Consider the following 53,516-nt stretch of genomic DNA (forward strand, 5'->3'; position numbering starts at 1 on the left):
AGATAATCCGTAATGTTGCAGTGGATGTTGTAGACGTCGGCTTCTTGGGTAGCTCGAACGGCATGAACCATATTCACAGACATCGATGTCATTATGCCGTCCTCACGAAGCAATAAGCCCACGCACCCGACCCCGGCGAATCGTAGCCGCCCCGAGCACGCCAAGTTCCAGCAAGCTGCGCCCCACCCCCGCCAAAGCCGTAGCCATAGCTGGAATTGAGATAAATCGCATGGGCGGAATTCCTCTCCTTGATGTCCGCATTGCCCGTCTCGACCAGGATGGTGTGGCCGATCGGGAAATTGGTTTCGTCGCGGGTGCCGCCGGTGTAGACGCTGGCCTTACCGTTCACGACGTTGCCGAGGTAGTCCCCCCACATCGGCATGTACATATTGCCGTCCGACTGAATAAAGAAGCTGACGCCCCAGTATAGACGATCGCCGACGGAGCCGTTGACACCGAGCTTGTTGCCACCATAGCCGAACTGTATCCAACCATTGGCCGAATTGGCCTGACCGCGAACGGAGAGTGTGTCTGCTTGGTTAACGTCACCAAGCCACACATCGTCGCCGACCTTGATAGCTTGGCCGTCACCATTCGCGGTTGCTACAAACCGAGGGGCATATATATAGTTCGGGAACGTCGCTTCATTCATCCCGTTCCAAGAAAGCAGCGTCGGTGCATTTGATACGAAACGATCGCTGGACCGTTGAATATACAAGCCGCCGTCGTTCACCCCGATCATGCGATAGCTGTGACCGATGTTGTTGGTGAGCAGTTGGATTTCTCCGGATAGTCCGCTGCCTCCAACTCGAGCGATGTGGCCAGACCACGAATAAAGACCAGTTTCGTGCCAGCTCGCCAACTGCTGAAACACACCGGAAGTGTTCCACACGCCGATCTGCATCGCTGAGTTCGCTTGGCTCGAAACAATCGTGCCGCGAGTTACCGACGCCGCCGACTGGAATGCAAGTACTCTGTCGCTGTTGGACAGGATGTACATTGCGCCGCCGGAACCGCCGGAAGCAACGAAATTGACCGCCGACACGTTGCTTGAAAACGCCGCGCCGACGCCGATGATGCCACCCGTGAAGTAATGTCCGCCATGCGCAATGTACGTCAGGCCTGCTTGTCCGAGCGAGGCGTTACCGCCTGAGGCCATAATGCGTGCATCGTAGTCGGCTCCATTCCCGCCTGAATGGAAGTCAATGAACGGGGTGTTCGCCGTGTTCGGCGGCCCCAACTCAATCCCATGGTTTGCCCCCGTGGTCACAAACCCCTGAGCCGTCAAAGCCCCCGTGATGGTCTTTGCCGTCATCGTGGACGGCAACCGGTCGTCAGAGAGCTTGCCAGTCGTCAGGTCGCCCGCCGATCCAGACGACGCCACGGCTGCGAGCCCAAGCCTCGTCTTCATCGCGGCAGCGGTGGCATCACCAACGAGATCGCGCGCGAGCGGGGTGAGCGCGGTCGTCGCATAGCTCTCCTCGAGCGCTTCATGGTCAACGCCACCAAAGTAATTTCTCTTGGCGAAGACATCCCCTAGCCACTGCACGGGCGCTCCAGACCAGCTCGCGAGCAAGCTGTTGTTGTGGCGGGTGTCGTACTCGTTCGCAAGTGCGCCTGAAACCGCCCTCGGAGATACACCCAGTATCTTTGTTACATGGTCCGCGACGCGCGCGTTGCGGGCGATGAAATCCAGCGTCTCCGGCTGAAACTTTGAAGTCGGCTCGGCCATCAGGGGCTCCTCCGTTAGATGTTTCGATTACGTTCGGACCGAAGTCCGCCGTTTGACGTTTCTGCCCGGCCCGCGCCGAGTAGAGCCTGAATTCCTCGAACCAGTCGCCGCAGGTGGAAAACACCTTGAAACGTCCGGTCTGCATCCGCTGCAGCATATCCAGCACCCCCGCCTCGACACCGTTGCTGCCGTCGTCGAAGGTTGCGCGCTCGGGAAGCATCACGAGCCCCTGCCCGCGATATTGCGCGGCAAGCTGCTCGCCCGAGCCCTTGTCGTGTTGCAGCCCGTCATGCGGCCAGGCCCAGGGCAGCCAGGGCCCCCAAGGCTTCAGTGCGGCCGCATGGATGATCGGCGTCGCCTCACGCTCGCGGTAGCAGCGGGTCACGTAGAAGACGTCGGCGTCCCGGTCCCAGGCACAGAGCACCGCTGCGAACGGATGGTCCCAGCCGAAATCGAGCCCGCCGATCTGCACCCAGTGTCTCGGGATCTCGAAAGGCTCGACCCGGATCTGCTCCTCCGTCACCGGGAAGATCCGGCCCGAGCCGAGCGTCGGCACACCCTTGGTGCGCGCTTCCTTCTCATGCGCCGGATAGCTCGCGACGATCTTCGCCCGTTCTTCCGGCGTATAATGCTCGGCATCGTCGATCGTCATGGTCACCACCGTCCGGTCCTCCGAAGGTTCGAGCAGATAGCGGCTGACGACCGAGCTCATGCCCTTCAGCGGCGTAAACGTCACGGCGACCGAGCCGCCGGTCGCATTGGTGCGGGTGATGCCCTCGAAATAGACATCCTCCGGTGGCTCCTCGTCGAACCAGACATAGTCCACCGTGTTGGCCTGCCACTTCGCCCGCCCCTGCTCGTAGGCTTTGAGAAGCAGCGTCGAAGTACCGCCGCTCGCATGGCGCACCGTCACGCTGTCGAGCGCGCCGGACGCGCTGGAGCGTCGGGTCCAGCCGGCAAGAGCCGCTTTCGGCAGATAGCCGGTGCCCCAGTCCTCCTCGCTCATTGGCGGGCCGACGAGCAGCCGCTGCACGCCATCGCGCGTCAGCTCGTGCGATTCCGAGCCGCCGATCATCGTGATCGGCCGGTCGAACCGTCGGCCCGCCCACCAATGAGGATAGTCTCCGGTCAGGTGCATTGCCGCTTCGGCAGCGCCCGCCAGCGTCTTGCCGAGCTGGTTGCCGGCCATGAACAGCCGCTCGCGAAAGGTTGCACCTGCCGCGTGAAATTCCGTCTGCTTCGCATAGGGCTGATAGTAGGAGAGCCTATTCGTGTTCTGCCGCCGCCCGATCTCCATCGCCAGTTCCATCCGCTCCCTGAGAAGCGAGGAAAGGCTTGATGGTCTGGTCGAGCTTGCGGATCCGCTCGAGAAGTTGCTCATCCGTCATCTCGCCGATCTGGTTGGCATTGATGGTCACGTCCTTCGGCATCAACGCCGCTATCGTCTTCAGGAAATCATTCGGGTTCTTCTCGATCAGCGCGTGGATCGCAGCCGCACCTCTGGCTTCCCAGGCCGAAAGCATGTCTTCGAGAAAGAGTTCGCCGAGCTTGGTGCGCACTGCCTTGCGCGTGCGCGCCCGGGGGACGGTGCCACCGCCTCCGGTGCGCGGCAGAAAGCGCCCGGTTTTCGGGTCCTTGGCGGGTTTCACTGTCATCGGGATTTGCTCCTGGGCACGAGGAAAATGCTCCTCCTGCGCAAGTTGGGTCGGCCACCGCTTGACCAAAAGTTGCATTCTGCCATCAATACCGCCCACCGTTCCGGCAGTGGTATTGGGAGGCGATCACAGGTGATCCGGCGTTTGTGGACGAAACTGCATGGCATGTTCGAAAGGTCGGCTCCGCCCCTGGCCGAAGTCGGCGAGCAGACACCTGCGAAGGTCTTGGCGGCCAAGTCGGGAACGCCGATGTCTGCGGGTAACACCATCGTGTCGCCGCGGCTGTTCGAGCTTGCCCAAGCGGGTGATGTCGATGCCCAGGCCGCGCTCGGCGAACATTATTTTGGCGACCGCGAGGAACATTATGCCGCCAGTTTCCAATGGAACGGGCTCGCGGCCCAGGCGGGGCACATCGGCGCTCAGGGCCGGCTGGCCACGATCTATCACGAGGGGCTCGGCGTGGAGCGCGACCCCGAGAATGCGTTTCGCTGGTGGTATAGCGCTGCCCGACAAAATCACCGCGGCGCACAATTGATGGTCGCCGCAGCCTATGTCGGCGGTACCGTCGTGAAGGCTGATCTGCCGGAAGCGGCCTATTGGGCGTCGCTCTCCTATCTCAATGCCCGAGGCGATCCGGAACAATTGGAACTCGTCGATCCCTATTACCGGTGGGTCCTGAGCAAGTTGAGCGACGAACAAAAAATGGCGCTCATAGAGCGGCTCGAGCGTCAGATGAAGCGGGATTGACGGGCGACACTTCGATCGCAGCGCCCCCGCCCCGCACGCAGCAGGCGTGACAGCCGGTCACAGAAAAATGCGTGTGTCACGCCTGATGTCACGCTTGCAACCTTGACTTCAGGTTGCATTCGGTCATCAATACCGCTCACCGGGTTGCTCCATATCGGGTGCTTCTGGCGCAATGCATCGCAAGCGCCCCTGCCTCGCCGGCAGTGGCCAGGGAAAAGCCAAATTAGTTCAAGATTTTGAGTAGTTTTTCGGCCTAGCAGTCCAGCCGCGGGAACCATGCAATGAATGCAACAGGTGCCAGATGATCCGCAACACGTTCAGCAAGTTGAAGACCATTTTCACCCCGCGGCCGTCCGCAACGAATATCTCGCCCAGGTTGCTTGAACTGGCGACGTCAGGAAATGTCGACGCCCAGGCGAAACTCGCCGAAATCTATTTTAATGATGGCGGCGCGGAACACTATGCCGCTTCGCTTCATTGGAACCGCCAGGCCGCCCGCCAGGGTCATCCGGCTGCCCAGGCCCGCCTCGTGACCATCTATCAGAGAGGCCTCGGCGTCGAGCGCGATCCCAAGGAAGCCTCGCGCTGGCTTCGCAGCATCGGCCAGCCCCGCCCCCGACATGAGTCCGGCGCCGCCGTCTCCGGCAAGATCGCCAAGCAGGAAGCCTAAGGTTCTTCGCGTAAAAGTGTGCAGCGGTTTTGCGACACCAGCATGCGGGCGCCAACGACGACAAACCTAAGTGCGAACCCTAAAAATTGCGCGTCCCGGCGCCGTAGCAGCGGCCACGGCCCGCATCTCAACGGTCAGATGTCGCAGCCGGCGCGGATTTGAATTTTTGAACATCGGCATCAGCGCACAGGCACAAGACCGCGCCCGACTCGCCGGAATCAAAAAGGCCGCTTCAATGACGAAACGGCCAGCCTGTAATATCCTTAGCCCGCTTCCCGTCGTTTGGCAAGACCCTTTGCCAAAATTTGTTTCCGTTTTGTTCGATTTTTTCAGCTGGGCGGGAGCGTCTGCCCGCTGCCTCTAAAGGCGCTTGTGCTCGATTGGTGATATAATCACGGCCACCATGCAAAGCCGCTTGCGCCGCCGGTCCATCGCCAAAGGATCTCGGACCTCGCGGCTGCATGCCGATCCGTTTCGATGAGGCGGCGCGAACGCCGGTCTCGCGACCACGGGAGGTTCCCATGTCACGACAATACCTGATCGCTGCCCTTTGCGTGGCGCTTCTTGCGGCTGCCGGCTGCACCACCGACCAGGCGAGCCGCAACAGCACGCCTGCTCCGAGCCCCAGCTACCAGGGCATGCAGGGCGCCCAAGGCATGAGCCAGGGCGGCGGCGGCGCTGGCGGCTATTGAGGCGCCGATGCCCAGCAGACGCAAAGCTGGCCCGGCTCGACCTTGGTCCAAGTCGCCTGCCCGCGCAGTGTCGCTCCCGTGCAAAGCCTCGGCCGAACGCACCGCGCAACAGCGCCGATCGGATTGAACAAGTTGGGCCGACATGCGTTGAGTAACCATGACGCGCATTCTCGCTGCCGCGCCATTTGTTTGCGCGCATTCTGTGTTAAGCTTCCCCTTGGGAGGAAAATGCCATGGAGAATTTCTTCGCACTCGCCGCCATCGTCGTCGGCTCCGCAATCCTGGGGCTCGCGCTCGCCTACGGTTTTCGTCGCAAGGACGCGCACCGCCCTCCCGAACATGACGACGCGCGACTGAAGTTCTAAGGCGCGACGCTTCCACAACACGACGTCGCCCCGAAGCGACGCCTGAGGCGCTTAGCTGCTCGACGCTCGCTAGCGATGCCGATTTTGCAATGCTTGCGAGAATCATTCACGCGCATCGCCCGCGCGTTCTTGCAAGGTCCCTCCATAAAAACCCTCGCCCGCCTGTTGATCGCCGGTCTGGTCGCCCGCGTCACCGCTCCATGCTGCGGCAAACTCTCCCCCGCAAACCAGACGTGGGCGAGACAGATCAGGGAGCATCTCGTGAGGCCGCTATCGTCCAGAGCCGAGGTATCCAGAAAGCAGTAGCGCGGCTCATGACGCATCACGAACTCCTTTGCGGCTCGACCGTGTGCAATGGAGGTTGACTTCCTCCCCTTGCTCGCTCGTGCCCGCCCCACCGGAACCTTTCCCGTCCCCTCGCCATACTCCTTCGACAGGAACAACCGAGGAGATGCGAAGATGAGCAAGGCGACCCCCAAAACGCGTGATCTCAGGCAGACACCGGAAGACGTCGCGCAACCGGCCGAACCGACGATCATGCCCATAGGCAAGATCCCGCCGCTCCCCGTCGACCAGATTCCCGCGGGTGACGACCCGACGCCAACCGACCAGGGTCGCGTGCCGCCCGTTCCGAGCCGCGACGAAGCCAATGTCGATCCGGACGATGCCCTGCCTGACGACCGCGAAGAGAAGATCCTTGAGGATGATCCGGGGCGCGAGAAGACCCGCTTCGACGAGGAGATGCCGCGCAGCAGTCGATAGCGGCTGCCTCCCCCCATCGATGGCCGCGTTCCTCAGCCGATTTGAACGCCTGAAAACAAGAAGAGGCCCGCCGGTCAGCAACCGGCGGGCCTCCGTTAAATCGCGCTCGCCTTAGAAATAGGGCGAGTAGCACTGCTGGCGCGGGCCGCCATAGGGCTGGAACGAATTGTCCCAGGCGCGGTAGGAGCGATAGCGCGAATAGCACCAGTCGGCATGGCGCGGGTTGACGCCGGTCTCGTAGCGGCGGGCCGGCGGAGCGGCAATTGCGCCACCGATCACGACCCCCGCGCCAAAGGCGGCAAGCGGATACCACCAGCCGTCATTGTGGCGGCGATAGCCGTAACGTTCGGAGCGATAGCCGCGGTAACCCCGGTAGTAGCCATAGCGGTCGCCGCCATGCCAGCCTTCCCGGTAGCCGGGCCGGTATCTTGGGCGATAGTCGTCGCGCCAGCCGCGCGGATAGCGCCGGTAGTCCCGGTCGCCATGCCAGCCGCGGTCGCGCACCAGCTCGACGTCGCTCTTCTGCACCCGCTCGATCGCAACAGCCGGCAGGGCGTTTGCCGGCGTGATGCCTGAAAGAGCCGTTATCGCCGCAAGCACGACGATGCCAATCTTCTTCATTTCATCACCTGTCCGTTTGTAACAGGTGCGAGTTTTGGCCGGGGCGACGTGAACCTACAATGAATGCGACAATCCTAATATGCGGCGCAACTTCTAGGTTGTATTTCTACATTACCGCAGCCACGCCCTCCGGGGCCGAAAAGCTGTCCCGGGGGCCGCCATCCCCGGGGGTCGCCGCTGTCATCCCCTCACGCCTGCGCGCCCGCCTTGCCGCGCAGCTTCAGCGCATGGGCAATCAGCGTCTCCACCACCTGGCCGTAGGCGATGCCGTCCGCCGCCAGCGCCTTGGCGTACATGCTGATATTGGTGAAGCCGGGAATGGTGTTGATCTCGTTGATCATGAGGCTGCCGTCGGCGCGCAGGAAGAAGTCCACCCGCGCCATGCCGGCGCAGGCAAGCGCGCGGAAAGCCCGCGCCGCCATGTCCTTGGCCTCGGCGATCACGTCGTCGGAGAGTTTGGCGGGCGCCTCGACGACCGCGCCGCCGGCATCGACATATTTGGCGTCGTAGCTGTAGAAGCCGTGGCTGGCGGCCGGAATGATTTCGCCTGGCCGCGACACGGTGAGCCGCCCTGCGGCATCCTCCAGCACGGAGCATTCGATCTCGCGTGCCTGGACGAACTCCTCGATCAGCACCTTGTCGTCGTGCCGGAACGCCTCGTCGAGCGCCGCCTGCAGCGCGTCCAGGCTGTCGACGCGGCTAACGCCGACGGAAGATCCCTGCCGTGCCGGCTTGACGAAAACCGGAAGTCCCAGGCTTTCGAGGATGGTCTCGCTCGAATAGGCCTCGCCCGCATGCAGGCCGATCGCCCGCGCAACGGCAATGCCTTCAGCGACCAGCAGGCGCTTGGCGAGCGCCTTGTCCATGGCGACCGCCGAAGCCGCGACGCCGCAGCCGACATAGGCGACGTCGGCCGTTTCCGCATAGCCCTGCACGGTCCCGTCTTCACCGAAGGGGCCATGCAGAACCGGAAAGATCAGGTCGATCGCCGGCAGCAGCCCTTGGCTGCCGTCGGCACCAATGGTCACCGCCTGCCCCCGCCCGCCGGGGATCAGCGCCACCTGCGTTCCCGATGCCGGGATTGCCTTCGGCAACGCCCCGTCTTCGAGATCGACCAGCATCCAGCGGCCGTCCCTGGCGATCCCGATCGGCACGATCTCGTAGCGCGTGCGATCGAGCGCCGCGACTGCGTTGCGCGCCGACATCAGCGAAACCTCATGCTCCGCCGACCGGCCACCGAACAGCACGGCAATGCGCAACTTACCTGTCATGATCCTTTTCCCTCCAGAATCGTGGTGCATCCTGCGCAACCAAGCGAGCGAACATGGCAAGAAGAGGTCGGGACACGCGCCATCGTTACGGAAGGAAAATTTTCCTCTCCGGCAACCTTGCCGCTTGAATTTATCCGGACGAAGTACAAGTGATGCGCGAACACGGATTTGAAGGAGAAACTGCCGATGGCCGAGGTCCTCGTATTCCACCACGCCCAGGGGCTGACACCCGGCATGCATGCCTTTGCCGACAACCTACGCGCGGCCGGCCACGTCGTCCACCTGCCCGATCTCTTCGAGGGGCGCACATTTGCGAGCATCGAGGAGGGAGTTGCCCATATCGAGGCGGTCGGCTTTGAAGAGATGCGCGAGCGCGGCGTACGCCTTGCTGATGCCCTCCCGGAAAACCTCGTCTATGCCGGCTTCTCCTTCGGCGTCCTGCCGGCGCAGAAACTCGCCCAGACCCGCCCCGGCGCCCGCGGCGCCCTGCTGTTTTACTCCTGCATCCCGATCAGCGGCCAATGGGCCTTCGGTCCCTGGCCGGAAGGCGTACCGATGCAGATCCATGGCATGGACAACGACCCGATCTTCGTCGGCGAAGGCGACATCGACGCCGCCCGCGAGATCGTCGAGAAGGTCAGCGATGCCGAACTTTTCCTCTACCCCGGCGACCAGCACTACTTTGCCGACAGTTCACTGCCCTCCTATGACGCTGCGGCCACCGCGCTCCTGACCAAGCGCGTGCTGGCGTTTCTTGAGAGGGTCTGAGCGCCGCAGGCCGATGACACCGGACGGAACCTTGCCGCAACCCCCACCGTTAGCAAGAGCGACGTTTGGCAAAGGAGAGATCATGCCCACGCAGAACCGGCAGCGCCTCCGCCTCGCCGATGGCGGTGAGTTGTCTTTCATCACGGCAGGCGACCCCTCGAACCCGGCGGTCTTGCTTCTGCATGGTTTCCCGAGTTCGGCCCGCACCTTCCGCGACGTCGTGCCCGTTCTTTCGAAATCGGCCTATGTGATCGCCCCTGATCTGCCGGGCTTCGGCCAGTCAGACGTCCTGGCAAAGGTTTCCTTTGCCGCCTTTGGCGAAGCCATCCGCGCCTTGCTGGATCACCTCGCCGTCGGGCCGCGCTACATCTACCTCCATGATTTCGGCGCGCCGGTCGGCCTCCACCTCGCCATGCAGGCGCCGCAACAGGTCCTGGGCCTGATCATTCAGAATGCCAACGCCCACGAGACCGGGTTCGGCCCGCAATGGGCGGCGACGCGGGCCTTCTGGGCGGAGCCGACCCCGCAAAACGAGGCGGATGCCACCGCCCACCTGACCTTCGAGGGCACGCGCGACCAGTATATCGCGGGCGTCCCGGCGGATGTGGCGGCCAAAATTCCGGCTGAAAGCTGGGAGGAAGACTGGCGGGTCATGTCCCTGCCCGGACGCCTGGAGACCCAGCGCGCGCTCGTTAGGGACTATGGCAACCACGTCGCCCGCTTCGATGCCATCGCCTATTATCTTGCCCGCTGGCAGCCACCGGCGCTCATGCTCTGGGGCCGGCACGACGCCTTTTTCGGTATCGCCGAAGTCCTCTCCTGGATTGAGGCGCTGCCGCGCATGGAGGCCCATATCTTCGACGCCGGCCATTTCCTGCTGGAGACGCACGCCGCCGAGGCGGCATCGCTGATGGCCGATTTTGTCGCCCGCCCCTGCGAAAAGGCCAGCCTCACGGACCAGCCCCCTTCCTCGTGAGCACGCCTGAGGTCGCTGCCGCAAACAGCGGCAAGTTCAGCGCGACCAACACGCCAGCCGGAGCTGAACGGATTTGCCGCTGAGAAAGTCAAACGGCTTTTGACTGGAATTCAGGATACAAACTGTCGATAGTATAAATCGCAAGTTTAGCCACACACACTTGCGAAAGATGAAATTATTCTAATGCAAAACTTGAAATAATTCCGGAGCAGCCGTGCTTATCTATTCGGACGAAAACCTCGAGGTCATCCATCGGCCGGGCGCATCGCCTTACCTCCTCGTCACCTTCAACGAGATGGAAATCCAGGCAAACGGCAGCCGTTACTGGGGCCAGCGCTTTTGCGAGAAGGCGGACATCTCGGCGCTCGGCTTCATCAGCCGGCGGCCCAACTGGTTCCCGGCGGCAAGCGTCGTCAAGGCGGTCGAGGCCGCAGCGCCGATCCTCAAGGCAGCGCCCGAGCGCATTCTCTACGGCCATTCGCAGGGCGGTTATGCAGCTCTTCGCTATCGCCGACGCTTCAATGCCACCACGGCCATCGCGTTTTGCCCGCAGGTCTCGATCGACCCGAAGTCCGTTCCCTACGACAACCGCTTCGTCAGGCATTTTTCGCCCGATCTGCACGGCAACATGGGCATTTCGCCCGACCAGGCCGCCGGCCGCGCCTACATCTTCTACGATCCCTTCCACGCGATCGACCGCCGCCACGCCGAGCGCATCGCCTTCCTTCAGCCCGAAACGCATCTCGTGCCCGTGCACATGACCGGCCACGGCACCGTCCGTGTCTTTACCGGAACCGAACGCGCGCTTTCCCTGATCGCCGCCTGCCGTACCGAAGATCACCCGGCCCTGCGGGCGCTTGCCCGTACCGCCCGCGTCGACGCGCCCATGCGCCCCTACCAGATCGCCGTCGCCGCCATGGCCCGGCATCCCGCCTGGTCGGACGCGCTCAACGCCCGCTTCGGCGACCGCTTCGCCCCGATTGAGCGGGTCAACTTCCTCTATCACCGCGCCAACCGCCACATCGGCGACGGCGATATTCTTTCGGCCCGCGCAATGCTCGAAACCGCCCTTTCCCTGCTGCCCGCCGACCCCGCCATCAAGCACCGCCTGAAAGAACTCGACGCCCGCATCCTCCGCGAACGGAAGGTGGCAAGCACTTCCTGAAGCAAGCGCGGATCCGTTGCGAGGAACGAGCGGGCACGGCCTCCCCCTGCTCCCCGTCTGACCGGGAAAAGCTCGCCGCAACCGGATGAGGGGCAAGCCCCTCGCAAGTGACCTTGCGCAATATCCATCCTTGCGGCCCTAATGGCCTCGCAAGAAGAAAGCCCATAGGCGGCGAAGATCAGGAACCAAGCGATGACGCCCCCCTTGCCCCAGCTTGACGACATCCGCGCGCTCGAAGAGGCGCTCCACCGTACCGAGGTGCGCCGCTCGCGCGCAGCCCTCGAGGAGCTGCTTGCCGAAGGCTTCGTCGAATTCGGCGCCTCCGGCACCGTCTACCATCGTGCCGAGATCATCGACCTGCTGCTTCAGGAAAACGACGAGGACGACGGCGAACTGCGCGCGGACAACTACCGGCTGACGGCCATTTCGCCCGATGCCGTGCTGCTCACCTATCGAACGCACCGCATCGAAGCCGACGGATCGCAGCGGAACGCGCTTCGAAGCTCGATCTGGAAATGGGATGGCACGAAATGGCAGATGCTGTTCCACCAGGGCACGGTGACACCGCCGGCGTAGAGCAGCCACTTTCGGTCAGCAAACTCCACGAAATCGACGGCTCCTCTGAACCGGCCCGTCGCGGCGTCTTGTCAAAGAAGACAAGGCCGCTGTCTGCCTAGATTGCCCGGCCCGCCCCGATATCGATCCCCGGATTTTCAAGCTATGATCGCCCGAATGGAGCCAGTTCCAACCGCTGTCGTCGACGGCATTTAGGGAGTGCCCAAACATGACCCGCAATCAGATGCTCGCCCACCTTCGCGCTGCCGACGAGGTCGCGCGCGAGGCAGCGGTGCACGGCCACCACCCTTTCGGCGCGGTGCTCGTCGGCCCCGACGACAGCATCCTGATGCGCCAGGGCAATATCGACACCGTGCGCCACGCCGAGACCGAGCTTGCCCGGCGCGCGGCGACGGCCTATCCGGCGAAGTTTCTCTGGAGCTGCACGCTGGTTTCGACCGGTGAGCCCTGCGCCATGTGCACGGGCACGCTCTACTGGGCCAATATCGGCCGCCTGGTCTACGGCTTCGAGGAGGAAAAGCTGCTGGCAGAGACCGGCGACCACCCCGACAACCCGACCATGAACTTGTCCTCGCGCACCGTGCTTGCCTCCGGCCAGAAGCCGATCGAGGTCGTTGGCCCTTTCCCCGAAATCGAGGACGAACTGCTGAGCCCTCACCGCAGCTTCTGGCGACGCTGAAGGGCAAAGGTCCATAGGCCGGCCGCAACGATTGCGCGCTGCGCCCTTTACCGCACGGCCCGAACGGATGATGCGCCGGGCACGCCCGCCGGCTGAGGCCCTCTCCACCGGCTTTGTCAGTGCTTGCCTTTGAGCGCCGGCTGCTCCAGCGGCAGGATCACCTCGGCGGAGACCCCCGGCCGGTTGTCGCGGATGCTGACGGCGCCCGCATGGAGATCGGCGATGGCGCGAACGAGGCTGAGGCCAAGGCCGCTTCCGTCGGTCGTCCGGCTCTTGTCGAGCCGGTAGAGCCGCCGAAACACTTTCTCGCGCTCGCCGGCGGGAATGCCCGGGCCGTCGTCGTTCACCGCCACCACCGCGCTGTCACCCTTCCGCGCCAGCGCGATCGAGATCGCAGCACCGGGCGGGCAATGCCTTATGGCGTTTTCCACGAGGTTGACGAACATCTGCGTCAGCAGTTCCCGGTCGCCGCTGATCGTCAGCGCCCCCGCCTCGATCGAGGTGGAAAGAATGTGGCCGCTATCCTCGGCAACACCGGCATAGATTTCCGCAACCGAGGCCACGAGGTCGGTCAAGTCGATGCTTTGAAAACGGGTTCTGCGCGCACCCGCCTCGATCTGCGAGATCCTGAGCAGCGCCTCGAAAGTGGCGTTGATCTGGCCGGCCTCGGCGCGCGCGTCGAAAAGAGCGTCCGTCACGTTCTCGCCGCGCTCGTCGCCGCTGATTGCCGCCTCAACCTGCATCCTCAGACGGTTGAGCGGCGTCTTCAGTTCATGGGCGATGTCGGAGCTCACCTGCCGCATTGTTTCCATCAGTGCCGACAGCCGGTCGAGCGCCTCGTTGACCTGGCCGGAGACGACATCGATGTCGTCGCCATTGCCGCGCAAAGGCACGCGCGCATCGAACATGCCGTGCGAAACCGCTGTCATCGCCCCGGCGATGCCGTCCAGCCTGCGCTGCACCTTTCGCGCCAGAAGTATGCCGCCGATGATCGCGCCGGCCATGGCGACAAGCGTGGCCCAGACGAAACTCAGAAAGGCGATATGTTCGAGCCGGTTCGTCGCCGCGTAACTCCGCCCGACGATCAGCCGGTTGCTGCCGATCACGCCCGAGAATGCGCGATAGTCGGCGCCGTCACGCAGGCCCAGCGCCACGGACCCCACCGTCGAAAAGCCGTCCGGCAAGGGTGGTGTCGAGACGTCGCCGGCAATCTGCCGGCCATCGGCGCCGAAGACGCAAAACACCCATTCGCGCGCCCGGTTCACCCGCGAATAGGCATCGACCATGGCGATCAGATCCTCCAGATCGTCTGAGGATGCGATCACCGCGTGCAGATCCGCGACCGAACTGTCGAGCGAGCGCTGCAGTTCCCGCCGCATGAACTGGTAGGTGACGAAGCCGGCCGCAACGAAGGTGAGGAAAAAGACGAGCCCGAAGGTCACCGCCAGGCGAAACGGGGTCGAGCGCCACAGCCTAGCGCGCGGCATGCAGGCTGTATCCGATATTGCGCACGGTATGGATCAGCGGCACGTCGAAGGGCTTGTCGACCTTGGCGCGCAGGCGGCTGACATGGGTCTCGACGACACTCGTCTTCGGGTCGAAATGAAAGTCCCAGACCTTTTCCAGAAGCATGGTCCGGGTCAGCACCCGGCCCTCGCCGCGCATCAGCACCTCCAGCAGGGTGAATTCCCTTGGCTGCAGGTCGATGCGCTCGCCCGCCCGTGTCACCGAGCGCCGCACGAGATCCATTTCAAGATCCGCCACCGTCAGCATCGTCGGCCGCTCCGACATCGGCGGCCGGCGCGCCAGCGCGTTGACCCGCGCCATCAGCTCGGAAAAGGCGAAGGGCTTGACGAGATAGTCGTCGGCGCCGGCTTCGAGCCCCTCCACGCGGTCGTCGACGCCGCCGATCGAGGTCAGAAACAGGGCCGGCACCTTGATCCGCGCGGCGCGGATCGCTTTTACCACCGACAGGCCGTCGAGCCCCGGCAGCATCCGGTCGATCACCAGCACGTCATAGGTTTCGCGCGTCGCCTGGTAGAGCCCGTCGCGGCCGTCGTCCACAAGGTCGCAGACATGGCCCGCTTCCGCCATGCCGCGCTGCACGAACTCGGCGGTCTTTCGGTCGTCTTCGATCAGCAGGATTCGCATCAAGTCGCCCCGGAATGTCCATGCGCTTGCAGAGGCCGTATCGCCTCGGATCCGTCCCGTTGCGGTTGCCGCAGCAACGGATCGGCACCAACCATTCGGCGCACAGATGCGCGCCATTGTCACCTTACGAATTGGTATGGTTCCGGCAAAGCGGAGGCAACATCCGGCAGCCAGTTTCAGCGCCGCACCCTGCAACGTCAACAGCCGATGGAGCCTTCCATGAACTCTTACGTCCGCTTCGCGCTCGCCAGCCTGTTCGCCCTCGCCATGCATTCGGCAAGCCTTGCCAAGGTCCCCTGCGAAGACACGCTGAAGGATGTCCGCAGCGCCCGATCGGCTGCGACGCTCAGCACCACGGATGCCGTCAAGGTCGATGAACTCATCAACAAGGGCATCGATCGCTGCAATGCCGATGATGACGACAGGGCCAACGGGCTCTTCAAGCAGGCCATGACCGCGATGGGCAAGTAAGCGAAACCGGAGCGATCGCCATGCGTCCCCAGTCCCTTGACATGTCCAACATCAACCGCGTTCCCCGCGTCACGGCCGATTTCTGGCTGATCAAGCTCATGGCCGTCACCATGGGCGAAACCGCGGCCGACTATCTCGCGGTCAATCTGGGCCTCGGGCTCACGGCCACGTCGCTGATCATGAGCGTAGTCCTCATCCTGACGCTCGGCCTGCAATTCGCCCAGAAGCGCTACGTTCCCTGGGCCTACTGGCTGGCGGTGGTGCTGATCAGCGTCGTCGGAACGCTGATCACCGACAATCTCACCGACAATCTGGGCGTACCGCTCGAAACCTCCACCATCGTCTTCAGCATGGCGCTCGTGACCACGTTCGCGCTCTGGTATGCGAGCGAGCGAACGCTGTCGATCCACTCGATCTACACGACCCGGCGGGAAGCCTTCTACTGGCTAGCGATCCTGTTCACCTTCGCGCTGGGAACGGCGGCGGGCGACCTCGTCGCCGAGCGCTTCGAGTTTGGCTACTTCACCACTGCCCTGCTCTTTGCCGCGGTCATCGCCGTCATCGCCTTCGGCTACTATGCCTTCAAGCTCAACGCCGTCGCCGCCTTCTGGCTCGCCTACATCTTCACCCGGCCTGCCGGCGCTTCGGTCGGCGACCTCCTGGCGCAGCCGATCGAATATGGCGGCCTCGGCCTTGGCACTGTTGTCACCAGCGTCCTGTTTCTGGCGGTCATCCTGGTCACGGTCACTTACATGATGTTTTCCTACGAACCGGAGGTGGCCGCCACGCCGGAAGGAAGAGCCTTCCCGCGATAATCGTTACCGTGCCTGAGAGACCGACGCCGCCCCCATCCACACGGCTCCGGTCGCTGTCCGCCCGCCCCTCAGGCCGGCTCGAGCGTCGCATGTTCATCCGAACATGCGACGCTCGTCGCGGTGCACAGCCCGCGCCGACGCGCGAGGATTCGAACCCACCGCCGCGCGGCGATCAGGCTGCTAGGCGCGAGCCGCGCATGAAACGGCGCCGCTGGTAGTGGCCAATCCGCGCCGCTCCCCTTCACGCCCCTTCCTTCTCCCGCGAGAGCCCCAGCTGCCAGTGCAGCTCCGTCAGCCCGCGCTTCAGCCAGGCGAGCTGGGGTTCCGGCATGGTGCGCAGCATCTCGTAGTCCATGATGCAGACGTTGAAGACCGTGGTCTTCACCTGCGGCCCGTCTTTCAGCTTCAACAGCACGCCTTCGAGCTCCATCATCCGGTTCGCCGCCTGGCGTGCGCCGCGGGCGCGCTCGGCGTTGGTCTCGCCGGCAAAGCCCTTGACGTCGAACAGCGACTGCGCCCGCACGCTCGGGAAAGGAATGCCCGTGAGGCTGTAATAGCGCGCCATCTGGCGGCTGTATTCGTCTCCTGCCTCGCGCTCGTGCGCCGTCAGCTTGCCGTCGAGGAACATGCGGCCGAGCGTGTAGCCGGCAAAGGGGCTGGCAACATCGGCGTCACGCCTGCCGGAAAAATGCATGCGCCGGCGCGCCTCCAGCGCCACGGAGCAAACCTCGCGCTCGCTTTCGCCATGCTTGATCTGACCGCCCGGATAGCGCGCCACATTGGCCTTGCGCGGCCGGCCCGCCCGGCTGGCGCGCTTGATGCGAATGCGCTCTGCCTTGGATGTCATCGTCTCTTCTCCTTTTGCAATCTGCATGTGCTCTCGCCCGCTGCACCTGTCTGCGACCGCGGGCGGGATGAAACTCGTCTGGAAATCAAAGTGCCGGCGCGCCGATCCCGTCGGCACCGGCATTCGCGGGCAAATGGCCCGGCCGCTGCGCCCGTACACGCCGCCGCTCCTTGCCGGGCTCGCGCTTGTTGACGGCATGCAGCACAGAGGTGTGGTCGCGCCGAAAAATCCGCCCGAGCGCCGGCAGCGAAAGATCCGCCCGCTCATCGTAAACGGCGGTCATGCAGCGGTGCCGCGGCTCGACCAGCCGCCGCTCGCGGCCGACGCCGATGATCTCCTCGAAGCTGATCCCCGGATAGGCGACCAGCACCTCCTCGATGATCGCCCGCACCGGCCGGCGGTTGAACAGGTCGCTGTTTGCCGCCGCCGTCGCGCCGCAGATCATCCGCGCCTGCGAGAGGATGCGCGCTTCGGCATCGGCAAGCGCCAGTTCCAACTCCTGGATCCGGCCTGCCTGCGCCCGCACCTGAACGGCGACGATGCCGACGAGATCGTCGAGCGTCGCCGGCTTTGCCGCTACGCTCCCCGCGTCGTCCGCCCCGAAGGGCATCGTGTCCGCCACCCCTTCCGCTACCTGTCCTGTCGTAAATTCAATGCCTTCAGACCGCATGGAAAGCCTCCCTCGAAATGGCTGGATTGAGATTTGCGCGCTCGACGCCCGCCGCGGCCAAACCGCGAGAGGCGTTTGCCGCGGCCGGGGTTTGCGCAGTTGCATGATCCGTGCGCCCATCAACCGCGCCCCTTTCGGCCGGTATGTTTGCACCTTGCGCCCGCCCGTCAGTGGAAACGCCGTCCCGCCCGGCCTTGGCTGCCGCATGCGCCTGACGGAAGCCTTCGACCAGCGCCCGCACCCGGATGCGACTTGCCGGCGATCGGTGACCGTCTGCCGGGCGTGGCGTCAGCGCCGCAACCATCTCGCGTTTGCGGGCAAGATCTGCCCGGAGGCCCAGCGCTTCCGCCTTGGCGAGCGCTGCCAGCACCGGCGGCTTGGGGATCGTGCCCAGAAGCACGTTCGGATTGGCGGCATAATCGCCGCGGATCAGCTTCTGCGTCGCCGCCGAAAGCCCCGAGGCCGGCACGCCCGAAAGCGCATAGTGGTAGACCGCAACGATCTTCCTCGGCTCGATCGTCGGGGGCATCGTCATGCCGGCCGTCTGCATCGCATCGAGGCTGCGCAGCACCGCCGCCTCGCTGACGCAGGCCAGCCTCTCAGTGAGCGCGGTAATCTCCCGGCCCAAGGTCGAAAGCCGGGCCTCCGCCGGCGAAATCATCAGTTCTGAATAGGTCATTGGTCTCGTTTCCGTTCAGTTGGTTTTCGATTGTCTGCCTGCATTCCCGCTGGTGGCGGGCAAAGGCGGTTTCCTGCGGCGGCGCCTGCGGGTGATGGCCGCGACGGGTCTGTCCGCCGCCGCGCAAGCCGCGGCCGCCGGCGTTGCGCATCCAGTTTCGCCAGGTGGCGGCCCAGTCGAGCTTGGTCGCATCGCGTCCGGATTTGGCGCGCCAGTAGTCGCGGAACTTGTCGAACTCGACGCCCGCCTCGGCCCGGCCGAAGCCGAGGCCGGCGGCAAAGCCCCAGTCGGGCTCGAAATCTTCAGGCAGCCGCATCGCCCGGCCGTTCCCCTTGCGCCGCGGGCCTGCCGCGTCGGGCACGGCTGCGGCCCGGACCGGCCGGTCGGCATCCCCACCCGGATTCGGGTCGGGAGAGTTAGTTTCTTTAGGGGGTACGGGGGAGCTTTCTTTATCAGAGAGGGCACCGTTCGCCGTCACCGTGACGTCGCGTGACGTCACGCGCGCCCGGCGGCGCTGCTGCCTTTCGCGGTCCCCTGCCCGGCGCCGCTCGATCTCGGAGACGTCCCCCGCCTCGGCAGCGCGCACGGCAGAAAGGATCATCTCGGGCGACGCGCCCGATTGAACCAGGGCTTCGACGATTGCGGTAATGCGCATCTGCTCAACCCCTCGCCGGCAGGCAGGAATGAAGGCGCCGCGCCTGACCGGAAACAGGGCTCGACACCTCGCTACGGCGACGAAGCCCGGCCTTGGAACCGGCCTCCCCGCTCGCCAGCCGCGCTCGAGCTCCGCGCATCGGCAAAACCCCGCGCCCTCCCGGCGCCCTCCCTGTCACATCACCGTCAGCCATGTCGTTTCCCATGCCTTCCCCATTTGGCCGTACCCATTGGCACGGCCATTCGTCGCGCCTGCCGCGCGCCCGCTTCCGATTGTTCTTCCCGTCACCCACCGGCTGCCCACCGTCAGGCAGTTCCGGCACCTCCCGGTGCCGAGACGCCGCCGCCCAAGGCGTGGCGCGTCAACGGCCGGAGCCCGCGACCTTGGAGCACCCGGCGCGCACGATCCGCGCGCCGGGTGCCGGATGCCGACGGGGCGCACGTCGCCGACCGCGGACCATCATCGGCCCGCGTGGCAAACCCTGCGCCGGCGCGCCGGCATCGATTGGAAAAGCGAGAGGTCGCCGGGGAGGAAACGACGACCTCTCGCCTGGACCACCGCACAGAGTGCGGCGATCGATACTGCATGCGCCCTGGTCGGCATCGGCCGGAAACGGATCGAGGATCCGCCCCTGCCGTTCGCCGGCCCCGGTGGCGCCGGTGGCGCCGGTGGCGCCATGACGGATATTGCAGCGGTTTCTGCTGCTCATTTCCGTTGACATCCTATTCATAGTAGGATTTCTTATTGCCATCAAGAGGAAAATTCCTATTTGACGACAGAAACGGAATCTGGGATGCCAGTGTCATGGACGAATTGCGCCACCTCATCCGGGAAGCAGTCGACGCGAAGAAGACGACCTACAAGGATCTGTCGATCGCGATCGGGAAGAACCATGCCTATATCCAGCAGTTCGTGGAGCGGGAGACGCCGCGGGAACTGCGCGAGCGCGACGCCCGCGCGATCGTCGAGCTGATCCAGGGCGCTGCGACCGCCGGCGAGGCCGCGCCCAGGCGCGCGCCGGGCTTTGCGCCGCAAATCGTGCCGGGCGAACAACTCGTCGGCCATCGCGATCTGCCGATCTTTGCGGCCGCGCAAGGCGGCGACGGACATGTGATCGTCACCTTCGATGCGGTCGAATACGTGAAGCGCCCGTCCGTGCTCGAGGGCGTCAAGGGCGCCTATGGCATCTACCTCACCGGCAGCTCGATGATCCCGGCCTATGAGCCGGGCGACATGGCGCTCGTCCACCCGCACCTGCCGCCGGCCCGCGACAAGGACGTGGTGCTCTACCATGTGCCGCCTGCCAACGATGCCGAGGCGATCATCAAGCGCCTCGTCTCGTTCAACGACCGCGAATGGACGCTCCGGCAATACAACCCGTTTCTCGAATTCACAGAGAGCCGGGTCGAATGGTCCTTCTGCCACCGGGTCGTCGGCAAATACAGCGCGCGGTAAGCGGGGCGAGCACCACAAACAATCACAGGATCTTAAAGAGATTGAGCGGCAATCCAGTCGGGATCGCCGGGCAGCCGCCCGCTTAGGCACGCCGCAATCTTCCAGCCCGCTCGTCGCGCTTTAAGTCTTTGATTTCTCGCCCATCGCCGCCGCAAACAGCACAAATAAGCGAGTTGCCTTAGTCGGAAGACCGATCGACCAAGGCCTGAAAAGCAGCATCAACCGCTGCCCGCGGGCTGTTTGCGACCACCCAGATCGGATCGGCCGCAGCGACGACCCTATCACCGGAACCACCAAGGTCAGCCGCCCGAACCGCCTCGAAAATGGCGCAGGCGCGCTTGCTCCTGCGATTGTACGCAAGCTCGAACATGGCCTCTGGAGGCCCGGCAGGATCGGCAAACACCTGCACGACATAGGCCCGAAATCCGCGCCTGTCGTCGCAAAAATTGATCTGTCGCAGGAGAGTGGGGCTCAACTCTGCCTCGTCAACCGGAATGGGCGAAGACCAATATTGACCGGTAGACGGCTCGCCGCTTGCCGACGGACATCATTTCACGCCTCCCAACATAGCGTGACGACATTACCACGCCGCGCCCAGCTCGTAACCAATGAACATTGAGTGGCTCCCAAGCGGTGAGCGCCTTTCTTCGACCGCTCACGGATGTGACCGTTACGGGCCACCCCTGCCCGGCGACAGCCGTCACGCCGCCATCGCCTCCGCAATCTCCGTGGGCAGGTCGCCGATCGTAAAGAGCACCTTGGCCTCTTCGAATTCCCCCGTCGCCAGGTCGCCCGAGCGGCTAAAGGCGATCACCCCAACCTTGGTCGCCGACAGCCTTTCGGCCAGCCGTTGCGCATGCTCGGGCCCGGTCGCCTGCACCGGGTCGTCGGCGAGGAATGCGCCGCGGCTCCCCAGCGTGAAGCTCTGAACGACGAAGTAGGTGATCATCCCATGCTCCTTTTCCGCCACCTGGAATGGCGAGCCCACAGTGGCGCAATCCAACGAACAAAACAAGAACAAACGGCCCGTCATCGACAACTTGCGTGAGGCACTTCCTGCCGACAGTGTTTTTCCTATTGACTTATCGATAGGATTTTTCCTATATTCAGCACGAAAACACAGCCGGAGGGGCCGACAGGAAACCCGCGAAGGGTGTTCCAGCGTGCACCTCGAACAGACGAGGTGAACGATGTCGGATGCGATCTCCGTGGGCGCCGCAACGGCGATGAGCGCTGCGCCCTTTCTCCAGCGCCGAGAGCTCATTCTCGCCATGATGACGCTCGGTGCCGGCACCTTCTTCGACGAGACCGACACGACGGGCACCACCTACAAAACGGCGGCCGATTGGCTCCATGTGCATGACGGCGAGCATGTGGAGCGGCTGATCCGCTTCGATCTCGACGCACTTCATGGCGAAGACGTCACCGAGACTGTCGCCGATGCCTGGCTGAACGGCTTTGACCAGAGCCCCGAACAGGAACACAGACTGCCCGCCTTCGTGCGAACGTCGCAGGCCTGGGAACGCTGGTGCGCCGATTTCGGTGTACGGCGCGCACCGTTCAACCAAACCGCCCACGGCACCCTCAACCACCGCCAGCAGTTCGGAACCAGCCTGCGATGACCGTCACGCTCGACAGATCCGCCCTCTTTGCGGCCATCGAAGCCTTCTGGGAAACCGAAGGCGGCAACGACCGAGGTATCGAGGCGGCGATTTTGGCCTACCTGCAGCGCCAGGGGCTTGCCACCTTCGACGGCATGGCGACGCGCAAGCGCGCCGCACTCGCCGCAGCCACCGCCCGGCCCACGTGACCTCCGCCCGCCGCAACGCCCTCACGCGCCCAATATTGGCAATCTCCATTCATTTGCGAACATGCTAATAAATAAGGAAGGCATCGCGGAGGAGAATCCATGCCACGGCTTGCGCAACTCTATTTCAAGACCGCAATCATCTTCCTGATCATCGGCCTCTGCATGGGCCTGCATATGGCGATCAGCCAGGACCATGCGGCAACACCGGCCCACGCCCATACGAACCTGCTCGGCTGGGTGACGATGGCGATCTTCGGCATCTACTACGCGCTCAACCCGGCCAAGGCCGAGCGGCGTCTGGCCCTCGTCCAGTATTATGTCTACACGTCAGGCGTCGCGGTGCTCGTGCCATCGCTCTACCTGATGACGACAGGCAGGCCGGAGATCGAGCCCATCGTCGCCGTCGCATCGATCGTCGCCTTCCTTGGCGTGCTGCTGTTCGCCGTGGTGATCTTCAGCAGCGCTGAAAGTGCCACGCGCGCCAGCACCGCTCCATTGCGGTAGGCAGGCCGCCGCCATGCGGCGCGCCTCGCCTCGCGTCACTTCGATGTCGATTTCAGCACGCGGTGGGTCGCATCATCCAGCGCGTGGCCGGTTTCGACACCGTCCTGCCGAAAGCCGCGCGCCGTGTTGGCGCAAGCCGAGAGCGTAAGCACCGCCAGGCACAGGAGCGTCAGCATTGCTTTTGACATGATCGTCTCCGTCATTTCCTCCAATCGGAAATGAAGCGCTGGCCGACAAAGTCAATCGATCGCCTTGAAAACCGTACGGTAGAGCGACCGCAGGGCCGGCCTCCCCGCCATCCGGCCGGGCCACTTTATTTTGGCAACCGTACCAGAATCGGCGAATCCGGCCTTTCCCGCGCCGCCGGATGCACGTTAGCTTCCGTACCGCGCAGTACGTTCTTTCTGGACTGCGCTTCCCCGCACCCCGAGCCATTTTGGGTGCCTGCTTGCCCCGCCCTCGTGCGGGGCTCTTTCTTTTCGCGGAGCCGCCGGGCCGTTATCACCGCTCGCTCGGCCCTCGTCTCACTCCACTTTGAACACCGCGTCGCCGACAAAGACGATGACATATTGCCCGCCCTCACCCTCGCGCGCCCAGCCCTGCAGCACCTCCGCATAGGGCGTGCGCTTCCAGGCGTCCGGATGATCCGGATCGACGAGAACCGTCACCTGCGGCCCCTGGCGATAAATCATCATATGCGCGTGCGCCGGATCCCACGCCTCGCCGAGCGTCTCGTCCGTGCGCCAAAGACAGAGAAAGTCGCGGCAAAGCTGCGGCCGATCCTCGTAGATCCGGCACCCCGTACCCGTGCAGTGCCGACACCAGGCATTGGCCGGCTTCTCCAGCGCGTCGATATCCGGCAGCCGGCAGCAGAGCGTGCAGGTGCCGCAGACGCGCTCGGCAAGCGGGATGGCGCTGAAATCGGAAGATGCGGTCATGCGGCGTGGTCTATCACCGCGGCCGGCCGCAAGGAAACCCGCAAAACATCGAGCCTGCCGCGGCCGCCGACGCCGAGCGATTGCCGGCGCCAGCCTAGACGAGGGGCGTCAGCCTAGACGAGAGAACGAAGGCGATCTTGATGCGACCGCCCACCCGTTACCCGATCCGCGGACAGCCGCTGCGATTGGCCAGATAGATCCGGGCATATTGGCCACGTCGGGTTTCCCCTTCGACGACGATCCGGTTGCGGCTCATCGCGGCAATTTCCGGATCACGCAACCCGGCGCGATAGGCCCGGCGCAACGCCTGGCTGGAACTGCAGCCGCGTGGGCGAACGTAATCTTCGTCGTCATAGCGCCGCTCGCGGCGGAAGTCGTCGCCGTAATAATCCCGGTCGCGCCCGATATAGAGGTCGAGCGATTGCGCCGGTGAAACGGCCGGCATTGCGGTCACCGATCCCGCGGCCACCAGGGCCGCCATCAATAGCTTGCTCATCAAGTTTGTCATTTCTGCCTCCTCCACTCCTGGCGCTTCAGCGCGAACGTGGATGAAGGAGAAACAGGGCAGCGGGCGAAAAGTTTCGAGGAAAAACAACGAAACGCCATCCGCAGGCCCGGGCTCGATGCCGTCGGGTATCGCCGGCGAAGGGCTTTTTGCACCCGCAGAGACTGTGGCGCCACGGCCTGCTCAACGTGGGCGGGCCGGTGGAAAGGCAGCTTCCCGATCCCCATATCCGTGCGATCGTATGGATTGCCACGTCTGTGCTTTTGATTTAGTCCGGGATTATATTATTTATGACAAATGTCGGAATGAGCATGACCGATATCGCTTATCCCTTCCAGAATCGTTCCGATGCCGAGTCGATCACCGATCGAAGCTTCTTCGATCGCATCGCGACCTGGTACGAAACGACCAAGGTCGAGCGACGTGAGCGCAGGATGAACCATGCGGTCGATCTGCGCTGCGTCAGCCCCCAGGGGCAGACGTCGCTCTATCCCGATGACCTGCCGCTGATCTTTTTGACCCGCAACGACGCCAAGCTGATGCCGGGCTTTCTCGCCCATTACCGGTCGCTCGGTATCACCCGCTTCATCTGCGTCGACGATGCCTCCAGCGACGGCACGCGCGAATTCCTGCTCTGTCAGCCGGATGTCGACCTGTGGTCATCCTCGGTCCGCTACAAGGATGCCCGGCGCGGACGCGCCTGGAGAGAATCGCTTTTTGCGCTTTATGGCGGCGAGCGCTGGTATGTGAACGTCGATTCCGACGAGTTCCTGATCTATGACGATTGCGAAAACCGCACGCTCTGGTCCGTCATCCACGCGCTCGAGAGCCTGAAGATCTCGCGCCTGCCGGCGCCGATGCTGGATATGTACCCGGTCGATCTCGGTGCCGCCGACATCGACCAGCTGAAGACCAGCGCCCCTTGGGAGGTCGCCGATCACTTCGACAGCCGGGGCTACACCCTCACGACGACCAAGCGTGCGATCACCATCAAGGGCGGCGCCCGCCACCGCGAATTCGAATCGGACCTCGAGCTGATCAAGTATCCGCTGATCTTTTGGGACGAGGACTGTCGCTTCGGCCCCAGCATCCACCAGCCGCTCCCCTATCAACGCAACTTCTCATCTATTCTCGGCACGTTGCTGCACTTCAAGTTCTTTGCCGACTACCAGAAGGTCATCAACGACGCGGTGGCCGATGGACAATATTTCGACGGCTCGGCGGCCTACGCCAAGATGACGGATGCGCTGTCGAGCACCGGCGCGCTGCAACTTTTCTCCGAGTCCTCGATGAAGTTCGATGGATCGAAGCAATTGCTGCGGCTCGGCTTCATTACCGCCGTCCCGAAGTCGGCCGACGAAGGCCGTTAAAGCGGGTTTGTCGACTCGCGCTTGCAGCTTCATTTAGCCGGCTGTCTTTGGGGTAAAACCACCTCGCCGACCCCCACATACCAGTTGCGGATGCATGTGCCGGGGCGGTCCCAGCCTCTCTGCGCCACGCTCGGCATGTCTTTTTCAACCGACCCGCGAACCGGCCTGTTGATAATTCGACCAACCGCTCCATTTACAGCTTCGAGGCACTTAACCTGAGGAGAAGCCTTGATGAATCGAAACACCGTCATCGGTATCGTGGTTGTGGTCGTGCTCATTGTACTTGCGGTGATGTTCCTCAAACCGGGGGCGAACCAGCAGGCAACCGAGACAGCACCGGCAACGACGACGACACAGCCGGCAACCACCGAGCAGCCAGCGACGACCCAGCAGCCCGCAACGACAGACCAGTCGGCGACACCGCCTGCAACAACCACGCAGCCGTCGACGACGCAGCCTGCGACGAGCCCGTAATCTCTCGATAGCGCCCGGCGCCGAAAACGCAATCACCCACGGGCTCCGCCCGTGGGTGATCTTTATCCGGATTGCGAAAGCGAGGTGGCGACGGGGTATCGCCCCGTTCGCGAGCTAGGCCCGCGCTATTTCCTCACCACGGCTTGAATATTGGAAGGCATCATCGAATCGATCTTGTGATCGTCGGTGTATTTCCACGTCGTATCGTACTGCTGGGTAATGAAGACGTCGAAGAACCGGGCCGAGCGCGCCATGAGCTCGATGAACGGCCGCGCCAGCGGAAACACGTCGCACTGCAGGAGAATGCGCTGCATCAGGATGCCGATCGTCTCGAACGGCATGCTCGAGCCGCGCAGGTCTTCGATCTCGCTCCAGTCCTTGAACAGCATCTTGAAGGAGAAGGGCGTGAAGTGGAAATAGTTCTCGGGCCCCTCGTGGAAGGAGAACACCGCCGAGGCGGAGATGATCAGCTTGCCGTTCGGCTTCAGGATCCGGCGCATGTCGTCGATCAGCCGCTGCGGATCGGGAACATGCTCGAGCAGTCCGGTGCAGAGCACGATGTCGTAGCTTTCGCTCTCGATCGCATCGAGATGGTAATGCGTGTCGACGACGAGATCGGCCTTCTTGCGATCGGACTTCGAGACCAGGAACGAGTTCGGGAAAAACTCAGTATAGTCAACGTCTTCGGTGTGAACGATGATCGTGCGCTTGTTCGAAGCATTTTCCTGGCATAGCCGCACCAGGTTCTTCGTCGAAAGCTTTCCCCCGAAGTAGTTCTTTCGCGAGAGCTTTTGCCAGCGTGTGCGTTTCGCCCGCTGTTCCTTGCCGCTGAGTTCCGGGGAAGTCATTTCCGTCATGGATTACCCGCCTTTGTTTTGTGGCGCTGGCATATCTTATCGGCGGTAAGCATTGCAAGCGCCATGACTGTCAGTACTGGATTGGCGTAGCCGTAGGAGGTGAAGACCGACGCGCCCGCCGCATAGAGGTTGTCGACGCCGTGCACCCGGCCATCGCGATCGATGACGGACATGTCGGCCGAGCGGCCCATGCGCGTCGTGCCCATGAAATGGGAATGGATGCCGGTGATGTCCCAGGGCTTGCCCACCGGCGGCAGCGTCGGGATCAGCTTGCCGATATTGTGGCGCAACAGCAGCCCAGAAAGCTCGTCGAGAAATTCGCGGATCGACGCCTGGTCCTCTTCCGTCAGCGACCAGCGCACCACCCCCTTCGGCAAGCCATGGGGATCGCGCGCCTCGCTCAGCTCGACCCTGTGCTCGGCATTGGGATGCTGGTCGAAGAAACCGCGCACGACCAGAATCGAGCCGCCCGGCCCGAGCAACCCCATCTTGCCGATGACGTTGAAGGCGACCTGGCCGACAACCGCCAGCGCCGAGGTCAGGCGACGACGCAAGGTCGATTGCGGGCGATCGCCACCCTCGCCGGCAGCCACCACGTGCTGCGCATGTTCGAGAAGCTTGAGCCCGATCGATTCAAACCGTGGCGAAAACTGAACATAGTGGTTCAGCTGGTCTCTCTTCCGATCCTTGCGCACGCCGACACCGAAGCGCAGCGAGCTGCTACCGCTCTTGTGGTCGCCGAACAGCGGTCCTGCCGTCTTCACCGTCTTGAACAGGTGAATACGCCCGACATTCGCCTTCGGATGGGTGGAAAAGAAGCGGCCGATATTGTCGTTTGCCAGAAACCCGCCCTGGCGGCTGTTCAGCATGATGCGCGGGTTTTCAAGCCCGCCGGCGCAAAGCACGAATTCCGGGGCGGAAAGCTCCACGGTCCGCCCCTCGCCGATCGCCGCCCGCACTGCGCCGACGCGATCCCCCGCAGCGGTCGGGATCACCTGCAGCACCCGGCAATTATAGACGATGGTGAGATCAGGGTTCTTGCCCGCAAGCGCCTTCAGATAGTCCTGACCGTTGAAGGCCGGGCGGCTCCACTGGAACCGCTTGACCGAGACCTCCGGGTCGGAGACGAAATCCTGCCAAGGCGCCGCGCCGCCGTCATAGGCGGGCACCCGGTCGATATCGTCGATCGGCTTCAGTTGCAGCAGCTCGATCGCCTGCTGGTAGTACCCGTCGAGTTCCGCCCGCTCCAGCGGCCAGTCGTTGCCCGACGTCAGGTCGACGTCTTCAAGCGGCGCAACGCGCCCGGACCAGAGGTTGGTCGCCCCGCCGATCTGGAATGAAAGCCCGAACGGTTCCTGGTTGGCGATCTCGAAGAAGGGCGAGCTGTCGGAGTTGACGAGGTTGTCGCCGGTTTCAAGCAGCGTGACCTTCAGCCCTGCTGCCAGAAGCCGCGTCGCCATGGCGCAGGCCGCGGCCCCCGATCCGACGATCAGCACGTCGGAGCCGATCGCCTGCAGGGCCTCGTCGCTGCACGCGCGCGCGTCAATAATATTCGTGGTGCCCGTCATCGCTGCTGCACTTCCACCCGCGGTTTCAGATGCCGGATGTCCCGACCTTGTTACCGTCATAGCTAATTGAGCAAAGCGGGCAAGCACGCTCGTCGATATAATCAGGGAAAACCCGCCTATGCGGCCGGCGGAAGGCCGTGGTCACACGTCGGCCAGATCTCGCAGAAAGTCATTTGCCTTCCCACTCCCATAGAAAACGCTTTCGCAGTTCCAGCATGCATTCATGCCAATTGTCGCGCTGGCAAGCAGCGATCGCCTTGATCACGTGCCCCTTGAGAGCCAAGTGGCTATAGCGCGGCAACTCGAGAACGCGCGTACGTGGGCTTCGCTTTGGCCTGTTGTTCGGGGTGACCACGAACACGGAGAAGCTCTCCGCCCAGCTGTCTTCCTTGGTGCCGATTTCCAGTTGCAGCAGAAACGTCACGTCATCTGGCGCAGGCGCCTCGGGTCCGGCGTCGTAATCGAAATCGAACTCGACCCACACGCCGGGCAGCAGACCAAAGGTGAAGGCCGATTTCAGATCGAGTTCCCGAAACATAGGACGCTAGCCCGCCAAGTCTGATTGGTCAGAGGCTGCCGCGCGGCCGGCCGCCGTCGGGCTGCGAAACAAAAAAAGCGCCAGCGCCGCAAGGGCAACCGCACCCCAGGCGCCGGGTGCACGGCCAAAACCGCCGGCAGCGACGGAACATCCATAAAGAAACAGGAACGCGATTCCCGTATTGGCGACGCCGAGATCGACGAGCCGCCGCAACGTCAGGAAAACCATAGAGGCAAGGCCGAAAATCAGCATCGACTTTGCAACCAGCGACGCTTCGTCGGCCGCAGCGAATGGAAAAAGCGCCGCAAGGAGCACGGCGCAAGCCACCATGCCGAAAAGATAATCCAGCCGGCCGAGCGGGACGGTGGAAAAGAGTATGCGCCTGATCCCGCTCAATCCCATTCTCTCCTACTCGCATTGATTGCACGTCGACGATATACCTGCCGACGCTACAAAGTTCCATCCTCGGAACGCGTTTGCCGAGTGCGGAAACGTCGAACTCCCAGCGCCCCCGGCACCACCTGTTGGCCGGTTCACCACCCTGTTCCCTTCTGGCTTGCCGGTGCTATGAATTCAGCACCACCCGTGGAGCCCTGAATGCGCGTCATCTTCCTCTGTTCGCTGCTGTTTCTTTCGTCCTGCATCCCGCACATTCCGGAAGAGGTTCTCGATGCAGGCTGGTGCCGGGATATGGCGGCGGCAAAGGCCAAGGCGACCGGCAAGGGGCGGGAGAACCTTGCCGCGGCAATGATCAGGCATGACTGCGCGGCCAAGCTCGCCGCGCCAGTCCCCCAATGAGCCGATTGTCCTTGGACCCGACGTTCAGCGGCCACCGGTTGCTGCGGGAAAAGAGGCCCGCCGAAGCGGGCCTCAATTGTGTTTGATCATCACCGGGTAGCCGACCGGCATCTGCCAAAGCGAAATGTCGGCGATTTCCCGCCTCTTCATGCCTTCTTCCGCTTCCGCGCCGATGTCGCGCAGCATGCGGTCGGAGAGGTGGCTGATCTGGTTGAGCGTCCGCTGACGCCTCCAGACGGCACGGAGGAAAGCACCGACCGTACGGCGGAAGCCGAACGTTCGAAACAAGTCGTCCATGATCGCCGGCAAGGTGCCGGCGGCGTTCAAGTGCAATTCGCGCATGATTGTTTCCCGCCGCGCAAAGCGGTCGGGCCTTCTAGATTATAGATGCGCGCGGACACGGAAATACGTTCCGGGAACCGGTCACATCAAGTCAAAATGGAAAATACGAAAAGGCGAAAAGGCGGAACGTGGGCGGCGCTTATGCGCCAAAGTAACCCATAGCATTGCGGCGTGGTCGTCGTGACGAGCATGCCACTCCACCAGAGGCAAGCATCTGCACAAAATTGATCTTCATCGTATGCCTCCTCTAGTTTGAGTTCCGATTTGGCGAAAATTACACGAGTTTACTTCCCCGGCAAGAGGACAATCTGGAAGCGCAGGAATGAAGAGGCGCCTGTTGCATGTCTGCAACAGCGATCGTTCGCACCATTTTTGGGCCGGGCATTGACAATTCCTGGTTGCGCCATGAGATACTGCTCGCCACAACTCGCCGCCGTTGAAGAGAGGGAGATCATGGTGTCCGCAATGCAGCACGCAAAGAAGAGTTCCGTGTTCACGATCGCGACGCTGCTTGCAGCGGCAGCCGGTTCAGCTCCCGCTCAAGCCTATTCGCTCTATCGAACGATGCAGACAGATCGGAGCGGCTCCCTCCGATGGATCGCCGCCAACTTCGGCGTCAGCGGCCCTTCGCCGGGGCTTCACCTCTTCCATTACGCAAACGATGCAGCTGCGCGCGCCGCGATGCCGAATGCGCCGTGCCTGTTGAAAATCGATCTCCCCGAGATCGCCAGTCCCAAGCCCGGCAGCGCCGCTCCGGTTGGAGAATCTCGGATCTCCGTTGACGCAGGCCGAATGGATCAGCCTCATCCATTTCCCTGGAGCGCCGAGTTCGACAACAATCCTGCGGGTCATTGGGCTATTCCGCGCTCGCAGATCAGCGCAGTGCCCACCAACAACGCCGCCAGCCGTGTCGCCGCAGCAGGCTTTCGCAGCCTTGCAACCACCCCGGGCTCGGGCGTTACCGTCGTCAATGGAAACCTTGCAAATTGCGCGGTCGATTGAGCTCGACGCCTTCCCCTCAGCAGCCCGTTGTCAAAAACAGGCAAGCGGCTATTGAAGCCCCGACCCAACGGGAGCAGGACTTAATTGATCAAACGATTTTCCACGATCCTGACAGCCAGCCTTCTGGCCGCAACAACCACGAATGCCGAAGCACAGGCTTGTCGACCGGGAAAAGCAACCTACGCGTTTGATTGGAATGGAGAGGATGGCGGGGAGGAGCCGAAAATCCGAACAGTCTATCGGGAGTACAGCAACCCGCCCCCAGGCCCTAACGATCTGATTCCGCGCGACCACCCGGTCAGCTTCGAAACCTTCAAGAACGGCAAGCTGCTCTGGTCGCTGGCTGGCAAGGTGTCCTGTGGATACCCCGAGTGCTTTCTCAATCTCGAAAAGAATCAGATTGCTGACAAGGACGAGCAACGCGAACAGTGCTCTTCGATCCCGGTCACGATGCAGGATATCTTTGAAGAGGGCCAAATCCGCTACAAGGCGTTCGGGCTGTTGACGGGCTACTCCATGGGATGCGGAAAATATCTCGCCGTTCGCGTGGCGGACGCTGGCGCGCTCAGCGAAAGAGAACGCAGCGAGAATGTCTTCCTCCTTCCGCCTTACGTCCGGTTCGAATCATGCTCCGAATAGGATGCGGCAAAAGAGGGAACACGCCGTGCCGCGCCGAAGCACCAAGTGACATTGTAACTTTGCGCAACAACGGACAGTTCAACCTTGCCGCCACACGGCGCATATCTTTGACCGGCCGTTTTCTCGGTCGGGCCGGACGAAAAGGCTGGCAAAGAGTGAAGTGGCACTTTGAAGCAGCGTGAGGCTTCGAGCCCGAGCCCGGCTGTGGCGCCCTTGCCGCCCGTCACGTGATTCAGATTGCCCGCTCTTGAGCATCGGCACTGCAGCCCCTATTGGAAGAACGCCGATTGGGCTTCAAAATCAGATGGATGCTTTCATGAATCTCGACGTTCAGGACATCAACGGCGCCTGTCATTGCCAGACAGTCCGCTTCAATGTGCGGCTGAAGAACGGCCTTCATACGGCCCGCCGCTGCACCTGCTCCTACTGCCAGCTGAAGGGTGCGGTTGCGGTTTCGGCAGCAAAGGACGGCGTGACCGTTCTTTCGGGCGGTGAGGCATTGACCAAGTATCAGTTCAACACCCATGCGGCCGAGCATTACTTCTGCTCGAAATGCGGAATCTACACCTTCCACAAGCCGCGCTCGAACCCCGATTTCTACGGCGTCAACGCCGCGTGCCTCGAAGGCGTCAGCCCTTTCGATTTTGAGGAACTGCCCGTCAACGACGGCATCAATCATCCGATGGACACCAAGGGATCGACCGGCCCCCGGCTCGCCGGAACCCTGAGGTATTTTCCCGCCAAGTGAATCTGGCAACATACGGAAGCAAAGGCTGTAGAGCAGTCGCTTCCGCTCGACCCGCCGCTGATCGTGGCCGTGCCTGCGCCGTGGCCGCGATCAAGTCGTGGATGGTCGCCCTGCCTGGAAGGCCAATGCGGTTGACACAGCTCCGCGCGGCGGCGCCAAGGCCGAACCGGGTGTTTTCTACAAGGGAAACGGACCGCAGATCTTTCCAAGCCTCCTGAACCCGGACAATCGTCGAGGCTTGAGGAACACAGCAGAACCAAGGCTTTAGGAGAAGTTTTGGTGGGTGATCACGGGCTCGAACCGTGGACCCGCTGATTAAGAGTCAGCTGCTCTACCAACTGAGCTAATCACCCATCCGCGACCGCTGCGGTGTGTCCCGCTGCTGTCGTGAGGGGGCGTATAAAGGCGTTCGGTTTGGTTGTCCAGCGCCTTTGTGAAAATCTTTTGAAAAATTTCATGGGGCTAGCGCACCCCCTGTGGAGAACTTGCCCCGCCTCAGCCAAGCGCGTTACGACCACATCCGCGCGCCCTGCCGATACAGGCTAAAGGGGAAACGCGACGAAAGACCCGTTTTACGCGAGCCGCATGCTCGGCATACTGCAACGAAGCGGGGCACACGAAACGAGCGATGATTGGAGAGGTTATCCCCATGCGCAGCACGATCGCCACAGGAATGCTCGTCGGTATCCTTGCCGGCATCGCCACGGAGGCGAAAGCAGACGTGCCGTTCTTCAACGCCACCTGCCCCGGCCGCATCGAGGTCCACGCCGATCGGGGCGGTCCCGTCTACATCAACGGCAGCGAGGCACGCCTGAAGCGGTTCAGCAACGACTACTACGAGGCGAGCCAGGGACGAACCACCGTCTCGATCAGCGTCAACCGCGATGGTTCGCCCTCGATCAGTTACACCCGCCGGGGCGCCGGCAATGGCGTCTGCCGTGTCACGTCGGCCGGCGGAAACACACGGCCACGCCCGGAACGGCCGCCGCAATATGACGACACGCAACAGCCGGATCGTGTCGGCGCAAGGATGATGCCGCGCTTCTGCCAGGGCGAAGCCTCCGCCGCCTTCGGCGTGCGCCCCAATCGCATCGCCGTCAACATGGCCTTCCGAAGCGGCCGCTATTATTGGGTGCAGGGCAACTACGATGGCAGCCGCGGCGCCACCTTCTTCAATTGCCGCTTCGACCTCAGGGGCAACTTCATCGACGTGCGCTGATCCCGGGAACGATTGAAGGCAAGACTCTGGCCGTTTCCGACCGCTCCGGCGGAAACGGCTGTGAGTTTCTCATCGCGAGATGCAAATACCCTCTTGAGTGTGATGAGGTCGTGCGCTAAAGCGACGCCATGGATGGGTGATTAGCTCAGTTGGTAGAGCAGCTGACTCTTAATCAGCGGGTCCACGGTTCGAGCCCGTGATCACCCACCAAAACTTCTCTTAAAGCGCTGATTAAGCTCAATTTTCCAAAGCATGCATCTATGCCTCAGACGTAGAGTTCGCCGGCTGCGATCTTCACTGCATGGCCACCGATACGGGCATTGCTGATCTCGCCGCCCGTAATGTCGAGATGCAGGTGGATGAAGGACGGCCGCCCCATTTCAACGCCCTGCTCGACGAGCACCGGATGATGTCCGTCGACGAACTGGTCGAAATAATGGATTGCGCCGGAAAGGGCAGCGACGGCCGAGCCGGTCGCCGGGTCTTCGAGGTTGCCGGCACCGGGGCCGAACTTGCGGGCATGGAAGCGCGCCGTGTGGTTCACGCCGCCGCGACAATAGACGTAAGCGGCGGCAAGCCGACCCTCGGCCATCGGCGTCAATTGCTCCCAGCGCAGCGAATCGAACTCGATCGACGAAGCGGCCGCAACATCATGCACCGGCACCATGACGAAGGGTGCGCCCGCGCTCCAGAACGAGGGCACGTGATTCTCGAAGCCGATCTGCGAGAGCTTCAGGCTCAGCGCATCTGCGATCGCCTGCCGGTCGAAGCGTGCGTCGAGCCTGACGGATTTGCGCGGCAGGTCGAATTCGGCAAAGCTCGCCTGCCCGGCCTTGAGCCGCACGGCACAGCGCACCGGCCCCACCTTTTCCTCCAGCACCTGAACGAGGTCGATGCCCTCTTCGATCGCGCCATGCTGCGCCTCGGCGATCGCCACGGCCGCGCCGACGGTCGGATGGCCGGCAAAGGGCAGCTCCTGGCTGGGCGTGAAGATCCGCAGCTTTGCCGTATGTGCGGCACCGCCGGGCCTGCGAATGAACACCGTCTCGGACAGGTTGAATTCCTGCGCGATTGCCTGCATCGCCCCGTCCTCCAGCCAGTCGGCACCGAAAACCACGGCCAGCGGATTGCCCTCCAGTTGCCTGTCGGTGAAGACGTCGTAGATCGCGTAACTGAGCGCCATTCATGTCCCCTTGCGAATATGCCCGAACTTTGCAGCGTCGGGACGCGGGCGGCAAGGCTTAAAAGCACCGGTACACAGCTCGGCGCGGATCACGTTTTCTTTAGCTCCCACTTCCGCAGCATGCCTCGCCGTCCGAGCGGCCAAAAGCCCACCCGGACTCAGCCGGCGCCCATCCGCCGTCGCGCGGCCATCAGGCAACCCGCGCTAAAGCACGAAAATACAAGAGGATACGACGCCCCGTTGACTCAAAATCAGAGCCGCTTCTCACGCCGGAACAGCCAGTCGAGGATCGGCGGAATGAAGGGCGGATAGTTGTGCGCCACGGGGTCCGGTCCAAAAACCGCGATCGCTTCGTCGATCTCCGGTTCGGGATCGACTGCGATATGCGCGGCAACGCGCGCAACCAGCGCTGCCGCCTTCTCCGGATAGCGGTAGACGCGGATGAGCGTCACGGCGCGGCCCATATGCAGCAGGTGATAGCCGGGCTCCACCGTCGCGAGCGAAAGGTCGATACCGGTTTCTTCCATCGCCTCGCGGCGGATATTGCCGTCGATGTCGCAGCTGCCATCGACGATATCCTCGGGTTCCAGCGAACCGGAGGGGCTGTAGACCCGCCCCGGATTGGCCGTGTGCGCGCCCATGCGCACCAGGATCAGCGCACCGTCGGAGGAAAGGATCGCCGGCATGGCAAAGAGATGAAAGGCACCCTTTGCCCGCGTCTTCCGCCACCAGAGAAACGTCGAATAGGGCACCACATGCCCCTCGCCCCGTAGCCGGCCGTCGTCGATGCGAAGCGCCTTCAGCAGCACCATGCGCCCATCGAAGAGATGCGGATTGGCGGCGATCTCCCGCTGCCAGTTTTCCTGCGCGCGCTCCACCTCCTCCAGGTGAAACGGATGGGCCGCACCGGCAACGCGGACTTCCACCGCATCGATCGGGATAATGACGCCTTCGGCCGGCCACTCAGCCGTGTTGCTCTCAAGCGCGCTCATGTTCACACATCCAGGGTGATGGCCACGGGGCAATGGTCGGATGCCTTCGGCCGGTCCCAGCCGGTGCGCGGATAACGCTCCACCTCCAGCTCCGGCGGAAAGATCGTGCGGAACGGCTGGCCGCCGCGAATGACCTCGGGCACCTGGTGCGCGTTGCGCTTGGCAAGTGCCGGCGACAGCCAGATATAGTCGAGCTGGCAGAGATGCCGTTCCTGCGGCCCGCGGCTGTGAAACAGCGTCCAGCGGTCCATCACCGGCCGGCGCAGCATCGGGTTTTCAGCAAAGCCGTCATGGGTAAAGACGTCGAGCGAACTCGTCTCCTCCTCATGCGGAACGAACTGGTAGCCGGTGCGCCGGTCGCCGAGGATGTTCACCTTTTCCTGGTAGTCGTTCATGTCGCCGCAGATCGCAAACATCTTGTCTGCCGTGTGCCCGCGGCCAAAGCGGCTTTCGATGATGTGGCGCACGGCCGAGGCTTCGGCGACGCGCAGCGGCATCGTCGCCTGCCGGCCGTCGAGCCCCTCGCGCGCCGGCCCCATCGATTTGAAATGCACCACATAGAGCGTCAGCGGCCGCCCGCCGATGCGAAGATCGAGCTCCAGGCAGTCGCGCTTGAAGATCCGGTCGGCCGGCCGGTTGGTATGAGCGATCTGGTCGTTGAAGAGGTCGAGGTCCTCATAGGTCAGCCCCGCATGGCTTTTGACCTCCAGGCACTCGATCGGCTGGCCGTCGCGCGTCTCCTCGCGCATCAGCACGGCCACATCGATCCCGCGCGAATCGTTGCCTTCGATCAGGTACTTCTGGCGATAGCCGTTGCCGACCATGCGGAAGAGGTAGTTGTATTCGAAGGCCTGCAGCGAGGCCATGTTGTCGGCTTCCTGCAGGCAGAGGATATCGGCATCGCAATCGGCGATCGCCAGCGCCGACATCTGCCGCGTATCGTCCGTATGCGCAATCGTGCGCGCCTCCTCCAGCCGCTGGTACTCGGCTTCCGTCTTCACGTCGAAGAGCCGCAGCACCCGGTCCTGCTTCAACTGGTTGCGAAATCCGGAAAAATCGAAGCGGCTCAAAAGGTTTTCGATATTGAAGGTGGCAAGGCGAAGCGACATTTATCAATTCCGTGGCATGAAATGTGGGGAGCTTAAGCAATTCCAGGAAAAGTGTGAAACGGTTTTCCGTCCGGAATTGCGTCATCTCAAAAGCAATTCCAGGAAAAGTGCGAAGCGGTTTTCCGTCCGGGATTGCGACTTCACAAACTCCAATTCCAGGAAAAGTGCGAAGCGCTTTTCCGTCCGGAATCCATTGAGATCCCGTACGCCTCAGCGGCCTTCCGCTTCGAACGCGACCTATCGCGTCGGGCCGCCACGCAAATATGATCCATGTCATTCAGAACACGAACCAATGTGCTCATATGGCATTATCGCGTTGTCTATCGCACTTGTTGGAGGATGGGGTTGAACACGGAAATCGAAATCAAGCTCGAGCTTCTCCCTGAAGATCTCGATCGCTTTACCGAATCCGGACTTCTGGGTGAGCCGGCAAGCGTCGAAAGCCAGCGGTCGGTCTATTTCGACACGCGCGCCCGCGACCTGTTCCAGTCGGGCTTCACCCTGCGCATCCGCACGGTCGGTTCTGCCCGCACCCAGACGATCAAGGCCACGGGCGCGAGCGCCTCGGTCTTTGCCCGGCCGGAATGGGAGCAGCCGCTGGACGATGACGAGCCGGTGGTCGACCACACCACGCCGCTTGCCGCCCAGTTCGACCTTGAGCCGGGCGATCTGCAGGCGCATTTTGCCGTCGATGTCGAACGCACCACCTGGAAGGTGAAGCAGGATGGCGCCGACATCGAGGTCGTGCTCGACCGCGGCCTGATCACCGCGGGCACCCGCCAGACCACGATCGGCGAGATCGAGCTCGAGCTCAAAGACGGCACGCCCGAAGCGCTCTTCACGCTTGCCCGCCGCATCGAGGCGATCGTTCCCATCCGCTTCGGCGTCATGTCCAAGGCCGAGCGCGGTTTCCGTCTCATCGATGCCGAGCAGATTGTCTTCAAGGCCGAGCCGGTCGAAATCGACCGCGAGATGCGGGTGGCAAAGAGTTTTCGCACGGTCGCCCTCTCCTGTCTTCGTCACCACCGCCTGAACGAGGACGTGCTGCGCGTGCGCCAGAACCCGGAGGCGCTGCACCAGGCCCGCGTTGCCCTTCGGCGCCTGCGTTCAGCCTTCTCGCTCTTCAGGGATCTGCTTCAGGAAGATGAAAGCACCCGCCTGAAAGGCGAGCTGAAATGGCTGGCAGGCATCTTCGGCAAGGCCCGCGACGTCGACGTTCTCCTGGCGCGCGCATCGCAGCCGGAACTTCTCGACCGGCTGAAGGCAGCCCGCGCCGCCCGCTATCGCGAAGTGTTTGAAGCGCTCGACGACGGCCGCGGCCGCGCCCTGATGCTCGACCTCTACGAATGGCTGCATTGTGGCGCCTATCTCTCGTCACCGCCCGCCGAACTTCACGATCGTCCGGTGACCGATTTCGCCGAGGCAGTGCTCGACCGCGAGCGCCGGAAGCTGAAGAAGCACGGTCGCGCGCTCGCCAAGGTCAACGACGAGGAACGGCACGAGGCCCGCAAGGACGCCAAGAAGCTGCGTTATGCCGCCGAATTCTTCGCGACGTTGTTCGACGACAAGCGCGGCGCCAGGCGCCACAAGCGCTTCACCACGGCCATGGCCGCGCTGCAGGATGAACTCGGCACGCTCAATGACCTGGTCTCGGCGCCGCATGTGCTGAGCGAAATCGGCCTTGAGGACCACCCGGACGCCGGAACGCTCGTCGTAGAGGCGAACAAGGACAAGCTCATCGACCGTGCACAGGCCGCGCTCGACGACGTGATCGACGTCAAGCGTTTCTGGCGCTGAGCGCCTGCCGGCCGACGTCACTGGGGAAAGAGCGCCGGCGTCACTCGGGAAAGAGAAAGGTGATGCCGGCCCGCACGCCCCAGCCGTTCGGGCCACTGTCGGGCGAAGCCGCCCAATAGCGCGCGCCAACCTGCAGGCTCACGGGCTGCTCGCCGAATTTGGTGAGCTTCGACACGGAAAAATTGACCGGCACGCTCCACTGGTCGTTTTTCCAGTCGTAGGTGCTTTCCGTGTTGAGCGCGAAGGTCCAGGCATCCGGCGTGGTGTAGGACAGGAACGGCTGCAGGAAGGTCGAGCTCACGTCGTCCCGGTTGTGGTCGCCGGCAACCGACCAGATGTGGTTGGCGAGCACGCCATAGGTCCAGTGGTTTTCCTGCTTGAGCAGCACGGCCGTCGGCCCGACACCCCATTTTTCGCCGCCGAGCAGATCGTCCGTCGCCGTCGGCAGCAGGAACGCCGGCCCCGCGCCCCAGATCAGGCCGCCGGATGTCGGTTCCTTGGGCGAGAAGAAGAAGCTCTGCAGCGTATCGCCGAGGCCGAACTGGTGACCGCTGTCGCCGGCAATGTCGTTCTGCCAGACGACGGGCAGGATGGTGCGGGAGATGACCGTCCAGTCGTCGTTGAGCGAAATCGGGATGACCGGCTGGATGTTCAGCGTCACCTTGTTGCCGTCATCGGGGCCGTAGCCGCGGTCGTAGTTGAACTGGAAGGGCACGCTGATCAGCGAGGCGACCGGGTTCGAGAGCTTCTTGGCGAGGTCGGCGCTGGAATCCTGCGCAAAGGCATGGGGCGCGGCGAGCAGCGCGGCAACCAAACCCACTGACACGACACGTGGATGCATCGACAGTCTCCGTTCCGAATCACGATCTTTGCCGTTCAACTACACACGAAATTGCGAAACGGAGCCAGAGAGCGCAAGGGATTGCCGGAGCGGGCAGACCCCGGCGCCGCTCCCGCCAGGGCCTGACGTGCCGATGTCAGGCCGAAACCGTGATCTTCGGCGGCTGCCAGGAGCCGTCGAGGATCTCGTCCTTGCCCCAATAGGCGCGAATGTAGAGCGAGAAGATCCCGTGCGGCGCCGGCAGCCAGTTGCTGTCCTTCTCCCCGCCGGGGCGCTCGGCGCTCACATAAAGCGTCAGCGAGCCATCCTTGTTGCGTTTCAGCTGCCGGGACTTTGTGCCGATCGAATAGCGCTCGTACTCATTGGGGTGGAACAGATGCTTGTCGTTGTAGAGGGTCAGCGACCAGAAACCGTTGACAGGCGGGTCCTCACCTGGCGCAAAGGTGATCTCGTAAAGTTTCACGCCGGTAAGCTGGTCGCCCGCGCCGTCGAAATCGGTGTAGAAATATTGCGTTTCGGACGGCCTGTTGTCGAACATGTTCGACTTGGCCGTTCCCGTCCGGTTGAAATAGTCGATGCCCCATTGCGCATTGTTGACCGAGCGGTTCCAGCCGTTGCCGGCCGGAAGCCCGTTGCGCTGCCAGTCGAAGAACGGGGCGATTACCTTGTCCTCGGTCTCGATCGCCGTATCGACGAGCATCTGCTTCAGCTCTTCGTCTCTTTCGGTGGCGTCGATCAGCAGGCGGAATTGCGCATAGAGCGCCTCTTCCCCCGGCAGCGGATCTACGGCGGCAAGCGCATCGGGGAACTGCTCGAAGAATTTTTCCGGAACCACCCATCTCGTTTCGCCCTCGGCTTCCGCATCATCGACTGGCGGGGCGGGAATATCGATGAGCTTCGCCCATTCGATCGTCTTCATCTGGCCGGTAAAATCCTTGAGCGGATAGAAGACGACCTGGTTGATGAACGGTTGTATATCCTTGTTGTCCTCGCCCGTGTCGTCCTGAAAGATGCGCGGAATGGCGTTGGCAAGCGAGGTCGGGGAACGGATGATATCGGTAATGCCCGCTGGCTTCAGCCCGTCCCAATCGGGCCCGACAAGCAGGTAGAAGCCGGGCTTGGTGCCATAAGGCTTTCCAAGCTGGCCGAACTGGTCGGTGCGCGCATCGTAAAGCGCATAGACCCAGAAACGGTCGCCGAAATCGGGCACCTGCGCGACGACGGGCTCGTCGTCGAGTTCGAAGAAGCCAAGGCCGTAGACCACATCCTGGTTGGGGCATGTGACGAAGGTTTCCGACGGCTCGATATAGTCGTGCAGCATGCCCACCTGCCCACGCGGGGCAACCGGGAGAATGCCGCCGAGCACGCCCGCATAGGGCGCCTGGGTGATCTTGGCCTTGCGGTTGAGCATGTTGACGATCGGCCAGCCCCAGACATAGGCCATCTGCGCGATCGTGCGGGCATAGCCCGGATGCATGGCGACACCGGTCACAGGCAGCGTCGGCGCTCCCGGCCCGAGCGCCTGTTGTGCTGCGGCGGGCGTGGCGGCGGTAACGACCGAGGCGGCCGTCAGCGCCGCCGGAACGGCCGCGCCGACGCCGATCGTGGCAAGCGAGGCCGCGCCGATCCCGCCTTTCATCATGTCGCGTCGAGTGATTTCAAGATTGCTGCCGGATGTCTTCATCATCGTCTCCAGGCGTCCTGATCAATCAGCTTTGTGACGGGCACCCGCACTGGCGCCCCGTTTTTGGCACACCGTCCATCTCGCTCGGCTTGGTCCTCGCGCCGGGAAACCGGCTTTCGCCCTCACCCGTGACGGTTCAGGGCACGGATCGCTCGCCAGAATGGTTCTCTGTTTTTTTCCTCAACTGCGGCATTTCAATGCCCGGCAGAACGGTCCGCGCAGCGCCATCGGACACCGCGCGTGAGGACCGCTATCCTGCCGAAACAAGCCGTTCGGCGAAAGTACGTAACTGTTAAAATACGATGCAAACGGCGACGCAAAGCAGGGCGATCTTCCCTTTACCGACCGCCCCGCCTTGAGAAACCGCTGCAGGCTCAGCGCCGGCCGTCTTGCGCCGCCATCGCCCTTTCGATCCTCAGCGCCAGGTCATCGCTGACCGGCACCATCGGCAGGCGCATCTCCGCACTGTCGATCAGCCCCGCGCGCCACAGCCAATGCTTGATCGGCCCGGGGCTCGGTTCCGCAAAGAGCAGCCGCGGCAGATCGGCAAGGCGCTGCCAGGCGGAAAGTGCTCCCGGCTGGTCGCCGGCAAGGAGCCTGTTGCGGATGTCGGCAAAGGCTGCCGTCTGCACATGGGCGGACGCGGTGATCCCGCCTTCCGCCCCTTGCGTCAGCGCCGTGTAGAACAGCGGATCCTCGCCGGTCAGCACCGCGAAATCGCTGGGCTTGTGACGCAACAGATCGAAGGATTGCGTCGCATCCGCCGAACAATCCTTGACGCCAACGATGTTTCTCCGTTCCGCCAGCTGCAGCAACGTCTCGTTGCCGAGGTTGACGCCCGTCCGGTAGGGAATGTTGTAGATCAGGATCGGCCGGTCCGTCTCGTCGGCAAGCGCCGAGAAATGCGCATAAAGACCGCGCTGCGACGGCCGGGTGTAATAGGGGCAGGCAATCAGGTAGCCATCGGCGCCCCAGGCCGCCGTCCGCTCCAGCGCCTTCACCGACTTCCGCGTATCGCTACCGGAAAGCCCGAAATAGACGGGGATGCGCCGCCCCGCTGCAGCCAGCGTCTCATTGGTGATCGCAACCACCCGCTCGCACTCCGCCTCGTCCAGCGCCATGCCCTCGCCCGTGGTCGCGCCGAGAATGAAGCCGTCGATCGGCTCGGCCGCATAGTGGACGACCAGCCGGCGGAGCGAGCGCTCGTCCAGCTCCCCATCGCGAAAGGGCGTGATCAGCGGCAGCCAGAGGCCGCTAGGGCCCGGCGATCGTGTTGAAGCTGTGCTTTCCATGAAATTCCATCTCCTTTGAAAAACCGGAGACGGAGAGCGCAAGCGAAGACCCCGTCCGAACCGGCGGGGTCGATCTGATCCTTGTGCTTGCTATGCTCTGCGCGCAACGACCGTCAGCCCCGGATACGGGGCTTTTTTCACAGTCGTCAGTTTTGCGAGGCGGCAGGTCATGGTGGTGAAGGTCGAACAGTCCGGCTGCCTTGTCAAGGAGGACCGGTGCCGCACTCAGTCCGCACATCTGCCTTCGCTCAGTCCGGACATTCCGCGCCGGTCTCCACCCAGGCGGTGATCAGCGCGGCGAACTCCGGTTGCGAACCGGGCGGCGCGCTGCGGCCCTCGCCAGGATGCCAGGCCCAGCCGACCAGGTGGTCCTCGCCCATGTGCTTGATGAGATCGGCATGGGAGCGGTTGCCGTTGCGCTCGGTATCCTTCACCTGTTCGCAGATCTCGCGAACGGTGAGGCCCTGCCAGGCCATGCTTGCGGGCGCCAGCTGCCAATGGGCGTTACCGGGGATGGACTTCAGCCGGCTGCCGACGATCGCCCGGTTCTCCGCACCGTGGCAGGTGCTGCAGGCAAGGCCGGCCGGCCCCATCGAGCTGTCGGCAGCGATCATCAATGGCACATGCGGGTGCATGTCCTCCCCTTGCGTCGGGCTGCGCGTCGCCGGGTGGCAGTTGATGCAGCGCGGATGGGTGAGCACCCGGCTCGCCTCGGCAAACATCGCCTTCGAGCGCTCACCTGCATCGGTGATCGCGGCAAAGTCGGCGGCACCTTTCAAGGCGCCGCCGCTGCCGGTTTCGGCAAAGCCGCTGACCGGCTCGAAGGTGGCAACAAGACCTGCCGCCACGAGCGCTGAGGCAAGCGAGAGAGCAAGGGCTGGCCTGTTCATGGTCACACCCTCCTCAGGTCGCCCTGGTCGATCGGCAGGGTTCTGAGCCGCCTGCCGGTCGCCATGAAGATCGCGTTCAGAAGTGCCGGCGCCACGCCGGGCGTGCCCACCTCGCCGATGCCGCCGGGCGCCTCGGCGCTCGGCACGATATGCACCTCGATCGGCGGCGTCTCGTGGATGCGCAGCACAGGCGCATCGTCGAAATTGCCTTCGACCACCGCGCCGTTTTCGACGGTGATGCGCCCGTAGAGCGCCGCACTCAGGCCATAGACGACGCCGCTCTGGATCTGCGCCTCCACCGTGTCCGGGTTGATCACCTGGCCGCAATCGACCGCGCAGACGATGCGCTCGGTCTTGAACCTGCCGTTCTCGTCGAGGCTGACTTCGGCGACCATCGCCGCGAAGCTGCCGAAATCCTCGGCAATCGCGATGCCCCGCCCCCTGCCCTTGGCAAGCGGCGCCGACCAGCCGGCCTTCTCGGCCGCGAGATCGAGCGCGCCGAGCAGGCGCGGCTTGTGCTGCAGCAGCCGCCGCCGGTATTCGAGCGGATCGACGCCCGCGAGTTCGGCCAGTTCGTCGATGCCGCATTCGACCGGGGGAATGTTGCGGGTGGCGCCGACGCCGCGCCAGTTGCCGGTAAGCATGCCATCCGGCGCCTCTTGCCGGGCAAAATCGGTTTGCCTGTGTTCGATCGCATAGGGCGTTTCGGCCCCCGCCATCTGGTCGAGGTCGACGCCGTCCTTGGTAAAGCCCGGGAACCAGCGCGCCATGACCGACGGCCCGATGACCCGGTGCCGCCAGGAGACCGGCATGCCGTCGGCCCCGAGCGTCGCCGTCACCTTGCTGTAGTTGAGGTAGCGATAGCAGTCGTGGCGGATGTCCTCCTCGCGGCTCCAGGTCACCTTCACCGGGCCCTTCACCTGCTTGGCGATCTTGGTCGCCAGGATCACGCCGTCGACATCGAGCCTGCGGCCGAAGCCGCCGCCGAGCAGGTGATTGTGCACCACCACCTTTTCGACCGGCAGGCCGGTCACGTCGGCTGCCGCCTGTCGTGCCCGGCTCATGATCTGCGTTCCCACCCAGACCTCGCAGCCATCGGGGCGCACATGCACGGTGCAATTCATCGGCTCCATGGCGGAATGGGTCAGGATCGGCATGCGGTAGACGAATTCGTGCACCGGCCCATGCTCGGCCTCGGCCTTGGCGACATCGCCTTCATGCAAATGCGGCAAGGCCTTGCCGTCGATCGCCGCATCCATGAGGCGCTCGAGCTCGGCCTGCGAAACCGAGGCGCTCGGCCCCGGATCCCACTCGATCGAAAGGGCCGCGAGCCCCTTTCGCGCGGCGCCGGTATTGTTGGCGACAACCGCGACAGCCTCCTCGATGCGCACCACCTGGCTCACGCCCTTGACCGCCATGGCCGGGGCCTCGTCGACCGCGCGCAGCTTGCCGTTGAAGTGCGGACAGATCGCGATCGCCGCGTAGGACAGGCCCTCCGGCCGGGCGTCGATGCCGAATTTTGCTGTGCCGTTGACCTTTTCCGGGCTGTCGAGGCGATGGACGGGCTTGCCGATCACCCGATAGCTCGAGGCCGGCTTCAGCGGCACGTCCTCAGGCACGGTTTGCGATGCCGCAGCCGCAATCAGGCTGCCATAGGCGGCCCGCCTGTTGCCGGTGGTCTCGACCACCTGGCCGGCCTCCGCCTTGCAGGCGTCGGGCGAAACGCCCCAGTCGCGCGCCGCAGCACTGACCAGCATGATGCGCGCTGTGGCACCCGCCTTGCGCATCTGCTCGTAGACACCGCGGATCGCAAAGGAGCCGCCGGTGATCTGGTCGCCCAGCAGCGGATTGGCATATTGCTTGGGATCGGCCGGCGCATGCTCCAGCACCACCTGGTCGAGCCCAACCTCCAGCTCTTCGGCGAGCATCATCGCGACCGCCGTATAGATGCCCTGCCCCATTTCCACCGAGGGCATGACGAAGGTGATCTTGCCTTCCTGCGGAATGCGGATGAAGGCGTTCGGCGCAAAGGGATCGCCTGCCGCTGTTGCCGCCTGCGGCCTGAAGCCGATGACCAGCCCCGCGCCGGTCAGCGATGCGCCGATCAGAAGCTGGCGGCGCGATAAGGAAAGGTTCGTTCTGTCGAAGATGGACATGGCATCACCCCCGCGCCGCAAGCTTGATGGCTGCACGAATGCGCGGATAGGTGCCGCATCGACAGATGTTTCCGGCCATGACCGCATCGATGTCGTTGTCATCAGGCGTCGGATTGGCGGCAATGAGCGCCGTCGCAGACATGATCTGTCCGGACTGACAGTAGCCGCACTGAACGACGTCGATGTCGAGCCAGGCCTGCTGCACCCGCTTGCCCTCGGGCGTGTCGCCGATCGCCTCGATCGTGGTGATCGGCTTCCCCACCGCCTCGGACACCGGCATCACGCAGGAGCGCGCCGCCTGCCCGTCGACATGGACCGTGCAGGCGCCGCACATGGCGATGCCGCAGCCAAATTTGGTGCCGGTGAGCCCTATCGTGTCGCGCAGGACCCAGAGCAACGGGATATCGCCGTCCACATCGACGGCATAGTTCTTTCCATTCACAGTGAGATTGTAAGGCATGACACCATCGGCCGAAGCCGTCCCCTGTCCATGCGAAGGTGCGAAAATACCAACAAGGGGGACGGTCGGCCAAATTACATTCTTGTGAGGTGTCGTCGGGGAAATCCCTACGCCCCAGCCGCCGGGCGACATGCGTGGAGGGGAGCGCGCTGCCGAAACGAAATCGGGATGCGCCGCGGCTGGTGACCAGCTCCGGCACATCCCGATGATATCGATAGTTTTTTTTAAGCCGAAATCAGAGGAGATTGGTCTCGACGTCGATGTTGCCCTTTACCGCCTTGGAGTAAGGGCAGATGTCATGGGCGGCGTGGATGATGTCATGCGCCACGTCGCGGTCGAGACCGTCAAGGCGAACGTTCAGGCGGGCACGCAGGAAATAAGAGCCGTCGTTGACGTTGAGATCGATCTCGGTATCGACCTGCGGCCCGGCGGGAAGCTTCACCTTGCGCTGCAGCGCTGCAAGCTCGATCGCGCCCAGGTAACAGGCAGACCAGGCGGCGCCGAACAGGTTTTCCGCGGCCGGATGCGGCTGGGTGAGCTTGAGTTCCAAAGTGCCGTCTTGGCTGATGGTGCCGCCGTCGCGGCCGCTGGTGTTGTGGGTCTTGCCGGTGAAAAGGAGCTTCTCGGTCATGTCATTTCCTCTCTGTTTGATTTTTTATCGGACCCGCTTTAATCGGATGCGATGTTTATAGTTGAAGCACGAGACGCCGTCAACACCATTGCGATTTAATCGGATGCGATTTATATTAAGTGCAGACAACGAAAAGGAAAAAAGATTCCCATGTCCACGTCCAAGACTGCCAAGGACCCCGGCACTGCATCGGCCAAGGGCGGCAAGAAGCTCTCGAACTTCCTGTGCTTTGCCATCTACTCCGCAAATCTTGCCTTCGGCCGCGCCTATAAGCCCCTGCTGGACAAGCTCGGCCTGACCTATACCCAATACGTAACCCTGGTGGCGCTGTCGGAGGAAGACGACCAGACGGTGAGCACGCTTGGCGAAAAGCTCTTTCTGGAATCGAACACGCTGACGCCGATCCTGAAGAAGCTCGAGGCTGACGGTTATCTTCAGCGTCGCCGCGATCCCACGGACGAACGCCAGGTGCGGCTGACGCTGACGCCGGCCGGCCAGGCAGTGGTGGATGCCGACCCGGGTGCCGCGCTGACCGACGCGATCGGCCTCGGCGACGACTTTGAGACGGTGCAGCAGTCGGTGGCAAAGCTGCGCGACAACCTGCTGAGCGCTGGCCAGGCCGGAAACAGGAAATAGTCGCCGAAACGCCCGCCCGCCGCCACCGCGACTATCGCTTGCGTAAAAGGTCGGCGCCCTGATCGGCGGATTTCAGCATTGCACCGGAGGGCGGCGCGCCGCCCTTGCCGCTTGGCACGATCAGGCGCTCAAGCGTTCACGCGGCGCCATCATTTCCGCAGCCTTGGCGTAGCCGCCATCCATGCCGTCGAGAAAATGCAAGTGCGCATCCGGCCGCGCCGACGGCACAAGGCAGGTCATCAGCGCGTGGCTCTGCCGGTGCAGCCCGAAGATGACCTCGCCGCGCGCCTTGGCCGCCACAAGGATCGCCTCGATGCGGTCGATCTGCTCCGCAGTGCAATCCACCGTCAGGCGCAGGCCGTCGTCATATTTGCGAAAATCGGAACTGGCGGCCACGCCCGCCCAGCGCTCGGGCGCAACCCGCACCCGCGCGTCCTTCGGCACGCCCATTTCCTCCGGCAGAGGATGCGACTGCCGCGGCCCCTGATCGAAGACGGCGATCACCGCGCGCGCCACGGCGGCAAAGCGCTCGGGCGTGACGTCGTCGGCGGGTTCTGCCAGCAGCGACAGGATCTGCCCCTGCCGGCTTGGAAACGGCCGCCATTCGCAGGCAAGGCCGGTCAGATCCGGCTCGCTGCCGTGGCTTTCCGGCGAAAGCAGGTAGCGCCCCTGCTTCAATTGCCGCTCCGCCCATTTGAGCCCGCCGCCGGCAAACATCGCATAGGTCGCATGCTCCGATGCGGCATAGCGGGCGATCCGCACATCCTGGCCATGGTCCCTGATATCCCGGACCGTCAGCAGGCCGACACGCAAATCGAGGTTAAACCGGTCCGTTGCGAAGGCCGCGAGCTGCCGCAGCGCCGAACCTGCCACGGCCTCCGCGCCCGGCGCCAGCGCAAAGGCCGCGCCATCGCCGCGAAACACGAAGGGAAAGTCGAAATCGCCGCGCGCATTGCCGATGGCGGCAATCGCCGAGGCGCCGACATAGTTGACGTCCTCATAGCGCCCGGCCCGGATCGCGCCGGTGGAATTCACGACGTCGGTGATGCCGATCAGCCAGTCGTCCGGCAGCGGCTCGTAAACATCGGGATCGAGCACGCGGGAAAACTCGCGATAGGCGCGAACGGGCGCAGCGTCACCAGTGTTGGGCATGTCCATTCTCCGTACCGACGAACCCGAGCAAACCTCTTGGCCGCCTGCTTCCGACAGGCGCTTCCGATCATCCGGCACCGCCAAATTAGATCGGACGCGACATAAATACCGCCGAACGACGGAATGTCAAGATTGCACTATTAAATCGGATACGATTATTATAGCTGCAAACCGGTGCTCTCACGCCGGCACGTCAGGGATCAGGAAATCGCCACGACCTCGAGCTCCTGGTCGCCGACAGTGACGACGTCGCCCACCGCCTTGCCCATCAGGATGCGCGCCACCGGCGCCACATAGGAGATCGACCCCGCCTTGGGGTCCGCCTCGTCCTCGCCGACGATCCGGTACTTCTGCACCCGCCCGTCGTCACGGCTGAAGGTCACCGTGCTGCCGAAGGCAACGATCTCGTTCGAGACAGGTTCCGGCATCAGCTGCGCGGTGCGCAGCCGTTCGGAGAGATAGCGCACATCGCGCAAGGGACCCGCCTGCTGCCGGCGCTTCTCGTTGACGTCCTCGACCCCGGCGGCGGCCTCATAGGCGACGCGCGCCTCCTGCATCTGCGCCTCCAGCGCCTTCAGCCCGGCCTCCGTTACCAGGTTCGGATGCGGCGAAATCGCCCGGTCCGGCAGCAACGTCTCGGCGGCGGTTTCGGCACTTTCTTCCTTGGTGAAGGCAACGCTCAATCTTTAGAACTCCGTATGGCTTGTGGGCAGGATGGACGCGGCGGGTGCAATAGCGTCCCCTCGCCGGCCGATCAACACTATACGCATTTCCGCCCGGCCCATATGCGAAGAATGGCAGCCGCCGACGAACTGTGCCCGATTTCCCGCGGGGATAGCGGAACGCTCACTATAGCGCGAAAGCCGCGATCCGTGCGACAACCCCGGGTATGAACGAGCCTGCGGGTATGCGCCCCGGCTTTTTGATGCGGGGAGAATGATCGTTGGCCGAACCCTTTGTCGTCTATGGAGCGTCAGGCTCCGGCTCCGTGCCGATCGAGGCGGCCCTCAGCCTGCTCGGCGCGCCCTATCGCGTCGAGGATCACGCACCCTGGGACGGAAAGCAGGAGGCGGACAGGCTGGCCCGCATCAATCCCCTGCGCCAGGTTCCGGCGCTCGTGCTCCCGAACGGCGAACTGATGACCGAAAGTGCCGCGATCCTGATCTGGCTCGCCGACGCCCACCCCGAGGGCCGCTTGGCCCCGGCCGTGAGCGACGCAAAACGGCCGGCTTTTCTCCGGTGGATGACCTTCGTATCCGCCGCCATCTACGCCCTCTATTGGATCGCCGACGACCCGTCCCGCATTGCGGAACAGGAAGAGGACCACGCAACCGTCAAGGCACGCGTGTTCGACCGCGTCGCCCACTGCTGGCAGCGAATGGGCGCGGAGCTGCAACCGGGCAAGTATCTTCTCGGCGACGAACTCTCGGTCCTCGACCTCTACGTCGCCACCGCCTCGCGCTGGTCTCCCGGCCGCCGCCGCTTCTACGAGGTCGCCCCCAAGCTCGCAGACGTCATCCGCCGCGTCGATTCCGACCCGAGGCTGGCCACCCTCTGGGCGGAGCGCTTTCCGTTTACGCAGGGCTGGGAGCGCTGAACGCGATGGGTTGGCCGTCGTAGCCGGTACAACGATTGGCTCTCGTTACGATCCGCCCATGGCTTTACCGAAATCTGGTGCCTGCCGGCGTCAACCGAACCTACCGGATTCAGGAAGGTGCGGTGACGTTCAGAGATCTTCGCCCAGCCGTGACGGGCATCGGCACACATCCGGCCAATCACCGCCCGAGCGACGAGATCTTCGCCTGAAGCTCAACGGCACCGATACCTGCGAGGGTGCCCCCGTGAAAAAAGGTGTCGTCAGTGATCTCCAGGCTGCTCCATGGCGGCGGAGCCAGGGCCATCAGCGTTTCGGCCGAGCCGGCCTCGACCTCCGACAGGATCAGCCCCGAAAGCGCGCCTTCAAAGACGTCGATGCTGTAGACCATCCCGTCGAACTCGCGGCGGTAGCGGCGCTTGCGAACCCTGTTTCCGGGCAGTTGCGACAGCAGTTCATACTCTTCGGCAGTCAGATAGATGTTGACGATCGGCTGAGATGTGGTGCTGTCAGACGGGTACTTTTTGCAGAACTTGAACGCGGGCGGGCGGGCATCGCTGAAGGTGATGGCACGAGCCCGGAGCTGGCTCCCGGTCACGTAGAGGTCCTCGATCGTCCGATAGTCGTGCTGCGACAGATCCGGGCAGCGATCGACGAGAAAGCGCCGCTCGTTCTCGATCTGCGCGTATTTGGGAGTCTCGAGTTCGGCAGGCATCATTTTCGCGTCATCCCATGGTCCGGTGCGGCGGGCGCACAATAGGTCTGTTGCGGATCACTGCAAGTTCTGCCACGGCTCACGGCGACGGGATTTCAAACGCCCGAGGCTTCCGCGTCTAACGGGGTGCCGCGTGTCGGTCTGCCATACGAGGGACCTCAACCATGTACGAGGATAACGCTCCACCGCTCCTGAGCGAAGACGACCTGCGCCAGATTACGCGTTGGGCAATCCTCTGCGCCGCCCGCGCGCTGCCGGTCTTCGAGGCCATTGTTCCGGGTGATCCGCGACCGCGCGAGGCGATCGCCGCGGCTGCCGCCTTTGCCGAGGGCGGTCCGCGCACGGCCGCCTTGCGCAAGGCCGCCTGGGGCGCCCAGGCAGCGGCGCGTGCGGTCGACGATCCCGCCGCCAAGGCTGCGGCCCGCGCCGCCATCGCGGCTGCCGGTGCGCCCTATACCCATCCGATCGAGTCGCCGCACCAGATCAACCACGTGCTCGGTCCCGCGGCCTACGCCATCCAGGCGCTTTCGCTTGGCGCAGATGACGAGGCAGCCGCCACCGAAATTGAACTCCGGCAGCTGATCGCGCTCGCATCTCCGGAAATCCGGCGCATCGTCGGCAAATTGCCGGGACGAAAGCCCAGCAAGGGTGCGTTTCACGCCCTCCTCTACCGGCTCGACATGGCCCTGCGTCCCTGATCGCGGATCAAGAACGCGCGCTCTGCGCTCCCTCTGCAAGGTTCGGGTCCGCCGAGCCTCTCCGCTCCTTTTTCGCCTCATCGCTGAGCCAGGCGACTACGGTCTGCAGCGCCGGCGACTTTCGGTAGCGCGGCCAGACCAGATAGAAGTCCGAAGGCCCGGTCATCGATGCCTCGAACAGGCGGATGAGCCGCCCTTCGGCGAGATCGCGCGCGACGAAATCGCGGTTGGCGAGCACGATGCCCTGGCCGGCCGTCGCCGCCTCGATCGCGTGCGAGGTCTGGTTGAAGCTGATGCCTTTGAACGAGGCCTGCCGGCTGCCGCCGAAATGACGCTCGATGAATTCCGGCCAGAAATTATGGGCGTCGTGCAGCAGCGTATAGCCGGCCAGTTCCTCGGCTGTCTTCGGTGCCGGCCGCCCGGCGAGCAGCATCGGGCTGCAGACCGCGACGATCTCCTGCTCGAACAGCAGTTCCACCGCCAGCCCCGGCCCGAAGGGTGGCCGCCCGTAGCGCACGGCGAGATCGACGCCATCGGCCTGGAAGCTCGACATGCGGTCGGTCGCCAGAATATGCAGGTCGAGATCCGGATGCCTTGCGGTGAAATCCGGCAGGCGCGGGATCAGCCAGCGCGACGCGAAGGACGGCGTGGTGCTGATCGTCAGCCGCACCGGCTGTGGCTTCAGCCCGTCGGTCGCCCGCGCGATGATTTCGAGCGCCCGCCTGACATCGGCGATATAGGCGCGTCCCTCGCCCGTCAGCGCCAGCGCACGCGGCAGCCGCTCGAAGAGCTTCACCCCAAGCTCCGCCTCGAGCCCGCGGATCTGCTGGGCGACGGCGCCTTGCGTCACGCCCAGTTCCTCGGCGGCGAGGCGAAAGTTCAGGTGGCGCGCCGCCACCTCGAACACTTTCACGCCATTCAGCGAAGGGAGCTTTCCCGGTGCGTCACTCATCGAATAGTTTTTCTACTGCCATATGAAAGCGAAACTGTTTCGCGGTTGCATGAAGGAGATGGTATTTCAATGGCAGCACCCGCGAAAGCGGTATTCCACGGATACGAATGAGGAGATTGATAAAATGGCAGTAGAAAAAGTGGCCGTAATCACCGCCGGCGGCAGCGGCATGGGCGCCGAGAGCGCGAGGCGCCTGGCCGCCGACGGCTACAAGGTCGCCATCCTCTCCTCCTCCGGCAAGGGCGAGGCGCTCGCCGCCGAGCTCGGCGGCATCGGCATCACCGGCTCCAACCAGTCGAACGACGACCTGAAGCGCCTTGTCGATACGGCCGTGGAAAAATGGGGCCGCATCGACGTGCTGGTCAACAGCGCCGGCCATGGCCCGCGCGCCCAGATCCTCGAAATCACCGACGAACAGTGGCACACCGGCCTCGACGTCTATCTGATGAACGTGATCCGCCCGGTCCGCCTCGTCACGCCGATCATGCAGAAGCAGAAGGCGGGCGCGATCATCAACATCTCCACCGCCTGGGCCTTCGAGCCCTCGCCGATGTTCCCGACCTCGGCCGTCTTTCGCGCCGGTCTTGCCTCCTACACCAAGATCTTCGCCGACACCTATGCGGCCGACAACGTGCGCATGAACAACGTTCTGCCCGGCTGGATCGACAGCCTGCCGGCGACCGAAGAGCGCCGCGACGCCGTGCCGATGAAGCGCTACGGCACCAGCGCCGAGATCGCCGCCACCGTCGCCTTCCTCGCCTCTGATGGTGCCGCCTACATCACCGGCCAGAACCTGAAGGTGGATGGCGGCCTGACGCGCTCGGTCTGAGCGCGAGCCTCCCCCGTTGCCCCGTCGCGCGCCTCACCGGGCGCGCGCAAGCCATTGTCGCCTCGCTCAGGCCGTCACGACCGGCGCGGTGTCGATGGCAGCATAGGCAAGCCGGTCGGCAACGGGTGCTCTCAAAGGCATGGTCACGGTCACGCGGAAATGCGCCGGGGA

The 53,516-nt window shown here is 63.5% G+C and carries 63 protein-coding genes, 2 tRNA genes and 1 pseudogene (2 of these 66 only partly in view); 29 read left to right on the forward strand and 37 right to left on the reverse strand.

What is annotated here, in order from left to right:
• The 4 genes and pseudogenes from ACIQUG_RS05470 to ACIQUG_RS05485 all read right to left on the reverse strand — a co-directional run.
• Positions 1-92 carry the start of a hypothetical protein gene (locus ACIQUG_RS05470; protein ID WP_402318277.1) on the reverse strand. It extends 397 nt beyond the left edge of the window, so 92 of the gene's 489 nt are visible here — the first part of the coding sequence; it begins with the start codon at positions 90-92; its stop codon lies off the left edge, out of view.
• Positions 92-1,732, reverse strand: coding sequence for a hypothetical protein (locus ACIQUG_RS05475; RefSeq protein WP_402318280.1), 1,641 nt, complete (start codon positions 1,730-1,732; stop codon positions 92-94). Before ACIQUG_RS05475 ends, ACIQUG_RS05470 begins: the two co-directional genes overlap by 1 nt.
• Positions 1,733-1,793: 61 nt before the next feature.
• Positions 1,794-3,113 (reverse strand): annotated as a pseudogene (locus ACIQUG_RS05480) (terminase large subunit domain-containing protein); the annotation flags it as partial.
• Entirely contained in the window at positions 2,998-3,387 is a 390-nt protein-coding gene (locus tag ACIQUG_RS05485; RefSeq protein ID WP_402318283.1) for a hypothetical protein, read from the reverse strand. The gene ACIQUG_RS05485 and the pseudogene ACIQUG_RS05480, both read right to left, overlap by 116 nt.
• 27 nt (positions 3,388-3,414) lie before the next feature.
• Between ACIQUG_RS05485 and ACIQUG_RS05490 the strand changes: the two genes are divergently transcribed.
• The 5 genes from ACIQUG_RS05490 (at position 3,415) to ACIQUG_RS05510 (ending at position 6,623) form a co-directional block, all read left to right on the forward strand.
• Complete coding sequence (locus tag ACIQUG_RS05490) at positions 3,415-4,134, forward strand: tetratricopeptide repeat protein (RefSeq protein WP_402318286.1); 720 nt, start codon at positions 3,415-3,417, stop codon at positions 4,132-4,134.
• A 301-nt stretch (positions 4,135-4,435) separates the two neighbouring features.
• Complete coding sequence (locus tag ACIQUG_RS05495; protein WP_052201855.1) at positions 4,436-4,804, forward strand: tetratricopeptide repeat protein; 369 nt, start codon at positions 4,436-4,438, stop codon at positions 4,802-4,804.
• 521 nt (positions 4,805-5,325) lie between these two features.
• A complete protein-coding gene (locus tag ACIQUG_RS05500; protein ID WP_402318290.1) occupies positions 5,326-5,496 on the forward strand; it encodes a hypothetical protein in 171 nt (56 codons plus the stop codon).
• Between the two features lie 233 nt (positions 5,497-5,729).
• Positions 5,730-5,861: a hypothetical protein gene (locus tag ACIQUG_RS05505; RefSeq protein WP_255380915.1), complete on the forward strand. Its 132-nt coding sequence runs from the start codon at positions 5,730-5,732 to the stop codon at positions 5,859-5,861.
• A 459-nt stretch (positions 5,862-6,320) separates the two neighbouring features.
• A complete protein-coding gene (locus ACIQUG_RS05510; protein WP_402318293.1) occupies positions 6,321-6,623 on the forward strand; it encodes a hypothetical protein in 303 nt (100 codons plus the stop codon).
• A gap of 111 nt (positions 6,624-6,734) precedes the next feature.
• On the opposite strand, the gene ACIQUG_RS05515 is transcribed toward ACIQUG_RS05510, so the two are convergent.
• Both ACIQUG_RS05515 and ACIQUG_RS05520 read right to left on the reverse strand, forming a co-directional pair.
• Positions 6,735-7,244: a BA14K family protein gene (locus ACIQUG_RS05515; protein WP_043619224.1), complete on the reverse strand. Its 510-nt coding sequence runs from the start codon at positions 7,242-7,244 to the stop codon at positions 6,735-6,737.
• A 188-nt stretch (positions 7,245-7,432) separates the two neighbouring features.
• On the reverse strand, positions 7,433-8,515 hold the full coding sequence (locus tag ACIQUG_RS05520; protein WP_402318297.1) for a D-alanine--D-alanine ligase family protein: 1,083 nt from the start codon (positions 8,513-8,515) through the stop codon (positions 7,433-7,435).
• 186 nt (positions 8,516-8,701) lie between these two features.
• Between ACIQUG_RS05520 and ACIQUG_RS05525 the strand changes: the two genes are divergently transcribed.
• The 5 genes from ACIQUG_RS05525 (at position 8,702) to ACIQUG_RS05545 (ending at position 12,679) form a co-directional block, all read left to right on the forward strand.
• Entirely contained in the window at positions 8,702-9,283 is a 582-nt protein-coding gene (locus tag ACIQUG_RS05525; protein ID WP_402318300.1) for a dienelactone hydrolase family protein, read from the forward strand.
• 82 nt (positions 9,284-9,365) lie between these two features.
• Positions 9,366-10,259, forward strand: a complete 894-nt coding sequence (locus tag ACIQUG_RS05530) for an alpha/beta fold hydrolase (RefSeq protein ID WP_402318302.1) — start codon at positions 9,366-9,368, stop codon at positions 10,257-10,259.
• A gap of 214 nt (positions 10,260-10,473) precedes the next feature.
• On the forward strand, positions 10,474-11,424 hold the full coding sequence (locus ACIQUG_RS05535; protein WP_402318305.1) for a hypothetical protein: 951 nt from the start codon (positions 10,474-10,476) through the stop codon (positions 11,422-11,424).
• A 192-nt stretch (positions 11,425-11,616) separates the two neighbouring features.
• Positions 11,617-12,000 carry a DUF4440 domain-containing protein gene (locus ACIQUG_RS05540; RefSeq protein ID WP_402318308.1) on the forward strand — a complete coding sequence of 128 codons (384 nt, stop codon included), beginning with the start codon at positions 11,617-11,619 and terminating at the stop codon, positions 11,998-12,000.
• A 208-nt stretch (positions 12,001-12,208) separates the two neighbouring features.
• A complete protein-coding gene (locus ACIQUG_RS05545) occupies positions 12,209-12,679 on the forward strand; it encodes a nucleoside deaminase (protein WP_402318311.1) in 471 nt (156 codons plus the stop codon).
• A gap of 116 nt (positions 12,680-12,795) precedes the next feature.
• On the opposite strand, the gene ACIQUG_RS05550 is transcribed toward ACIQUG_RS05545, so the two are convergent.
• Together ACIQUG_RS05550 and ACIQUG_RS05555 are read right to left on the reverse strand one after the other, a co-directional pair.
• Entirely contained in the window at positions 12,796-14,166 is a 1,371-nt protein-coding gene (locus ACIQUG_RS05550; protein WP_402318314.1) for an ATP-binding protein, read from the reverse strand.
• On the reverse strand, positions 14,153-14,830 hold the full coding sequence (locus ACIQUG_RS05555) for a winged helix-turn-helix domain-containing protein (protein ID WP_043619189.1): 678 nt from the start codon (positions 14,828-14,830) through the stop codon (positions 14,153-14,155). Before ACIQUG_RS05555 ends, ACIQUG_RS05550 begins: the two co-directional genes overlap by 14 nt.
• A 219-nt stretch (positions 14,831-15,049) precedes the next feature.
• On the opposite strand from ACIQUG_RS05555, the gene ACIQUG_RS05560 reads away from it, so the two are divergent.
• Together ACIQUG_RS05560 and ACIQUG_RS05565 are read left to right on the forward strand one after the other, a co-directional pair.
• Positions 15,050-15,301: a hypothetical protein gene (locus ACIQUG_RS05560; RefSeq protein WP_402318318.1), complete on the forward strand. Its 252-nt coding sequence runs from the start codon at positions 15,050-15,052 to the stop codon at positions 15,299-15,301.
• A gap of 20 nt (positions 15,302-15,321) precedes the next feature.
• Positions 15,322-16,116 (forward strand): hypothetical protein, encoded by a 795-nt coding sequence (locus ACIQUG_RS05565; RefSeq protein WP_402318321.1) that lies wholly within the window; start codon positions 15,322-15,324, stop codon positions 16,114-16,116.
• A 241-nt stretch (positions 16,117-16,357) separates the two neighbouring features.
• Here the strand turns inward: ACIQUG_RS05565 and ACIQUG_RS05570 are convergent, their stop codons facing one another.
• From ACIQUG_RS05570 to ACIQUG_RS05585, 4 genes are all read right to left on the reverse strand, one after another.
• Positions 16,358-16,963: a hypothetical protein gene (locus tag ACIQUG_RS05570; RefSeq protein ID WP_402318323.1), complete on the reverse strand. Its 606-nt coding sequence runs from the start codon at positions 16,961-16,963 to the stop codon at positions 16,358-16,360.
• An 85-nt stretch (positions 16,964-17,048) separates the two neighbouring features.
• Positions 17,049-17,633 carry a helix-turn-helix domain-containing protein gene (locus tag ACIQUG_RS05575; protein WP_402318326.1) on the reverse strand — a complete coding sequence of 195 codons (585 nt, stop codon included), beginning with the start codon at positions 17,631-17,633 and terminating at the stop codon, positions 17,049-17,051.
• Positions 17,623-18,312, reverse strand: a complete 690-nt coding sequence (locus ACIQUG_RS05580; RefSeq protein WP_402318329.1) for a hypothetical protein — start codon at positions 18,310-18,312, stop codon at positions 17,623-17,625. Before ACIQUG_RS05580 ends, ACIQUG_RS05575 begins: the two co-directional genes overlap by 11 nt.
• Positions 18,233-18,967, reverse strand: coding sequence for a hypothetical protein (locus tag ACIQUG_RS05585; RefSeq protein WP_402318332.1), 735 nt, complete (start codon positions 18,965-18,967; stop codon positions 18,233-18,235). The genes ACIQUG_RS05580 and ACIQUG_RS05585 overlap by 80 nt, the downstream gene beginning before the upstream one ends.
• Before the next feature lie 804 nt (positions 18,968-19,771).
• On the opposite strand from ACIQUG_RS05585, the gene ACIQUG_RS05590 reads away from it, so the two are divergent.
• On the forward strand, positions 19,772-20,422 hold the full coding sequence (locus tag ACIQUG_RS05590) for a S24 family peptidase (RefSeq protein WP_205238517.1): 651 nt from the start codon (positions 19,772-19,774) through the stop codon (positions 20,420-20,422).
• A 700-nt stretch (positions 20,423-21,122) separates the two neighbouring features.
• On the opposite strand, the gene ACIQUG_RS05595 is transcribed toward ACIQUG_RS05590, so the two are convergent.
• Complete coding sequence (locus tag ACIQUG_RS05595) at positions 21,123-21,371, reverse strand: hypothetical protein (RefSeq protein ID WP_402318335.1); 249 nt, start codon at positions 21,369-21,371, stop codon at positions 21,123-21,125.
• A gap of 241 nt (positions 21,372-21,612) precedes the next feature.
• Between ACIQUG_RS05595 and ACIQUG_RS05600 the strand changes: the two genes are divergently transcribed.
• The 3 genes from ACIQUG_RS05600 to ACIQUG_RS05610 all read left to right on the forward strand — a co-directional run bounded on the left by ACIQUG_RS05600 (position 21,613) and on the right by ACIQUG_RS05610 (position 22,736).
• Positions 21,613-22,044 carry a hypothetical protein gene (locus ACIQUG_RS05600; RefSeq protein ID WP_402318338.1) on the forward strand — a complete coding sequence of 144 codons (432 nt, stop codon included), beginning with the start codon at positions 21,613-21,615 and terminating at the stop codon, positions 22,042-22,044.
• The gene (locus ACIQUG_RS05605; RefSeq protein WP_043626251.1) at positions 22,041-22,232 is read left to right on the forward strand and encodes a hypothetical protein; all 192 of its coding nucleotides are present in this window, start codon (positions 22,041-22,043) and stop codon (positions 22,230-22,232) included. The genes ACIQUG_RS05600 and ACIQUG_RS05605 overlap by 4 nt, the downstream gene beginning before the upstream one ends.
• Before the next feature lie 99 nt (positions 22,233-22,331).
• Complete coding sequence (locus ACIQUG_RS05610) at positions 22,332-22,736, forward strand: hypothetical protein (RefSeq protein WP_402318341.1); 405 nt, start codon at positions 22,332-22,334, stop codon at positions 22,734-22,736.
• Positions 22,737-22,771: 35 nt separating this feature from the next.
• Here ACIQUG_RS05610 and ACIQUG_RS05615 read toward each other — a convergent pair whose 3' ends face one another.
• From ACIQUG_RS05615 to ACIQUG_RS05625, 3 genes are all read right to left on the reverse strand, one after another.
• Positions 22,772-22,924 (reverse strand): hypothetical protein, encoded by a 153-nt coding sequence (locus tag ACIQUG_RS05615; RefSeq protein ID WP_043626273.1) that lies wholly within the window; start codon positions 22,922-22,924, stop codon positions 22,772-22,774.
• A gap of 336 nt (positions 22,925-23,260) precedes the next feature.
• Entirely contained in the window at positions 23,261-23,674 is a 414-nt protein-coding gene (locus ACIQUG_RS05620) for a YkgJ family cysteine cluster protein (RefSeq protein ID WP_402318343.1), read from the reverse strand.
• Positions 23,675-23,831: 157 nt separating this feature from the next.
• Positions 23,832-24,269, reverse strand: a complete 438-nt coding sequence (locus ACIQUG_RS05625) for a hypothetical protein (RefSeq protein WP_402318345.1) — start codon at positions 24,267-24,269, stop codon at positions 23,832-23,834.
• A 296-nt stretch (positions 24,270-24,565) separates the two neighbouring features.
• On the opposite strand from ACIQUG_RS05625, the gene ACIQUG_RS05630 reads away from it, so the two are divergent.
• Complete coding sequence (locus ACIQUG_RS05630) at positions 24,566-25,549, forward strand: glycosyltransferase family 2 protein (RefSeq protein ID WP_402320582.1); 984 nt, start codon at positions 24,566-24,568, stop codon at positions 25,547-25,549.
• 231 nt (positions 25,550-25,780) lie between these two features.
• A complete protein-coding gene (locus tag ACIQUG_RS05635) occupies positions 25,781-26,023 on the forward strand; it encodes a dynamin (protein ID WP_402318348.1) in 243 nt (80 codons plus the stop codon).
• Positions 26,024-26,148: 125 nt separating this feature from the next.
• On the opposite strand, the gene ACIQUG_RS05640 is transcribed toward ACIQUG_RS05635, so the two are convergent.
• The 4 genes from ACIQUG_RS05640 to ACIQUG_RS05655 form a co-directional block, all read right to left on the reverse strand.
• Positions 26,149-26,880, reverse strand: coding sequence for a class I SAM-dependent methyltransferase (locus tag ACIQUG_RS05640; protein WP_051659275.1), 732 nt, complete (start codon positions 26,878-26,880; stop codon positions 26,149-26,151).
• Positions 26,877-28,448, reverse strand: a complete 1,572-nt coding sequence (locus ACIQUG_RS05645) for a GMC oxidoreductase (protein WP_402318352.1) — start codon at positions 28,446-28,448, stop codon at positions 26,877-26,879. Before ACIQUG_RS05645 ends, ACIQUG_RS05640 begins: the two co-directional genes overlap by 4 nt.
• A 169-nt stretch (positions 28,449-28,617) precedes the next feature.
• Positions 28,618-28,986: an Imm8 family immunity protein gene (locus ACIQUG_RS05650; RefSeq protein ID WP_402318354.1), complete on the reverse strand. Its 369-nt coding sequence runs from the start codon at positions 28,984-28,986 to the stop codon at positions 28,618-28,620.
• A gap of 6 nt (positions 28,987-28,992) precedes the next feature.
• Complete coding sequence (locus tag ACIQUG_RS05655; RefSeq protein WP_402318358.1) at positions 28,993-29,382, reverse strand: hypothetical protein; 390 nt, start codon at positions 29,380-29,382, stop codon at positions 28,993-28,995.
• Positions 29,383-29,583: 201 nt separating this feature from the next.
• On the opposite strand from ACIQUG_RS05655, the gene ACIQUG_RS05660 reads away from it, so the two are divergent.
• Positions 29,584-29,784 carry a hypothetical protein gene (locus tag ACIQUG_RS05660; RefSeq protein WP_402318361.1) on the forward strand — a complete coding sequence of 67 codons (201 nt, stop codon included), beginning with the start codon at positions 29,584-29,586 and terminating at the stop codon, positions 29,782-29,784.
• A 72-nt stretch (positions 29,785-29,856) separates the two neighbouring features.
• Here the strand turns inward: ACIQUG_RS05660 and ACIQUG_RS05665 are convergent, their stop codons facing one another.
• On the reverse strand, positions 29,857-30,126 hold the full coding sequence (locus ACIQUG_RS05665) for a DUF1127 domain-containing protein (protein ID WP_402318364.1): 270 nt from the start codon (positions 30,124-30,126) through the stop codon (positions 29,857-29,859).
• Positions 30,127-30,390: 264 nt separating this feature from the next.
• Between ACIQUG_RS05665 and ACIQUG_RS05670 the strand changes: the two genes are divergently transcribed.
• From ACIQUG_RS05670 to ACIQUG_RS05680, 3 genes are all read left to right on the forward strand, one after another.
• Positions 30,391-31,128 (forward strand): hypothetical protein, encoded by a 738-nt coding sequence (locus ACIQUG_RS05670; protein WP_402318367.1) that lies wholly within the window; start codon positions 30,391-30,393, stop codon positions 31,126-31,128.
• 84 nt (positions 31,129-31,212) lie between these two features.
• Entirely contained in the window at positions 31,213-31,767 is a 555-nt protein-coding gene (locus ACIQUG_RS05675; RefSeq protein WP_402318370.1) for a hypothetical protein, read from the forward strand.
• Positions 31,768-32,083: 316 nt separating this feature from the next.
• Positions 32,084-32,515 (forward strand): GFA family protein, encoded by a 432-nt coding sequence (locus ACIQUG_RS05680; RefSeq protein WP_402318373.1) that lies wholly within the window; start codon positions 32,084-32,086, stop codon positions 32,513-32,515.
• 277 nt (positions 32,516-32,792) lie between these two features.
• Here the strand turns inward: ACIQUG_RS05680 and ACIQUG_RS05685 are convergent.
• Positions 32,793-32,868 (reverse strand) — tRNA-Lys (locus ACIQUG_RS05685).
• Between the two features lie 296 nt (positions 32,869-33,164).
• Between ACIQUG_RS05685 and ACIQUG_RS05690 the strand changes: the two genes are divergently transcribed.
• Both ACIQUG_RS05690 and ACIQUG_RS05695 read left to right on the forward strand, forming a co-directional pair.
• Positions 33,165-33,734 carry a hypothetical protein gene (locus ACIQUG_RS05690; RefSeq protein WP_402318376.1) on the forward strand — a complete coding sequence of 190 codons (570 nt, stop codon included), beginning with the start codon at positions 33,165-33,167 and terminating at the stop codon, positions 33,732-33,734.
• Positions 33,735-33,868: 134 nt separating this feature from the next.
• Positions 33,869-33,944 (forward strand) — tRNA-Lys (locus tag ACIQUG_RS05695).
• Between the two features lie 55 nt (positions 33,945-33,999).
• On the opposite strand, the gene ACIQUG_RS05700 is transcribed toward ACIQUG_RS05695, so the two are convergent.
• The 3 genes from ACIQUG_RS05700 to ACIQUG_RS05710 form a co-directional block, all read right to left on the reverse strand.
• The gene (locus ACIQUG_RS05700) at positions 34,000-34,917 is read right to left on the reverse strand and encodes a PhzF family phenazine biosynthesis protein (protein WP_402318379.1); all 918 of its coding nucleotides are present in this window, start codon (positions 34,915-34,917) and stop codon (positions 34,000-34,002) included.
• Between the two features lie 251 nt (positions 34,918-35,168).
• Entirely contained in the window at positions 35,169-35,909 is a 741-nt protein-coding gene (locus ACIQUG_RS05705; protein WP_402318381.1) for an NUDIX hydrolase, read from the reverse strand.
• A 2-nt stretch (positions 35,910-35,911) separates the two neighbouring features.
• Positions 35,912-37,018 (reverse strand): endonuclease/exonuclease/phosphatase family protein, encoded by a 1,107-nt coding sequence (locus tag ACIQUG_RS05710; protein ID WP_192446520.1) that lies wholly within the window; start codon positions 37,016-37,018, stop codon positions 35,912-35,914.
• Between the two features lie 339 nt (positions 37,019-37,357).
• On the opposite strand from ACIQUG_RS05710, the gene ACIQUG_RS05715 reads away from it, so the two are divergent.
• The gene (locus ACIQUG_RS05715) at positions 37,358-38,815 is read left to right on the forward strand and encodes a CHAD domain-containing protein (protein ID WP_402318384.1); all 1,458 of its coding nucleotides are present in this window, start codon (positions 37,358-37,360) and stop codon (positions 38,813-38,815) included.
• Positions 38,816-38,855: 40 nt separating this feature from the next.
• On the opposite strand, the gene ACIQUG_RS05720 is transcribed toward ACIQUG_RS05715, so the two are convergent.
• The 7 genes from ACIQUG_RS05720 to ACIQUG_RS05750 form a co-directional block, all read right to left on the reverse strand.
• Entirely contained in the window at positions 38,856-39,656 is an 801-nt protein-coding gene (locus ACIQUG_RS05720; RefSeq protein ID WP_402318387.1) for a transporter, read from the reverse strand.
• Between the two features lie 136 nt (positions 39,657-39,792).
• Entirely contained in the window at positions 39,793-41,340 is a 1,548-nt protein-coding gene (locus ACIQUG_RS05725; protein ID WP_402318390.1) for a DUF1254 domain-containing protein, read from the reverse strand.
• Between the two features lie 374 nt (positions 41,341-41,714).
• Complete coding sequence (gene dapA, locus ACIQUG_RS05730) at positions 41,715-42,632, reverse strand: 4-hydroxy-tetrahydrodipicolinate synthase (protein ID WP_402318393.1); 918 nt, start codon at positions 42,630-42,632, stop codon at positions 41,715-41,717.
• Positions 42,633-42,880: 248 nt separating this feature from the next.
• A complete protein-coding gene (locus tag ACIQUG_RS05735; protein WP_402318396.1) occupies positions 42,881-43,522 on the reverse strand; it encodes an Isoquinoline 1-oxidoreductase subunit in 642 nt (213 codons plus the stop codon).
• 2 nt (positions 43,523-43,524) lie between these two features.
• On the reverse strand, positions 43,525-45,678 hold the full coding sequence (locus ACIQUG_RS05740) for a molybdopterin cofactor-binding domain-containing protein (RefSeq protein ID WP_402318399.1): 2,154 nt from the start codon (positions 45,676-45,678) through the stop codon (positions 43,525-43,527).
• A gap of 4 nt (positions 45,679-45,682) precedes the next feature.
• On the reverse strand, positions 45,683-46,138 hold the full coding sequence (locus ACIQUG_RS05745) for a (2Fe-2S)-binding protein (protein ID WP_402318402.1): 456 nt from the start codon (positions 46,136-46,138) through the stop codon (positions 45,683-45,685).
• A gap of 235 nt (positions 46,139-46,373) precedes the next feature.
• A complete protein-coding gene (locus ACIQUG_RS05750) occupies positions 46,374-46,769 on the reverse strand; it encodes an Ohr family peroxiredoxin (protein WP_402318405.1) in 396 nt (131 codons plus the stop codon).
• Positions 46,770-46,919: 150 nt separating this feature from the next.
• Here ACIQUG_RS05750 and ACIQUG_RS05755 point away from each other — a divergent pair, with 150 nt between their 5' ends.
• The gene (locus ACIQUG_RS05755; protein ID WP_402318408.1) at positions 46,920-47,405 is read left to right on the forward strand and encodes a MarR family winged helix-turn-helix transcriptional regulator; all 486 of its coding nucleotides are present in this window, start codon (positions 46,920-46,922) and stop codon (positions 47,403-47,405) included.
• 120 nt (positions 47,406-47,525) lie between these two features.
• On the opposite strand, the gene ACIQUG_RS05760 is transcribed toward ACIQUG_RS05755, so the two are convergent.
• Together ACIQUG_RS05760 and greA are read right to left on the reverse strand one after the other, a co-directional pair.
• Entirely contained in the window at positions 47,526-48,557 is a 1,032-nt protein-coding gene (locus ACIQUG_RS05760) for a DUF3095 family protein (RefSeq protein WP_402318411.1), read from the reverse strand.
• Positions 48,558-48,757: 200 nt separating this feature from the next.
• Entirely contained in the window at positions 48,758-49,240 is a 483-nt protein-coding gene (gene greA / locus ACIQUG_RS05765; protein WP_402318414.1) for a transcription elongation factor GreA, read from the reverse strand.
• A gap of 260 nt (positions 49,241-49,500) precedes the next feature.
• On the opposite strand from greA, the gene ACIQUG_RS05770 reads away from it, so the two are divergent.
• A complete protein-coding gene (locus ACIQUG_RS05770) occupies positions 49,501-50,154 on the forward strand; it encodes a glutathione S-transferase family protein (RefSeq protein WP_402318417.1) in 654 nt (217 codons plus the stop codon).
• 178 nt (positions 50,155-50,332) lie between these two features.
• Here the strand turns inward: ACIQUG_RS05770 and ACIQUG_RS05775 are convergent, their stop codons facing one another.
• The gene (locus ACIQUG_RS05775) at positions 50,333-50,869 is read right to left on the reverse strand and encodes a hypothetical protein (protein WP_402318420.1); all 537 of its coding nucleotides are present in this window, start codon (positions 50,867-50,869) and stop codon (positions 50,333-50,335) included.
• Positions 50,870-51,030: 161 nt separating this feature from the next.
• On the opposite strand from ACIQUG_RS05775, the gene ACIQUG_RS05780 reads away from it, so the two are divergent.
• Positions 51,031-51,564: a putative immunity protein gene (locus ACIQUG_RS05780; protein ID WP_402318423.1), complete on the forward strand. Its 534-nt coding sequence runs from the start codon at positions 51,031-51,033 to the stop codon at positions 51,562-51,564.
• Between the two features lie 7 nt (positions 51,565-51,571).
• Here ACIQUG_RS05780 and gcvA read toward each other — a convergent pair whose 3' ends face one another.
• Positions 51,572-52,516, reverse strand: coding sequence for a transcriptional regulator GcvA (gene gcvA / locus ACIQUG_RS05785; RefSeq protein WP_402318426.1), 945 nt, complete (start codon positions 52,514-52,516; stop codon positions 51,572-51,574).
• Positions 52,517-52,640: 124 nt separating this feature from the next.
• Between gcvA and ACIQUG_RS05790 the strand changes: the two genes are divergently transcribed.
• Positions 52,641-53,345 carry an SDR family oxidoreductase gene (locus tag ACIQUG_RS05790; RefSeq protein ID WP_402318429.1) on the forward strand — a complete coding sequence of 235 codons (705 nt, stop codon included), beginning with the start codon at positions 52,641-52,643 and terminating at the stop codon, positions 53,343-53,345.
• Positions 53,346-53,411: 66 nt separating this feature from the next.
• Here the strand turns inward: ACIQUG_RS05790 and ACIQUG_RS05795 are convergent, their stop codons facing one another.
• A protein-coding gene (locus ACIQUG_RS05795; RefSeq protein WP_402318432.1) for a sensor histidine kinase crosses the window boundary here: on the reverse strand, positions 53,412-53,516 show its 3' portion. Its footprint extends 1,059 nt past the window's final position; 105 of the gene's 1,164 nt are visible here — the last part of the coding sequence; its start codon lies beyond the right edge, outside the window — the gene reads right to left on this strand; the stop codon is at positions 53,412-53,414.

Source organism: Ensifer sp. NPDC090286, from assembly GCF_044769565.1.
Lineage (GTDB): Bacteria > Pseudomonadota > Alphaproteobacteria > Rhizobiales > Rhizobiaceae > Ensifer.

Coding starts and splice junctions, on each gene's coding strand:
- ACIQUG_RS05740 (WP_402318399.1), bottom strand. CDS start 45,678: ATGTCCATCTTCGACAGAACGAACCTTTCCTTATCGCGCCGCCAGCTT.
- ACIQUG_RS05585 (WP_402318332.1), bottom strand. CDS start 18,967: ATGCGCATTACCGCAATCGTCGAAGCCCTGGTTCAATCGGGCGCGTCG.
- ACIQUG_RS05525 (WP_402318300.1), top strand. CDS start 8,702: ATGGCCGAGGTCCTCGTATTCCACCACGCCCAGGGGCTGACACCCGGC.
- ACIQUG_RS05550 (WP_402318314.1), bottom strand. CDS start 14,166: ATGCCGCGCGCTAGGCTGTGGCGCTCGACCCCGTTTCGCCTGGCGGTG.
- ACIQUG_RS05610 (WP_402318341.1), top strand. CDS start 22,332: ATGCCACGGCTTGCGCAACTCTATTTCAAGACCGCAATCATCTTCCTG.
- ACIQUG_RS05530 (WP_402318302.1), top strand. CDS start 9,366: ATGCCCACGCAGAACCGGCAGCGCCTCCGCCTCGCCGATGGCGGTGAG.
- ACIQUG_RS05710 (WP_192446520.1), bottom strand. CDS start 37,018: ATGTCGCTTCGCCTTGCCACCTTCAATATCGAAAACCTTTTGAGCCGC.
- ACIQUG_RS05605 (WP_043626251.1), top strand. CDS start 22,041: ATGACCGTCACGCTCGACAGATCCGCCCTCTTTGCGGCCATCGAAGCC.
- ACIQUG_RS05725 (WP_402318390.1), bottom strand. CDS start 41,340: ATGAAGACATCCGGCAGCAATCTTGAAATCACTCGACGCGACATGATG.
- ACIQUG_RS05515 (WP_043619224.1), bottom strand. CDS start 7,244: ATGAAGAAGATTGGCATCGTCGTGCTTGCGGCGATAACGGCTCTTTCA.
- ACIQUG_RS05780 (WP_402318423.1), top strand. CDS start 51,031: ATGTACGAGGATAACGCTCCACCGCTCCTGAGCGAAGACGACCTGCGC.
- ACIQUG_RS05650 (WP_402318354.1), bottom strand. CDS start 28,986: ATGTTTCGGGAACTCGATCTGAAATCGGCCTTCACCTTTGGTCTGCTG.
- ACIQUG_RS05560 (WP_402318318.1), top strand. CDS start 15,050: ATGAACTCTTACGTCCGCTTCGCGCTCGCCAGCCTGTTCGCCCTCGCC.
- ACIQUG_RS05750 (WP_402318405.1), bottom strand. CDS start 46,769: ATGACCGAGAAGCTCCTTTTCACCGGCAAGACCCACAACACCAGCGGC.
- ACIQUG_RS05735 (WP_402318396.1), bottom strand. CDS start 43,522: ATGAACAGGCCAGCCCTTGCTCTCTCGCTTGCCTCAGCGCTCGTGGCG.
- ACIQUG_RS05620 (WP_402318343.1), bottom strand. CDS start 23,674: ATGACCGCATCTTCCGATTTCAGCGCCATCCCGCTTGCCGAGCGCGTC.
- ACIQUG_RS05505 (WP_255380915.1), top strand. CDS start 5,730: ATGGAGAATTTCTTCGCACTCGCCGCCATCGTCGTCGGCTCCGCAATC.
- ACIQUG_RS05790 (WP_402318429.1), top strand. CDS start 52,641: ATGGCAGTAGAAAAAGTGGCCGTAATCACCGCCGGCGGCAGCGGCATG.
- ACIQUG_RS05720 (WP_402318387.1), bottom strand. CDS start 39,656: ATGCATCCACGTGTCGTGTCAGTGGGTTTGGTTGCCGCGCTGCTCGCC.
- ACIQUG_RS05635 (WP_402318348.1), top strand. CDS start 25,781: ATGAATCGAAACACCGTCATCGGTATCGTGGTTGTGGTCGTGCTCATT.
- ACIQUG_RS05490 (WP_402318286.1), top strand. CDS start 3,415: ATGCTCCTCCTGCGCAAGTTGGGTCGGCCACCGCTTGACCAAAAGTTG.
- ACIQUG_RS05680 (WP_402318373.1), top strand. CDS start 32,084: ATGAATCTCGACGTTCAGGACATCAACGGCGCCTGTCATTGCCAGACA.
- ACIQUG_RS05755 (WP_402318408.1), top strand. CDS start 46,920: ATGTCCACGTCCAAGACTGCCAAGGACCCCGGCACTGCATCGGCCAAG.
- ACIQUG_RS05520 (WP_402318297.1), bottom strand. CDS start 8,515: ATGACAGGTAAGTTGCGCATTGCCGTGCTGTTCGGTGGCCGGTCGGCG.
- ACIQUG_RS05715 (WP_402318384.1), top strand. CDS start 37,358: ATGGGGTTGAACACGGAAATCGAAATCAAGCTCGAGCTTCTCCCTGAA.
- ACIQUG_RS05700 (WP_402318379.1), bottom strand. CDS start 34,917: ATGGCGCTCAGTTACGCGATCTACGACGTCTTCACCGACAGGCAACTG.
- ACIQUG_RS05595 (WP_402318335.1), bottom strand. CDS start 21,371: ATGATCACCTACTTCGTCGTTCAGAGCTTCACGCTGGGGAGCCGCGGC.
- ACIQUG_RS05510 (WP_402318293.1), top strand. CDS start 6,321: ATGAGCAAGGCGACCCCCAAAACGCGTGATCTCAGGCAGACACCGGAA.
- ACIQUG_RS05475 (WP_402318280.1), bottom strand. CDS start 1,732: ATGGCCGAGCCGACTTCAAAGTTTCAGCCGGAGACGCTGGATTTCATC.
- ACIQUG_RS05775 (WP_402318420.1), bottom strand. CDS start 50,869: ATGATGCCTGCCGAACTCGAGACTCCCAAATACGCGCAGATCGAGAAC.
- ACIQUG_RS05665 (WP_402318364.1), bottom strand. CDS start 30,126: ATGCGCGAATTGCACTTGAACGCCGCCGGCACCTTGCCGGCGATCATG.
- ACIQUG_RS05745 (WP_402318402.1), bottom strand. CDS start 46,138: ATGCCTTACAATCTCACTGTGAATGGAAAGAACTATGCCGTCGATGTG.
- ACIQUG_RS05570 (WP_402318323.1), bottom strand. CDS start 16,963: ATGACATCCAAGGCAGAGCGCATTCGCATCAAGCGCGCCAGCCGGGCG.
- dapA (WP_402318393.1), bottom strand. CDS start 42,632: ATGGAAAGCACAGCTTCAACACGATCGCCGGGCCCTAGCGGCCTCTGG.
- ACIQUG_RS05615 (WP_043626273.1), bottom strand. CDS start 22,924: ATGTCAAAAGCAATGCTGACGCTCCTGTGCCTGGCGGTGCTTACGCTC.
- ACIQUG_RS05495 (WP_052201855.1), top strand. CDS start 4,436: ATGATCCGCAACACGTTCAGCAAGTTGAAGACCATTTTCACCCCGCGG.
- ACIQUG_RS05575 (WP_402318326.1), bottom strand. CDS start 17,633: ATGCGGTCTGAAGGCATTGAATTTACGACAGGACAGGTAGCGGAAGGG.
- ACIQUG_RS05760 (WP_402318411.1), bottom strand. CDS start 48,557: ATGCCCAACACTGGTGACGCTGCGCCCGTTCGCGCCTATCGCGAGTTT.
- gcvA (WP_402318426.1), bottom strand. CDS start 52,516: ATGAGTGACGCACCGGGAAAGCTCCCTTCGCTGAATGGCGTGAAAGTG.
- ACIQUG_RS05565 (WP_402318321.1), top strand. CDS start 15,322: ATGCGTCCCCAGTCCCTTGACATGTCCAACATCAACCGCGTTCCCCGC.
- ACIQUG_RS05545 (WP_402318311.1), top strand. CDS start 12,209: ATGACCCGCAATCAGATGCTCGCCCACCTTCGCGCTGCCGACGAGGTC.
- ACIQUG_RS05640 (WP_051659275.1), bottom strand. CDS start 26,880: ATGACGGAAATGACTTCCCCGGAACTCAGCGGCAAGGAACAGCGGGCG.
- ACIQUG_RS05660 (WP_402318361.1), top strand. CDS start 29,584: ATGCGCGTCATCTTCCTCTGTTCGCTGCTGTTTCTTTCGTCCTGCATC.
- ACIQUG_RS05580 (WP_402318329.1), bottom strand. CDS start 18,312: ATGACCTATTCAGAACTGATGATTTCGCCGGCGGAGGCCCGGCTTTCG.
- ACIQUG_RS05600 (WP_402318338.1), top strand. CDS start 21,613: ATGTCGGATGCGATCTCCGTGGGCGCCGCAACGGCGATGAGCGCTGCG.
- ACIQUG_RS05645 (WP_402318352.1), bottom strand. CDS start 28,448: ATGACGGGCACCACGAATATTATTGACGCGCGCGCGTGCAGCGACGAG.
- ACIQUG_RS05705 (WP_402318381.1), bottom strand. CDS start 35,909: ATGAGCGCGCTTGAGAGCAACACGGCTGAGTGGCCGGCCGAAGGCGTC.
- ACIQUG_RS05540 (WP_402318308.1), top strand. CDS start 11,617: ATGACGCCCCCCTTGCCCCAGCTTGACGACATCCGCGCGCTCGAAGAG.
- ACIQUG_RS05590 (WP_205238517.1), top strand. CDS start 19,772: ATGGACGAATTGCGCCACCTCATCCGGGAAGCAGTCGACGCGAAGAAG.
- ACIQUG_RS05690 (WP_402318376.1), top strand. CDS start 33,165: ATGCGCAGCACGATCGCCACAGGAATGCTCGTCGGTATCCTTGCCGGC.
- ACIQUG_RS05500 (WP_402318290.1), top strand. CDS start 5,326: ATGTCACGACAATACCTGATCGCTGCCCTTTGCGTGGCGCTTCTTGCG.
- ACIQUG_RS05555 (WP_043619189.1), bottom strand. CDS start 14,830: ATGCGAATCCTGCTGATCGAAGACGACCGAAAGACCGCCGAGTTCGTG.
- ACIQUG_RS05485 (WP_402318283.1), bottom strand. CDS start 3,387: ATGACAGTGAAACCCGCCAAGGACCCGAAAACCGGGCGCTTTCTGCCG.